This window comes from Nonomuraea rubra, from assembly GCF_014207985.1.
Classification (GTDB): domain Bacteria; phylum Actinomycetota; class Actinomycetes; order Streptosporangiales; family Streptosporangiaceae; genus Nonomuraea; species Nonomuraea rubra.
In genome coordinates this window covers 6,596,913-6,653,148 of record NZ_JACHMI010000001.1, presented here as the reverse complement: position 1 = coordinate 6,653,148, position 56,236 = coordinate 6,596,913, and the positions used below count along the sequence as shown (strand labels likewise).

Below are 56,236 nucleotides of genomic sequence, written 5' to 3'. Positions count from 1 at the left end.
CACCTCGTCGTACGACGCCGCCTACCCGGCGCTCAGCTGCCGCTGACCGCCCAGCAGAACCGGGGCCGGCCGGCCGATCCGCCGGCCGGCCCCGCCCCCCACAGATGGAGCGATCACATGAGAATCAACAAGACTGCGCACCTGCTCGCCGCGGCGGTGCTCGGCGTCGCGCTCGCCGGCGTGGCCGGTCCCGCGGTGGCGGACGACGACCCCGAGAACGGCGTCGAGCTGTCGGTGACGATCGAGCCCAACACCACTCCGGGTCAGGTCTCCATGACCGTCGCCGACAACGGCGGCGTGTCCCTGCAGGAGGACGGCTCCAACGCCGCCGCCCGCCAGTTCGTCGGCACCCTGCCGACGGTCACGGTGACCGACAGCCGCCGTCCCGAGGAGATCCCCGCCGGTGACTTCTGGGCGGTCGTCGGGCAGGCCGGCGAGTTCACCGCGACCGGCGGTTCCGCGCCGCCCATCGGCCCGCAGTACCTGGGCTGGCGGCCGCGCCTGCTGAGCGACTCCACCTCCGGCGCGGTGGAGGCCGGTGAGCCCGTCTCCAGCGTCATCTCCGACGGCACCGGAGCGCCCGCCGTCGGTCTGCAGGGCCAGGAGCTGCTGGTGTCGACGGCGAACTCCGCCGACGAGATCGGCACCTGGGAGGTCAACGCCGACCTCCTGCTGCGCACTCCCGCCGACGTCGCCGCCGGCGAATACCGCTCGACCCTGACGCTTTCGCTGTTCAACCAGTCCTGAAGCTGTTCAACCAGTCCTGAAGCTGTTCAACGGTCCTGAAGCTGTTCGACCAGTCCTGAGCAGGAGGCAGGACGCCATCGCCCACTGTGGTCGTCCGGGACCTGCGCCGGCACGGGACAGGTCCCGGACGACCACGACGAGACTGGAGACACCCTGTTGAGCACAAGCCGTTCGCGAGGCGCCCTCGCCGCCTTCCCCGCTCTCTGCGCAGCCCTGCTGGTCGCCGTGGTGGCGTTCGCGACGCCGTCCGCCGCCGACACCACCTGGTCGGTCGTGCCGGCCAACGCCGACGGTCCCGACGGCCGCAGCGTCATCGACCTCGAACTCGCCGGCGGCCAGCAGGTGGTCGAGCACGTGGCGGTCATCAACCGCTCCACCCAGCCGGTCGACTTCGCGATCGACGCCAACGACGGCTACCTGACCGCCAAGGGCTACTTCGACATGCGGCCCTCGGACGTTGAGCCGGTCGACGGCGGCTCCTGGATAACGGTCCCCGAGAAGGTGACGATCGCGGCCGGCGCCACCTCCATCGTTCCCATGACGGTGTCGATCCCCCAGAACGCGACGCCGGGAGACCATCCCGCGGGCGTGACCGCGTCCCTGGAGACGATCTCCGGCCAGGTACGGGTCCAGAACCGGGTGGGCGTCCGCCTGAACATCCGCGTCACCGGCGGCTACGTGGCCAAGGTGGCCGTGACCGGCGTGCGGGCCGAGTACGTGGGGTCGTGGAACCCCTTCGCCGCCGGGTCCGTCGAGGTGACCTACACCGTGGCCAACGCCGGCAACGTCCGGGTGGTCACGGACAACCGGGTTCTGACGTCCACGCTCGTGGGCGAGAGCAGCTGGAGTGACCCGTCCGCGGCCAAGGCCAGGGAGCTCATGCCGGGCGGCAGCCGCACGTTCGTCGCGCAGGTGCCGGGCGCCTGGCCGCTGGGACCCATCGGCACGACCGTCACGGCGATCCCCGCGCCCGCCGGCAAGCCGATCCCGGGCGTCGCCGCCCAGCAGATGGCGGTCGACACCACGGTCTGGGCGCTGCCATGGCCGCAGCTCACCCTTTTCGTCCTCCTCGTCCTCGCCTGCTTCGCCATCCGGCTGCTCGCCGCCTGGCGGCGCAGGCGCATCCAGAAGCTGATCATGCTTCACACCAGGGAAACACCTCAGGGAGCGTGAGCACCATGGGCATCCGCCCCAAGGAGGCGGCCACCATCAGGCGCCCCGGACCACCGGCCCCGGCACGGGGTGCGACGTGGGCACGCGTGCTCGCCCTCGCGGTCGCGTTCGCGCTCGGCGCGATCGTCGCCGGCGGCGTGGTGTTCTGGCTGACCCGGCCGGACTCGATCGAGCAGACGGCCGACCGCCTCCGCGCCGAGTCCGCCCTCCGCGACAAGACGCAGATCAAGACCCTGACGGAGCTGGCCCGCGGCACACGGTCCAGCCTCATCCCCGTGCTCCACGGGCTGAACCTGGCCATGCCCGCCGACGGCACCGCGGGTCCCGCCGCGGTGACCGCCGCCGACGTGGAGAACTGGCGGAAGACGGCCACCGCGGCCGTCGCCGGCTTCGCCGACCCGCCGTCCGGCGAGACCGCCACCAACGTGGCGAGGGCGAGCCTCGCCTCCGCCGTACGGCAGTTCGCCACGACCGTCGACACCTACGCGGCCGCGCGGGACCTCACGGGACCGGCCCGCGCCGCCGTCCTCGACCTGGCCGTACGCCAGCGCGCCGACGCGCTCTACACCTGGTCGATCGGCGCCACCGCGCTCGACGCGCTGAACATCGACGCGGGCTACGGCCACCAGCACGTGTTCCTGCCGACATCACCCGGCGAAGGGGCGCTCACCCCCGACACCGAACCCGAGGGGAGTCACCACCAGTGAAAAAGGCAGCGGCATACGTCCTCACCGTCCTGCTGGCCGGGCTCGCGCTGGTGCTCGGCGCGCCGGTGGCCTCCGCCCACGGGGGACCGATCAAGCTGGAGGTGGCAGGAGACGGCGCGGACAACGTCAACGTGCTGGTGACGTACAAGAAGGACGGCCATCCCGTCACGGAGATCGTCCACGCGAGCCTGACCGCGATCTCGGCCGACGGCCGGTCCTTCGGCCCGGTGCCGCTCAGGTCGGCGAGCGAGGGCCAGAACCTCTACCGCTCCGCCGAGCCGCTGCCGAGCGGGGAGTGGCGGGTCACCGTGACCGCGACCGAACCGTCCAAGGCGAAGGCGACGGTGAAGGTGAAGTCGGGCGTGGTCGCCGCCGCGCCCGCAATCGCGGCCGGTCCCAGCCCTGACCAGGCGACGGCCCCCGCGCAGAATCCGGCCCCCGCGCAGAAGGAGGCCGCCGCGGTGACGACCGCGGCGGACGACGAAGGCGGGATGGGGACTCCCCTCAAGATCGGCATCATCGCCCTCGCGGCGCTGGTCGCCCTTGCGGCCTGGATCGGCTTCTCCCGGCGGCACAACCGCATGGGAGCCCGGCGCTGAAGGACCTCGACGCCGCTGTGGCCGGTCTCGTGGGGTGTCCGTGCTGAGCCGAGCGCGCCATCCCCGATTGCCGGCGCCGGGGCCCGAGTGGGCCTCACCTGGGCTGGGCTGCCCTTCGACCCGGGTCTGATCACGCAGGGCGGCTCCAATGCCAGGGCTGCTGAAGCGGGCGTCAGCGCGTTCATGGAGTTACCTGACCCGCCGACCGATCTGTTCGTCGCGAACAACCCGATGTGGTCGGGCGGCAGCCCGCACAACGTGGAATACGTCTGGTACTGGATCGGGACCTGGAAGGCGGCGACGCGCACGTTCGTCCCCGACTCCACCGTCCCGAAGCTCTTCGACCACGGCGAGCACTTCACCGGTCCCAGCGGGTTCGTCGACGAGCAGGGCCGGTCGATCATCTTCGGCATCGCCTCGCTGGTCGCCCTCACCGATCAGAGCGACCAGCAGCTGTCCGGCGTTCGCGGCGACACCCTCCACATCCAGCTGGAGATGTCGGCCTCCACCGCGAGCCGCTAAGGGATCAAGGCCAGACGCAGTGCCGCGGGAGAGGAGGAGACCGTCCTGTCGTCCAACAAGAACGACAAATCCTTCTGCGTCGACCGGACCAGCTCAGGCGCTGTCTCCAGCCTCTTCGCCGGCCTGGGCGTGCAATGCGGCGCTGTCACTCTCACGAACGACGTGCTCACCCTTGACGTGTTCCTCGGCACATCCATGGTCGAGGCCGATGCCGGGGGCCACAAATCCATCACCCCGCGCGTGTACCCCGCCCGTGACGAGTCCCTCGGCCTGCCCCTGTTCGCGGACGGCGCCGCCACGGTCAGGTCGCTCAAGGTCTGGGCGATGAAGCCGGCCTTCGGCGGCTGAGGGATCACGCCCGCGAGACAGAGCGAGGGGGTCCCTGCTGGGACACCCTCGCCACCGCGCTGCGATGAGATCGGTCAGACGGGGGGCGGCATCGTGGAGAGCAGTTCGCCGATCTCCTGCGGGCTCGGCGGGACCGCGCCCTCCCTGGTGCACACGATGGCCGCCCGCCGCGCATCCGTGGCGCAACGCGTCACGGACCCGCTCCGCCGTGAGCTCGCCGCCGCCGAGGATTGCCGACGCTCCGTCGCCGCCCCGGGTCACCTCGACCAGGCGCTCTCCCGGTGAGCCGGACCTGAACGCCGCCCAGCGGCGCGCCACGTCCAGGTCCGGCTCGCCGGGATACAGCCAGGCCAGGTCCTCCGCGCTCACCTTGACCAGCCGGGAGAGCCGTACGCACTCCTCGACCGCGGTCAGCGCGGATGCCCGGTCGCCGACCAGCGAGGGACGGATGTCGGGATCGTAGGAGACGACGACCCCCGCTGCGGCGGCGGCCCGCATCACCTCCCTGACCTGCGCGGCCCCGGGCTCGACGAACGTGGCCGGCGATCCGGTGTGCAGGCAGGTGACGCCGTCGAGGGGGACCGGGCCGGAGAAGCGCCAGCCGAACCGGAAGTCGCAGGACGCCGACCCGTCCTCGCCGATCCTGGCGAAGGCCAGGCTGGTGGCGGCGCTGCGGGCGAGCTCGCCGTGCCCGACTCCGTGCCTGCCGAGATGCTCCCGCAGCAGGTCATCGAGTTCGTCGAGGCGGTGCAGCGCGTGACGCGGCCCGAACCCAGCCGGCTGCGGCTGGAGCCAGGGTGCCGAGGTCAGTGCTTCTGGCCGGGTCATTGGCGGGAGAGAGCGCGAGTGAGGCCTGCCACGATGGTGGTCGCAAGGATCCATCCCGCAGTGATCATCGCGGCGGCGAGCCATTGCTGTAAGCCTCGCGGGCCGAAGGCCGTCTCCTGTCCGAAGCTGATGATCGGGAGGAGCAGGTCCAGGGTGTAGAGGAAGGCGTTGAAGGCGGGCGCCTCGGCCGGCTTGAAGGCCGGTGGCTGGTGGACGGTGAAAACGACCGTGCCGAGGAGGAGAAGGGCTGCGAGCCAGAGCCCGGCGCGGAACGGGCGGTAGCCGTAGCCAACGGTCCAGTCTTGCAGGTACCCCCACAGCCGTGCCCCGAGTCGTTGCCCGGTGCGACGGCGACGCTGTTTGGCCAGCAGCACGTCCCGAGCGGCCTCATCGTGGCCATGCCTGCGGTAGACCGTGGCCAACTGCTCGTACGGTTGGGGCTGGTAGGCCTCCTTGGCCAGCCAGTCAAGGCGCTCCTGGACAGGCAGGGGAGCCTCCAGGCTGTCGTAGGTGAAGCCATTCATCAGCAAGCGGGCGGGCCACCGGCCGGGAACGTCATCGAGCACCCCGACTCGGGTGTGGCGAAGATCGACGGTGCCCAGCAGCACGGTCTGGGGCCCGATCTTCAGCGAAGCCGCTTCGACGCCGCGCAGGTGCAGCTCGCCGTCGATGGTGCTCTCCGCAAAGCACAATGTGGCGGCGATCCGGGAATTTCTGATGGAGAGGGCTCCCTCGGCCGTGAAGCCTTCGCAGCAGTCGATGCCACCGCCGGCGTTCACCTCCCACAGGGACAGAACCCGGCCCCCGGGGTTGCTGAGCGCCGCGCCGTGAAAGTCCACGCTGCCCTCGACTCTGGCGCTGCTGAGCACGATCTCCCCGTCGGCGCTGAAGCCCTCGCTACAGCTGAGCCTGCCGGTGACCCCCAGCCGCCGCAGTGAAAGCGCCGTCGCACCCGGGTTGGACAGCTTGCCCCCATCGACATTGACCGATCCGCGGACCTGGGTGGAGTCCAGGAAGACCTCTCCGGTCGCCACGAAGCCCGGCGTGGCTCGCAGCCCGCTGCCGATCTCCATCAGCGGCGCGTTCAGCGCGCGCCCTCCCGGATTGACGAGACGCGCCAGCGCGAAGGAGAGCGAACCGGCGACGTGAGCGCCACGCAAGAGGACTTCGCCCTCCGCCGTGAAGCCCTCATTGACGAGCAGCCCGCCCTCGATGGCGAGCCTTTCCCCGTTCAGGGCGATGCCGTCGGGGTTGGACAGCCGGGCTCCGCTGAACACGCATCTGCGTCCCACCCGGGCGTCCTGCACGCTCAGCTCGCCGTAGGAGTGAAAGCCGTGACCACACGACAATCCGCCGTCGATGACGATCCCCTCGGCGGTGAGACTGCAGCCGCCTGACCGCCCGACCCGTGTGCCGTCCAGGGTCATCGTCCCGCCGATCCTGGCGCCCACGACGCGTAACTCGCCGTCGACGACGGCGTTCGCACACAGAAGATCACGATCGACGATCAGGCCGTCGGCCTGGACGGCCAGATCTGCGTGGATCACCGTGCCGCTGAGATTCATCGTCCCGGACACATGGGCTCCACCGAGCTGAACCGGACCATCGATCACGCAGTCTTCAAGGCGCAGGCCCCCGCCGATCACGGCATCTGCAGCATGCAGTCCGGGCAACCGGGAAGCCGCGAGGTCGACCAGGCCGGTGTGGGCTCCGGTGAAGACCGGCGCTTCCTCGAAATCGCACCTGGTCAAAATCAGAGGGTGTTGAACCTCGGCGTACGACAGGTCCAACCGGCCGGTGATCAGGGCTCCGGACAGGTGCATGCCAGGAGTCTGACCTGCAAGGCGTTCCCGGGCGCCGAGCAGCATTTCTGCGATGACCGCAGCCCGAACGGGCGTGCCGGGAAGATCCACAGGACGCGCAGCGGGAAACGCCTCCCAGAGGGCGAGTTCCGGCTCTGACAGATCCTCGATGATCACAGGGCGCTCCAGGCACGTCGCACGCGTTGGTAAGGAGATGCTCCAAGGTCACCACCGGCTTCGCAACCGTCTGGCCCTGCCCGTCCCATTCGCAGAAATGAGGAGTTCTGACACGCCGCGCCGACGCGGCGGGCGGTGTCCGGTTTGTCCTCGGCCGTCGTTCTCATGACCTCGCAATCTGTGTTCTCACAATGTTGTGAGGCCCGACGCTCGGGTAACGGCGATGGGCCACAAGGTAGCGCCGAGTAGCCGTAGCTTACGATCCGTAGCTCGATCGCTGGGAGAGATCACGGCCCAAACGGCAGAACGATCACTTGCCCACGGGCGACTGGATGAGTTCACCGCGGTCCACTGCTCGGTGGTCACGTCCTTCCCGGAGATGGCGGCCCCGCTCGCACTGACCTGCGCCGTGAGGTGCGGCCCGCCGCGACCTGACCAACCCGCACCGGTTCGATGACACCCGGCCTACCGGCGATGAGGCCCTGGCCGCTCTCGCTCTGCTGGCCGACCTGCGCGATCGGCCGGCCGACGTCGAGCCCGACCTGATTCAGGCCGCCCGCGACGCCGGCGTCACCTGGGAGGCCCTCGCGCCGGCGCTGCGAGCGCGTGACCGCCGCGCCGCCCAGCGCGCCGCCATGCCCGCCTGCCGGACGCCCGCAACCGTCAGGCGGCCGGCCAGGACGTTGAGAACGTCCCCACGGACGTCCCAGACGTCCCAGACGTTCCGCAAGATGTCTCGGCCGGTGGGGCGGGGCTGGTACGACGACGGTCTGTGCCTGTGGCGCGAGGACGGCGATTGGTGCCTGCAGGGCTCGGACGGCGTGATCGAGGTGGACGGCCTTGGTGGCGCCATCGCGGCCCGGAACGTCGCCGGGCCAAGGCCGCGGCCGCCATCGAGGAACTGACCGGCCGCCCGGTGACCGGGCGGGATCAGGACGAGTCCAGCCGCTCCGTCCACGGCACGTCGCCCTGGTACCCCTGCACGAAGGCCACATGACCGCCGATGGGTCCGTCATCCCAGGTGAAACGGGCCTCCCGCGTGCCTATTCGCGGGCTTTGACACGTTGGTTAACGGCGTCCCAAGGCCCGTCAGTCGGTGGTGAGGTGGGTGGTGAAAAAGTCGGTGAGCTTGTCGACGGCGGGGTCGATGTACTCCTTCTTGTCGTAGAGGTCGACGTGGCTGGCGCCCTTGATCCAGTGGATCTCCTTGGGGCCGGTGGCGCGCTGGTGGGCCTCGACGGCCATCCACGCGGTGACGGCGCGTTCGCCGATGATCTGAAGGATAGGGCGGGGGCCGATCAGCGAGACAGCGACGAAGGCGTCATGGATGGCCATCCTGTCGATGCTCTCCCAGGCGAGGGTCTTCGCGGAGCGCTCGTGGTGGCCGCGCGGGGTGCAGTAGTACTCGAAGCCTTCGGCACCGTGCTGGCCGCCGAGCGCGCGGGCCTGCTCGGCGGTCTCCGGGAACATGGTCATCGTGCCCGGGTCCTCGCCGCGTGCGGCGGCGCTGCGGGCCGTTGCGGCGGCGTCCAGCAGGGCCTGGAAGACAGCCGGATCCTGGGTGCCGTCGGCGCCGAGACGGAACTGGCGGGCGGGCTCGGCGGTGGACACGGTGGCCACGGCCTTCACGCGGTGGTCGCCGCCGGTGGCGGCCAGCGAGTAGCTGCCGGAGGCGCAGATGCCCAGCAGGCCGATCCGGTCGGCGTCGACCTCGTCGAGAGTGGTGAGATAGGAGACGGCGGCCTTGAAGTCCTCCACCCGCTGGGCGGGGTCCTCCAGGCCGCGTGGCAGACCGCCGGATTCGCCCTGGTAGGCGGCGTCAAAGGCGAGGGCGACGAAACCGCGCTCGGCCATCAGTTGCGCGTACGTGCCGGAGGTCTGTTCCTTCACGCTGGTGCCGGGGTGACCGACCACGAGCGCCGGCCGCGGACCCGACGCCGGCGTGTCGGGGGTGTAGAGGTGGCCGGCGAGCGGGATGCCGGCGCTGTCGAAGCTGACGGTGGTCCTGGCCATGAGGCACTCTCCCTGAGACGGTGATGACGTGTCGTAACGCACCCGCGCGGCGGACCCGGGGCCCGCACCCCGCCGGGCACACGTCCACCTTCGGGCAGTCTCCACACGAGCGGGAGAGCCAGGTTTCTGCCTGGGAAAGAACTTGCCCCCTCACCCATGTGCCGTGGCCGTCGCGGCGCCATGACACTAAGAGCATGACTTCAGACTCCGACTCCCGGGCGCTGGGAGCCTTCCTCAAGGCCCGCCGGGCCCAGCTGACACCGCGGGAGTGCGGCCTTCCCGAGACGGACTCGGCCCGCAAAGTCGCTGGACTACGCCGCGAGGAGGTCGCCCAGCTCGCCGCCATCAGCGTGGACTACTACACGCGACTGGAACAGGGCCGCGTCCGGGCATCGGTACCTGTGCTCACCACCCTGGCCCGCGCCCTGCGCCTCGACGACGACCAGCAGACCTACCTCTACGAACTCGCCGGCCGAACCGACGCCCGCCCACGCCGACGCCGGCCCGCCCAGCGCCTGCGTCCCGCCATGCGACGTCTGCTCGACCAGCTCACCGAAACCCCCGCGCTCGTCCTCGGCAAACGCCTGGACATCCTGGCCTGGAACCCCGCCGCCGCAGCCCTCTACACCGACTTCGCCACCATCCCGGCCCACCGGCGCAACTACCTGCGGTTGCTGTTCACGAACCCGGTGGTCCGGCAGCTGCACCAAGACTGGGCTCACGACGCCCGGGAAGCCGTCGCCGCGCTGCGCATGGAGGCCGCGGCCGACCCCGACGATCCCGACCTGGCCCAGCTCGTCGGCGAACTGTCCCTCCAGGACCCTGACTTCCGCGCCTGGTGGGCCGAACACCGTGTCAACAGCGCCAGTTACGGCACCAAGCACTACCGCCACCACCTGGTGGGCGACCTCACCCTCGACTGCGACACCTGGGCCAGCCCCGACGGGTCCGTACAGCGCCTGATGATCCTGACCGCCGAACCCGGCAGTCCCTCCCACGACGCCCTGCGCATCCTCACCTCCTGGACCACCCGGCAGCCGGGCACCGACCGGACGGAGGGCCTGACGCGATGACCACCTGGACACCCGAAGATCTCGCCCTTCTGGCCGGGTCCGAATCCCTTGTTCTGACCGCCGGAGACGACGCTCACCCCGGCGTGGAGATCGGTATGGTCCTGGTCCGCGGCGAGCTGTTCGTCCGCGCCTACCGAGGGGTCCGGTCCCGCTGGTACCAGGCGGCGCAAAAGGAACGCCACGGACAGATCCGGATGGGGGCCGTCACTCGCGACGTCCTCCTGGAAACTCGGGCAACCACGCCCGCCTCCGAGATCGACGCCGCCTACCGGAGCAAGTACGGACACGCCGCCGGCGCCCTCGCCGCGAGCCCCGCGGCGCACGCCGCGACGATACGGATCGACCCGGCATCCTCATCGAACGCCGCCACGGGCCTGGTCCGCTGACGGAAGGGGGCCCAGGGCAACGTCAGCCACCGAGCAGTCCGGTGAGACTGCTCGCCAGGTTGAGAGTGCCAAGGCGTGTGTGCCGCCTGCTCGACGTGGCCGTTCCGGGACCGTTCTACGCGCCTGGCTGCGTGAGCAAGGGCATGAAGTTCACCGACGGCATCAAGAACGCCTCTCGACCCGTTAGGAGAATTGGTAGGGGCCGGTCGAGCTTCCCTGGAGGTCAACCGCAACGAAGCCCGAACTGGCGACCTCGTGTAATCAACCAGTGGGCCGCTCCGAGCCGACCTGCACTCGGCCGTTGACAACCTCTCAAGGCGGGCACCGCGACATTCGAGGTTTGGCGGCCCATGTCACGTCGGTAAAGGCACCCCGACTCAGACGTTGCAGTGGACGCACCAGTCGCGAGAAGGTCAATTATCAGGAGCAATCGAGGCAATCGGAGGCAGCCGGGAGCCAGGGACGTACTGGGCCACCGTCCCGGGGTGCGGAGCCAGCGGTTGCTCTGCTCTACGGGCGGCGAGCTGGTCGCTGACAGCTGTCTGCATGCTGGTCAAGCGTGTTCGGACTGCGCGTCCGCCTTGGCCACAGCCACAGGGCAGACGGTCCCTCATGTTCCCTTCGTGGACCAGTCCGGCACCCCCTGCTCAGTCAGCTGGGCGGAGATGAGAGCTCGAAGCTCGGCCGCTGCCTCGGGGGCCGTTGTTTCGGCGAGTTCTTCGGCGTCGAGTTCTTCGTCTTCTTCATCGGGAACCAGCCATCGATCAAGGACGGAGGGCACGAGTCGCCATTGCTCAGCGGTAAGTCTCGGTGTAACTGTCGCCTCCATGGGCGGCCACGACCCGGAGCCGGGAACACCGGGTGTCCAGTGAGCGATCTGCTCCCAACCGGCCCTACGAATGCTGCGCGCGAGATCGGCTCGTTGACGATCGCCGCCCACTGTCTCGACGCTGGCATCGTTGTCCATGCAGCCGTCGATGTAGCTCCATTGGTCCATGGTCATCGAGACGGGGTACGTCACGGAGTCGCCGGTAGTCGACGAATTCATGATCGGTGATGGTGCGCGATACGCCTCCAGGTGTCAAGGGTGAGCATTGACGGCCAACCTGTCCGCATCAAGTCACCCGGACCACCCACGACCCCTGCCACGACGAGGACTCATCGTCCCGGCCTGAGCTCACCTACGCCTGCCAGCAAGATCAGTCCTAAGGGGTTGAAGACCCTGCCCAAGTACGGGACCAGCAGCAAGGTGCTGGCTCTAGCCCGGCTGGTCGAGCCGCGCCGGGCATGCCGGAAGGGCGAGCAGGCGACGCTGCGCCTGGCCGTGCCCGAACGTGCTGCCGGACTTCCTGCCTTCGTGAATGCCATCGGTCCCCCGGGCGACGTCGGGGTCGTTACTGGTGCGGCGGGGGCCACCACGTCTCGGAGGTGGAGGCGATGGAGGCAGTCACCGATGAGGCGGGCTGATCACACGCAGTGCGAAGTTCGCGGCGCTCAGACGGTCGATCAAAGGGTCGTGGAGCTCTCCGGGTCGTACCCCTCGGGGGCGATCGTGTTGTTGCCGATGGTGACTGGTTCGCCGAAGGCGAGCGAGCTGCTGCGTGCCTGGCCGTGCAGGGTAAGACGTTGAGCGAAGGTGCGCTGGGAGGCGAGATCGGACTCTATCTTGTGCTTCTCGCTGGTCTTCAGAGTCACCAAGGAGACGATGAGAGCGGGTATGGACACGAGCTCGGTGATGACGGTGCCAATTGTGGACAGCAGTTGCAGCTGCGCCCGAACACGGCGCTGGCGGTGAATCCGAGGCCGAATGGCCAGGCGCCGGATGGTGCGAGCGGAGGAGCCGGGGGCATGGTTGCGTCCAGGCAGGCCCAGCGTGGACGAGACGTTCGCGGGGCGGGAGCGGTTCGGCATGTTACGTGGATCTGCACCGAATTGCCTGGTCGCTCAAAGTGCCAGCGCGTGGAGAGCCAACCTCATGCCGTGCGGGTCGGCTACTACGTGTCCGAGAACTGCGGTCACCACGTCAACGAGGCCGAGACGATGGACCTCGTGGTTGACGAGGAGGGCTGATGACCAGGGCCAGGCCGGAGTCATGCACAGGGAACTATCCCGGTAACGACCTGCTTGAGTTCAACCACGCGAAACCCCTGGGCGGCCGACAGCCACGATTCCCGATCAAGCTGGTAGTACAGGCCGTTGTTGACTGCCCAGAGTTCGGACCTCGTCTGGGTGTCGATTGCCCATTCTGGCTCTCTCTCGTAGGTTGCAGAGTCAGACAGTTGGAGAGTTCCCTGGCTACACGGTCCGATACTGAGGCTGAAGTACAGGTCAGGCTTCTTCGGCTTCTCTGTCGAGATCAGGCCCCCAAGGACCCAGCGTACGTAGATGTCGGCTGGAGCCGAGTTGGCATTCCGTACATGGAAGATGTGCGGGTATGAGACCTCGGCCCAGACATTGATGTTCCGTATGTAGGCGGTTCTCTCCAATTGGTCAGCTCTGGCTTGAGCGGCTGCTCGTTCTCTCTGGTCCTCCGCTCGTTGCTTCAAGGCGTCCGCTCGCTGCTGTTCACTGAGTGCAAGCGCGTTCATGGAGATGATCAGAGCGAGCACCGCCGTGAGGCTTCCGATGATGCCCGCGATGGCGGTCCAGAGCTGGACCGAGGTGAACCGGCGGCGTAACCGCCGGCGCGGCCGGGGCCGGGCGATGATCCGCACGGTGACGCGAGGAGTCCTGATCAGGAGCGGGGAGCGTCGCGGCGGTTTCCGTCCCATGCCCCATTCTGTGGCGGGGCGGCCCTTGATCGCGCGGCCACCACACCGACATTGATCCAGCGCACGTTATCGAGCACCCCGACGCCGTCGCCTGATGTGGAGACCCGCGCGGGCCGCATGCGCAAGGATAGGACGGTCAGCCCTCGCGCGAAGAGGTGTTCACGAGAAGGCGTGACCTGGTCGAATGAACACGTCGGAAGATCGCTTCCCGGGATGAAAGTGATCGCTTCCCGGGCTACCGCCGGTGTTGACATGGCGATGATGAGAAGCGACCCATTCCCTTGTGCTCGTTGTTCAGATTCCTGTCCATGACGGCCCGCTCCCAGGCCTCGGCCATCTCATCAAGCGTGTGCCTTGGCCGTCGGGCGCGGAGGACGCGCGTGCCATCAGCTCGCCGACCGGGTCGCCGTAGTGGCCGGCGAAGGCGATCAGATCGCCGCGGAAGGCGCGCCGGGTGTGCGTGGAGGCACCGGCGCTGGCCAGGTCGGTGAGGAAGTCGTCCAGGGGCGCTGGGCTGTTGGCGGTACCGGCGCGCTAGAGCCAGCCGGCGTCGCGAGATATGCGGATGGCATCAATGCGGTTGCGCCCGCCGACTTTGCTGATCGCATTCGACAGGTAGTTGCGCACCGTGGCCTGCGACAGTGAGAGCTGGGTGGCGATCTGGCCGGTGCGGATGCCGCTTGCTGCGGCGCGCAGCACCTCGGTCTCGCGAGCCGTCAGCGGGCTACTGCCTGTCTCGAGCGCGGCGGCGACGAGTTCGGGGTCGATCACCCGCTCCCCGGCCGCGATGCGCCTGATCCCGTCCGTGAGGGTCTGTGCTGGGGCGTCCTTGACGATGAAGCCTCGCGCGTGCGCCTTCAGCGCGCGCAGCAGGTTGCCCGGCTGACTCAGCCCGGTGAGCACGAGCGTGCGGCAGTCGGGGAGCTGGGCGGACAGTTGCTCGGCCGCCGACAGCCCGTCCAGGCCAGGCATGTCGATGTCCAGCACCGCCACGTCGGGGCGCACCCGTAGTGCGGCGTCCACCACCTCGTCGCCGCGCTCGATCTCGGCGACGACCTCCATGTCGTCCTCCAGCGACAGCAACGCGACCAGCGCGGATCTGATCATGTGCATGTCCTCGGCGATCAGCACGCGGATCACGTGACCTCCTCGGGAACCTCGACCGACAGCCGGAACCGGCTGTCATGGACACCTGCCTCGCACGAGCCGGAGGCGGCTTCGGCACGCTCGGCCACTCCGGCGAGCCCGAAACCATGCTGCGAACCGTGGCCGGCGGGGATGCGGACACCGTCGTTGACGATTTCCAGACGTATTCTCCCGCGCTGCCGGGAAAGCTTGATGGTGCAGGAGCCGGCGTCGCTGTGGCGCAACAGGTTGGTGGTGCCCTCCCGGATGGCCCAGGCCAGGGCGTCCTGCGCGGACGCGGGCAGTGACGGCAGGTCGGACACGTCGAGCCGGGTGTCCACCCCCGCCGCGCCGAGCAGGGCCGCGGCCCCGTCGATCTCCGTCCGCAGCGACACGGTGTGCTGGTCGCGGGTGATCGCCCGTACGCCGTGCAGCGCGTCGCGGGCCACGCCGGTCAGGCTCTCGATCTCGGCGCGGGCGGTGGCGGTGTCCTTGGCGAGCAACCGCAGCGCCAGGTCGCCCTTGAGGGAGATCGCCGAAAGGCTCTGGCCGAGCAGGTCGTGCAGGTCGCGCGAGACCCGGATCCGCTCCGCACCGACAGCCGTCGCGGCCAGCTCGGTACGGGCGGCCTCCAGCTCGTTCACCAGCCGCACCAGCCCGGCTCCGCCGGCCAGAGCCGCGGCGAACAGGCTGGGGACGACCACGGCGTACAGCTCCAGGATGACGACCTGCCAGACGCTGAACTCCGGTGTCCGCAAGGTCGCGATCAGCTGGAGGACAACGTAGACCGACACCTGCGCGGCGGCTGCTACCAGCCTCGGCCGGCCGCGCAGGAGCATCAGGATCGAGGCCATGGTGAGAGCGCTGATGCTGATCCAGTTCAGCCCCAGGAGCCAGATCGGGGCATGGGTGAGCAGCAGGATCGCGGTGAGGCTCCAGCGCCAGCGCGCGGGCCGTTCTCCCCGGGCGGCGGCGAGGCTGTGCCGCAGTTGGAGCGCGAGGATCACGGCGGCGAGCAGGATCGCGGGCAGCGGATCGGTGGGAGGTGAACCGTCGACGCCGAGGCTGGTGTAGACCGGCGCCTGAGCGGCCAGCGGCACGTGCAGCGCGATCAAGGGCCAGCGCGGGTGCCGCAGCACCCATCGCGGCGGTATCGACACTGTCATGCCCGCACCTCGATCGTCTCGGTGGAGTCGCCGGCACGCACGTCCAGCAGCACCCGGCCGTCCAGGACGGTCGCCGTGATCGTGCAGGTGCCGATGGGTCCCGCACGCAGCAGGCGGGTGACCGTCGCGCGCAGAGCACCTCGCGACCGCGGGGCGATGGTGTCCGGGATGCCGCCGTGTGGCAGGTCCAGGCGGGTGGCGATGCCGGCCGCGGTCAGCAGGCTGGCGGCGGTCTCCAACTCGGCACGCAGCGACGGCTGCCGGTAGCCGCGTACCCGCCGCCTGGCCTCGGCCAGCGTGCGCCGCGACTCCTGCGCGAGCCCCGTCAGATCCGCCGCCGCGGCTGCCGGCTCGCTCTTCGCGATGCTCGCCGCCCGGTCGCCGCGCGCCGCGATCGACTCCAGCGCGCTGCCGAGACTATGGCGCAGGTCGTCGTCGATCCTGCGCCGTTCCTGCATGACGGCTCGCTGAGCCAGCGCCTCCCTGGCCGCCTGCAATCGGGTCAATGCCGCGGCGAGCCACACCAGCAGCAACAGCGCCGCACTGCCGCCCAGCACCGAGAACGTCAGCCACGGCGCGGCCGTCCACGACAGCCCGAGCGCGTGGGCCACCGGCGCCGCCGCGGCCACCACCACCACATATCCGAGGTACGACCACGGCGCGGGCAGCACCAGCAGGAACGACACCACCAAGGCCGTGTACGCCCGCGGCCACATGTTCCCGGCCAGCGGGGTGGCCCCGAGGATGACCGCGGTCATCGCTACCAGCGACCAGCCGCCGAGCGGCGGCCGGTGCGCCCGCGCGGCATACCAGACGTGGCGCAGGTGCAGCGGAAGGTAGACCGCGGTCGCCGCGAGACTCCACAGCCCGGTGCTGACGCCGTTGCCCACGTAGCTGAACGCCAGCCCGACTTGCACCAGCGGCAGCACAGCGCTGCAGGCGACCGCGCCGACCGGAGCCAGCCGGACGACGCGGTCGGATCGCCACAGCTCCGTCAATCCTCCCACCGCCTGTCCTCGCGCCCTGGTGGACCAGAGTAGAGCCTGCGGCCGAGTGCCCCATCGGGCGGCCAGTCCGGCGCGGCCCGGGGCCTCGGACCCGCCGGCATGCCGAGGACCCGGATCCGTGCCGATCGCCCATCGGCGGTGGCCGAGAGCGGCGGCGTCGTGGCCGTTCAAGGACTCGGTGATACGCGCCACGAGCGCGACGAGATCAGGCGGAGCCCTAGACCACGTTGATGACCCGGCCGAGATTGTCCATCTCATTGCCGCGGCCGGCCGTCAGGCGCTGGGTCCACTCCTCGTCGTGCATCGCGTCCATGGTCATGACGACGTGAACGCCGTCACCCGAGGGCTGGATCTCGACCACGGTGAGGAAGTCGTAGGGCTCCACGCCGGGGATGAAGTCGGCGAGTGAGGTGTAGGAGAGCGTGCGCGGTTCCGACACCTCGACGAACTTCTTGCGGGACTCGGTGCTCAGCGGCATCCCGTGGCTCTCCATGAACGCGATCTGCTCCGGCGCCGTGGCGGTCATCGTGTAGACGAGGTCGCCGCCGGGCCGCAGGTCGAGCTTGCCGACCTCGACGGTGAACCCGTCGGGCGCCCACCAGGACTCGATGCCGGCACCGGTAGTCCACAGGCGCCACACGTGCTCGGGCGTGGTCGCATAGGTGCGCTCGATCCGGACGGTCTTGGCTACGGGTGAAATGGTCATGAATACTCCCTTTGAGATGAGGTGAGGCGAATCAGATCCTCCACTCGAAGGTCAGCAGCAAACAGATGCAAATGTCACGAGACAGGTGATGAGTTTCGTGACCGCCTCATCCAGGGGGTCCTAGTAGCAACGAAGCGGAATCCAGCGAACCCAGGGAGTGCCGCCCTAGCGGCTGATCTTGGTCGTTGAAGTGGGTAGAGGTCGGCAGGGGTGAGGCCATGAAGACACACTCGGGGGCGGCGGTCTCGTTCGGGAAGTCCCGCACGATCGCCGGGTACTTGCGCCCTCACGTCATCTCGGAGAACTCGTGGAAGGTCTCCAGCGCCGCCTCCTTGGCCGGGGCGGTGTAGACGGGGGGCCGGACCGCCTCCACTTCTGCCATTAGGCCATCCCGTCCATGACCTTGCCGGTGATGGTGGAGATGGTCTGCTTGGACACCTGGGCGACGTACACCTCGGCCAGATGCGCGGAGATCCCTCCATGGGGTGGGCCCTTGGCCGACAGCGACAGCACCATCTCATCCACACCCGATCATCAGATCCGCCGTTAGCTTTTACAGTCCCTGCGGTGGCGCCTGAAATACGGTTGTTCTCTCGCGGGCCGCCAGCTGGGTGGCCTCAGCGGTTGTGCGAGTCGTCGACGCCTTCGACGATGAACTACGTGGAAGTCCGCGCCGGCCTGGCGGTACGGATTACCGCCAGGCCGGCCGGGCTGTCGTGTCACGCCCGTGCGGTCCGGAACGCCGGGAAGCGATGGATCAACACTCTCCGTCAAAAGCCGCATCTCTCAGGGGCTCGATCGCCAGGTCTCCGGTGACCCCGGTCGGGGCGATCAGGGGCTCAGGGAGATTGACCACGTGCGCGCTCACTGGCCGGCTGTGGTGACCAGTTTGATGAGGGCGTCGGCTACCGGAGCCGAGGAAGCCGGGTTCTGCCCGGTGATCAGCAGACCGTCCTGAACGACGTGGGGTTCCCAGTCGCCGGCCTTGGAGTAGAGGCCTCCCAGGTCTTTGAGCTCGTCCTCGACCAGGAAGGGGACGACCTTGGTGAGCTGGACCGCCTCCTCCTCGGAGTTGGCGAACCCGGTGACCTGCTTGCCCCGCACCAGCGGCGTGCCCTCCTCGTTGACCGTGTGGCGCAGGATGCCGGGGGCGTGGCACACCAGAGCGAGCGGCTTGCCCGAGCGCAGGGTCGTCTCGATCAGCCGTGCGGAGTTGGTGTCCTCGGCCAGGTCCCAGAGCGGGCCGTGACCCCCGGGGTAGAAGACCGCGTCGAAGTCGTCGGTCGAGACGGAGTCCAGGCGCACGGTGTGCGCCAGCGCCTCGGTGGCCTGCGGGTCGGCCTCGAAGCGCCGGGTCTGGTCGGTCTGGAAGCCAGGTTCGCTGCTTTTCGGGTCCAGCGGCGGCCGGCCGCCCTGGGGCGAGGCGAGCACGATCCGCCAGCCGGCCTCCTTGAAGCGGTAGTACGGCGCTGCCAGTTCCTCCAGCCAGAATCCGGTCTTACGGCCGGTGTCTCCCAGCTTGTCGTGCGAGGTGAGAACGATGAGAACCTTCATGATTTTTCCTTGTGAGTAGTAGACCGGTCGTCTAGAGGTAGGCGAGAGAGTGCAAAGCTTGCGCCCGGAGGGGCCTGGTGTTCAGGGTCCCTACAGGTGCAGGAGCCGACGGGTCGCCGCCATGGCGGTGTCCAGCGGCGCGAGATTGCGGTGGATCTTGGCTATGACGCTCGCGCCGAGCCACATGTCATACAGGACCTGGGCCACGGCGCGAGGGTCACCGTCAATCGAGAGGGAGTCGTCCTCAAGGCCGGCGGCGATCGTCCGCTCGATGCGGTCGACAATCGCCTCCGTGCCCTCCTTCAGGGCCAGTCGCATCGACTCCGACAGGTCGGCCACCTCGGCGCCGAGTTTCACGGCCAGGCACTTGCCCTGACACTCGTCCACGCTCTGCGTCTGCCGCCAATGCTGCCAGTAGGCCATCAAGCGTTCGGCGGCCGACTCGCCGGACCGCGTGAGGATACGGTCCATGTCGGTGAGGTAGTCCGCGAAGTAGCTCTTCAGCATCGCTTCGCCGAAGGCGTCCTTCGAGTCGAAGAAGTGATAGAAGGAGCCTTTCGGCACGCCGGCCTCCGCGAGCATCTCCTTGAGGCCGACCGCGGAGTAACCCTTGTGGGCCATGATCCGCTGGCCGGCGTCGAGGATGCTCCGGCGGGTGTCTGTGCTGCGCGTGGTGACCGGCATGTCAGTGACCATAGCGGATGAGTAGACCGGTCGTCTAGTACGAGGGAAATGCCGGTGAGCACCGCCTCGATCTGCGCCGACCCCAGCAGGGCGTTGGCCAGCCTTACCTGACAGCGCTGCCGGCCGAGACGCTCACCATAGTTGCCGCCGACTGGATCTCTGGAGCACTCGGATGACACGCTGTCACCAACACCCACCGAGTCCTAACAGGACGCGATGGCGTCCTGGCGTACGGTGTGCGCGTCACCGCCGGGCGCGGAGCACCTGGCGGGTCAGCGGGCTGAGCGCGATGGGCTCGTCCTCCGTCACGATCACGGTGCCGCCGACGTGGGCAAGGTGACCACCGAAGGCGTACTGCGGCTCCAGGACGAAACACATCCCGGGCTCCAGCACCAGGCCGGCCATGAAGGTGGGGTGAGCGTGCACAGGCGGGTACGCCTCGGCGCCTGGGAGCAGGCTGATGTCTCCGCGGCCCTTGCCGGCCGCGAGGAGAGCGTTGATCGAGTGAGCGGCGATGAGGTACGTCTGCCCGTCGTGCGCGTCGAGCGGTGCGTGCATCGCTTCCACGACGTCACCGAAGGTCCGCCCCGGCCGGAGCGTCGCCAGGCCGGCGTGGTAGGACTGCTGCGCGACGTCGCCCGCGCGCCAGAAGTCTTCGTGCACGTCGCCGATCGCGATCGTGACCTGGTGTTGCGTGTGGCGCCCGCCGAATTGGGAGAACACCTCGGCATAGATGACGTCCCCGTCGGCCAGCTCGCGCGGTGCCTGCGCGCGGTAGCACCATGCGGGTATCCCCGAAGCGACGGGGTCGCGGCCTGACCACAGGTGCATGGCCGCGGGCAGCGTCCCCCGCCGAAAGCCTTCGGCCATGCCCGCGGCGTAGATCTCCGCCTCGGACACCCCTGGGCCCGCGGTATCGACCATGGCTTGCACCATGGCGTCTCCGATCTCCGCGGAGCGCCGTACGAGGGGAATCTCTTCGTCGCTGAGCCGCATCGTCATCAGGGCGACGGCGACGTCCATCTCCCGGAATTCGACGTCCGGGAGCTTGTCCAGGACGCGGCTCCACAGCGTGTGGGGCAGGATGCCTTCAGGATGCCACGGCAGATGTGCCCCGAGTCCTACGACGCCGATGTTCCCCCCGTTCAGGCCCAGCTCGGCGAGCGTGTCCGTGATCTCGGCGGAGGTGCGTGAGGCACGCAGGTTCCGCGGCGGGATCCAGGATTCGTCACCACGCCGGCTGGACTCCAGATGGTCCAGGATGAACATCCCTCCCGGCAGGTGCACGATCGGCTCGCCGTCGCGAGGGAAGACGACGGTGGTTCCGGGGCGCTCGTTGGTGAACCACGTGTCGTAGGCGACCTGGGCGGGCCCCGCGTCCTCGTGCTCGCCGAAAACGAGCAGAGCGTCCAGGTTCTCACGTGCCATGAGCTCCCGGGTGAGAGCCCAGCGGCGGTCACGCTCGGCCGTGGACAGGGTCGGCACAGCCATGTCGTTCATGGTCTTGTCTCCTTGGTGGTGATCATGGTGCGTCAGTGGGGATCGCAGGGACATCTCGGTCAGACACGCGCGCCGGTCAGCCTCTGGCTGCCGGACCAGAGCTGCTCGGCGCGCGCGGTGTCGTAGGACTCCTCCGACGAGCGGGTCTCGGCGCGGCCGTCGAAGTACCTGCCTGTGGTGTCCGCGAGTTCCGGGGCGGTTACCAGCCAGGCGAGCGCGGCCCCGGACTCGGCGGCAGAGTTGACGTTGGGGGACACCACCCGGCGCAGCAGCCAGGTCAGGCGGGGAAAGACGTGCGAGGAGATGAACCGCACCGGGGCGGGCAGTGAGCGGCCCAGGGCTGTTCCTGGCACCATGCCGGGGTTGAAGGCGTTGGCCGTGACGCCCTCGGGCAGGCGACGGGCCAGGGCGTAGGTGAAGTAGAGGTTCGCGAGCTTGGAGGTGCTGTAACGCCGCTGCCCTGCGACGAACGCGTTGTCCGGCTTCGCCGGCACCGCGAGCTCGCCCCGCGCCAGGGCATCCGCGCTGCTCCACGCCGGGGCGGGGCCCAGCTTGAGCGCCGGGTCGTGGGTGTCGCTGGAGGTCACGACCACGCGCGCCGGGGCGCTCAGCACGGGCAGCAGCGCGTTGACCAGCGCGAAATGGCCCAGGTGGTTGATGGCGAAGGTGGACTCGAAGCCATCGGCCGTGTGGATCAGGTTCGTGCCCATCTGCACGCCCGCGTTGCACACCAGCGCGTGCACCGGCGGGAGCGTTTCCGAGGTCGCGCGGCTCGTGAGCTCCGCTGCGAAGGTCCGGACGGACTCCAGTGAGGACAGGTCCATCGTCATCGCCTCGGCCGTGTTGCCGCTCGCTGCGGCGGAGGTCAACGACTCCACAGTCTGCCGTCCGCGGGCGGCGTCACGGACGGGCAGCACCAGGTGCCAGGGCCCGTGCTCGTCGCGGAGGATCGCGGTGGCCGCGGCGAATCCGATGCCGCTGGTGCCACCGGTGAGGACGATCGTACGGGCCTCGCCCGCGGACTGAAGTGACATGGTCATGCCTTCCTTCGGTCGTCGCCGCGACGACGACCGTCGCGGTGACATTCAGCCTGCCAAGCACGAATGGCACTTTGAATGCTTGTGAGTCCTTGTTTCTTGTGCGAGAGTGCCAAACGTGGCAGACCAGTTGTCCGAGGTGCTTGACCTCGTGGAGGTCTACGGCGCGGTGTCCGGCGGATTCGCGGCCCGTGGCCGGTGGATGGCACGCTCGCCGTGCTACGACGCGATGAAGCTCATCGCCATGGTGTCCGGCCACGGCCGGCTGCTGACCGACGGCCTCGACGAGCCGGTCGAGCTCTCCGCTGGTGATGTCGCCATCCTCAACAACCGCACCTGGCTCGAATACGAGGGCGGCCCGCAGGGGGACGGTCCACGCCGCCAGATCAGCCCCGAGGAGAATTTCACCGGTCTCAGCGAGGCGGATCCCACCACCGACGATGTCGTGCTCGGGATCGCCGTGGGCATCAACGCGGCAGGTCAGGAGCTGTTGCTGCAGACGCTGCCGCCGGTGGGAGTCGTCAGGGCCTCAGCGTCGGCCCCGCTGCGCACCATCCTTGACCAGGTCTTCGACGAGGTCGCGGGCCGCCGCACCGGCTCCGCCTTCGCCATCCGGCAGTACGGTCAGCTCCTCTTCCTCGCGGTCCTGCGCGCCTACCTCGACCAGATGGAGGCTCCGCCGGGCTGGCTGCGGGTGCTGACCGACGAGCGGCTGCGCCCGGCCGTGGCCCTCATGCACAACGAGCCCGCCGCGCCGTGGGGCCTGGAGGAGCTGGCGCGCTCCGCCGCGATGTCCCGATCAACCTTCGCCCGCCACTTCCGCGCTTCGGCGGGCATGCCTCCGCTCACCTACCTCAGTCGCTACCGCATGCTCCTGGCGCAGCGCGCCCTGAGGCAGAACGGCACGCGCATCGGCGCCCTCGCCGCCGATCTGGGGTACGCCTCCGAGGCGGCCTTCAGCAACGCGTTCAAGCGCGAGACCGGCGAATCCCCGCTGCGCTACCGGCACCGGGTGCGCAACGAACCGTACGGACGCCGCCGGCCCACCCCGGCGTGAGCGGCCCGCTCGGGGCGCCGGCAGCAAACGCGGGGTCGGCCGAGGTGGGTGCGGCTCGCCGGGGGGCGCCGGTCAGATCGGCGGCCCCGCCATCACAGGAGGGCTTCGATGGTGATGGGAAGGGAGCGGATCCGGCGGCCGGTGGCGTGGAAGACGGCGTTGGCGATCGCGGGTGCCACACCGACGATCACCACCTCACCCAGGCCCTTGACGCCGATGGGGTCGGCGGTGCGGTCGTCGCCGCGCAGGTAGATGGCATTGACGTCGGGGACGTCGGCGTTGACGGGGACGAGGTAGTCGGCCAGGTTCGCGTTGACGATGCGGCCGTCGCGCGGGTCGGTGACGGCGTGCTCCAGCAGGGCCATGCCGATGCCGCCGGCCATGCCGCCGATGGCCTGGCTCTCGGCGAGCTTGGGGTTGATGATGCGGCCCGCGTCGTACACGCCGAGCACCCGCCGGATACGTACCAGGCCGAGGCTTTCGTCGACGGCGACCTGGGCGAACACCGCGCCGTAGGCGTGCGTGGAGAACCGTTCCACCTCGTCCCCGGGGGTGTACCCGCCGGGCGTCTCCAGGTGGGAGAGGCCGGCGCGGGCCAGCAGTTGCCGGTAGGTCTCGCCGCGTTCGGGATTGTCGCGCAGGTGCAGGCGGCCGTTCTCGACGGCGACGTCGCTGGCCGAAACTCCGTGCAGAGGTGAGCCAGGGTCCTCGACGGCGAGCCGGATGGCCTGCAGGCGGAGCTTGTCACAGGTGTCCTGGACGGCGGAGCCGACGCTGGCCATGGTCAGGGAGCCGCCGTGGGGCGGGGACTGCGGCATGGTCGAGTCGCCGAGCTGGAACCGCACGCCGGCCATGGGGAGGCCGAGTGCGTCGGCGGCGACCTGAGTCATGGAGGTGTAGGTGCCGGGTCCCATGTCGGAGGTCGCGCACTGGACGATCGCGTTGCCGTCGGCGTCGAGCCGGGCCAGGGCCTGGGCCGGGGCGCGCAGGGTGTGGTAGGAGGCTACCGCGACGCCGGTGCCGAGCAGCCAGTTGCCGTCGCGGGCTGAGCGTGGCTCGGGATCGCGGTCGTCCCAGCCGACGGTGCGGGAGCCGATGCGCAGGCACTCGCCCAGCCGCCGGGTGGAGAACGGCGCCCCGGTGCTCGGATCCCGGCCGGGCTCGTTGCGCAGGCGCAGGTCGATCGGGTCGATGCCGAGCTCGTGGGCGAGCTCGTCCATGGCGCACTCGATGGCGAACGCGGCGGTGGCCGCCCCGGGGCCGCGCATGTAGGTGGGGGTGCCGATGTCCAGGGGGATCGACCGGTAGGTCTGGCGGACGTTGGACGTGGCGTACAACATCCGGCCCTGGACGGTCAGGGACTCCCGGTAGTCCTCGTAGGTGGAGGTCGCGGCGCTGATGTCGTGCACGGCGGCGGTGAGCCGGCCGTCCTGGCCGGCGGCGAGGGTGAGCGTGTAGTCGGTGACGGGGCGGTGTCCCGTTCCGGTGAACATCTGCTCGCGGGTCAGGACGACCTTCACCGGGCGGCGCACCTGGCGGGCGGCCAGCGCGGCGATGGTGACGTGTGGCCAGGCTCGCAGCGCACTGCCGAACGCACCGCCGACGAACGGTGAGATGACCCGGATCGACTCGGGCGGGATGCCGAACACGGCGGCGAGGTCGGCCCGGGTGTTGAGGACGTTCTGGGTCTTGTCCCACAGCGTGAGCCGGTCGCCGTTCCAGTGCGCGATGGTGGCGTGGGTCTCCATCGGATGGTGCTGCTCACGCGGGAGGCGGTAGGTCTGCGTCAGCCGCGTGTGTGCCTGCCGCAGCGCCGTCTCGACGTCGCCCCGCTGGTAGTTCTCCTGCTTGTTGGGCGGGCCCGCCGGGAAGGCCAGATCGGTCGCGGGCGGCTCGCCGTCGTAGCCGATCCGCACCAGTGCCGCCGCGTGCCGGGCGACCTCCAGGGTTTCGGCCACCACGACGGCGACGGGCTGGCCGAAGAACCTGACCCGGTCGTCCTGGAAGACCCGCAGGCGCTCACCCCCTCCCGCGGCGGGGTCGGGCATGCCGCGGAAGGGCTGGTAGGGCAGTTTCGGCGCGTTCAGATGGCTGATCACGGTGAGCACGCCGGGCAGGGCGCCGGCGCCCCGGGTGTCGATCCCGTTGATGCGTCCCCTTCCTGTGGTGCTGGTGACGATCACGCCGTGGGCGACGTCGCGTACGGCGCCGTGGGCGTCGTGCTCGGCGGCGTAGGCGGCCTGGCCGGTCACCTTCAGCCACCCGTCCACCCGGGACAGTGGCGCTCCCGCCGCGGGCCGGGTCATCGCGTTCCTCCCACCGTGCGTAGCTGACGTTCGATGGTGCGTTTGAGGAGTTCCGCCTTGAAGGCGTTGTGGCGCAGCGGGCGCGCGCCGTCCGCCGCGACCGCCGCGGCCCGCGCCCACAACTGCTCGGAGGGACGGGCGCCTGCCAGCAGCCGCTCCACCGCGCCGAGCCGCCACGGCACCGTGCCCACCCCGCCGGCGGCGATCCGGGCGTCCCGGATGACACCGCCGGACAGGTGCAGCACGACGGCGGCGGAGGTGAGCGCGAACTCGTACGACTGCCGGTCGCGGACCTTCAGGTAGCCCGAGAGCAGGGGGCGCGGGTGCGGCGGGATCTCCACGGCGGTGATCAGCTCGCCGGGCCGCAGGCCGTGCTCGCGGTCGGGCGTGTCACCGGGCCGCAGCAGGAGCTCGGTCAGGGCGAGGCCCCGCTCCCCGTCAGGGCCCAGCAGGTGCACGCGGGCGTTCAGCGCCACCAAGGCCACGGCCAGATCGGATGGATGGGCCGCCACACACGCGTCCGACGTTCCCAGGATCGCGTGCGAGCGGTTGTACCCCTCCAGGGCGGCGCACCCGGACCCGGGCCGCCGCTTGTTGCAGGCGGCACTGACGTCACGGAAGTAGGCGCAGCGGGTGCGCTGCAGGAGGTTGCCGCCGATGGTGGCCATGTTCCGCAGCTGTGGCGACGCGCTCAGCTCCAGCGCCTGCGCCACCACCGGGTAGGCGCTGCGCACGCGTGGGTGCGCGGCGACGTCGGACATGAGCGCCAGCGCGCCGATCCGCAGACCGCCGGACGCGGTGGCCCGTACCTCCCGCAGCGGCAGGCCACCGATGTCGACCAGCGTGTCAGGACGTTCCACCGTCTCGCGCATCAGGTCGACCAGCGTCGTGCCGCCGGCGATGTAACGCCCGCCGCGCGCTCCGGCCGTGATCGCGGCACGGGTGTCGGCCGGCTTGGTGTAGACGAACGGGTACATGTCAGCTCCTGCCCGCGCGCGCCGTCTGCGCGATCGCGTTGACGATCTTGACGTAGCAGCCACAGCGGCAGAGGTTGCCGCTCATCCACTCGCGGATCTCCTCCCGGGAGCCGGTGTGGCCCTCGCGGATGCACGCCACGCCGGACATGATCTGTCCCGGGGTGCAGTAGCCGCACTGGAAGGCGTCCTGCTCGACGAAGGTCCGCTGCAACGCGTGCGGCTCACCGTCGCCTGAGGCCAGGCCCTCGATCGTGGTGACCTCGGCGTCCTGGCACCGCACCGCCAGCGTCAGGCACGCGTTGACGCGGCGGCCGTCCACCAGCACCGTGCACGCACCGCACGCGCCCTGATCGCAGCCCTTCTTGGTGCCGGGTAAGGCCAGCCGCTCGCGCAGCAGATCCAGCAGCGACGTGCGGTTGTCGATCGTCACCTGGTGCCGTCGCCCGTTCACGGTCAACGACAGGGCGCCGCCGTGGGCTGTCTCCATGGCTTGCGCGGACGGAAGGACGCCGGCTGCCACACCACCGGCAGCGGTCGTCGAAAGAAAACCCCGCCGGGACACCCCGGGCGGTGAGTGCCCATCCAGGCGGTCCTCGCCAGAGAGCTTGCCGGACATGAATTCCCCCTACTCCTTGGGTTGGCGTGGCCACTGCGAGTACACGTGCTGAGCGGACAGGGAGCAAGGCACTGGTGAAGGGCGTACTGGCAGGGCACCCCTGGCAGGTGGCAGGCGGCGTAGCTTGGGAGCGTGGACACCCGCAGCCAGATCAGTGAGTTCCTGACCTCCCGGCGCGCCAAGATCAGCCCGCAACAGGCCGGGTTGTCCTCCTACGGCACCCGCCGGGTGCCCGGACTGCGCCGTACCGAAGTCGCCCAGCTGGCCGGAGTGAGCGTGGAGTACTACTCCCGCCTGGAACGCGGCGACCTGTCAGGGGCATCCGACCACGTCCTGAGCGCCCTGGCCCGCGCGCTGCAGCTCAACGACGAAGAACGCATCCATCTGGAGGATCTTGCCCGTGCCGCGGGCCCTCGTCCGCGGCGGCGGCGCCGCCCCGCCCCCAGCCAGGTGCGGCCCTCGGTCCAGCGGCTCCTGGACTCCATGACGGGCGCCCCGGCATTCGTCAAGAACGGCCTCTGCGACGTCCTGGCCACCAACGCTCTCGGCCGTGCCCTGTTGGCACCCATGTTCGACGCAGCCCGCGGCGCCATCCCCAATCACGCCCGGTTCACCTTCTTCGACCCCCGCTCCCACCAGTTCTGGGGCGACTGGGACGGCGCCGCCGACGTCACCGTCGCCCTCCTGCACGCCCAGGCCGGCCGCGACCCCTACGACAAGGACCTCACCGACCTCATCGGCGAGTTGTCCACCCGCAGCGACGACTTCCGCGTCCGCTGGGCCCGCCACGACGTACGCCAGCACCACCTCGGCCGCAAATCGGTCCGCCATCCCGTGGTCGGTGACCTCCACCTCACCTACGAATCCCTGGACCTGGCCACCGACGGCCTCACCCTGGTCGCCTACGGCGCCCAGCCCGCAACTGATGCCGACGACAAACTCCGCCTCCTCGCCAGCTGGGCCACCACACTCGACCACGCCACCGCCCCCCGCACGCCGACCGCGGCACCGCCGCCAACGACCGCCGGCCCCACCACCGCGCCGCCGCCCTCGGCCTCCGCCGTCTGATCAACCTCGGACTCGCCGGCACCGGCGGCGTCACTGCATGGCGAGAGGGTGAGCCGGCCCACCCATCAAGATCTTCGCGACGTTCCTGGACCAGCGGTGCGGTTGGCCAAGAGGGACTGTGCGGTCTACTGGACAGACCCCGCCAAGAGACGTTCCGCAAGAGCCCACAGGCGGCGGGCCGAGGCGGGGTCGGCGGCGTACGGAGCGAGGTCGGTGCTGATGTCGCCGGCGGCGAGCATCTCCGGGGTGAGGGGGCGACTGTCGACCGGGGCGATGTCGCAGTTCTTCAGGTAGACGCCGCCGATGCCGTCGAGCAGAGGACTGGCCGCCGCGAACACGATCGTGGCCGCGGCCTGCCGCGGGGTCTTCTTTTCGCGCTCGGGGTCGATGATCGGCTGGTCGTCGCCGCCGATCAGACCCAGGGCCCGCAACTGGGCCAGGTCGTAGAGCGATCCGGACTCCTTGTGCAGGGACGTGGCTACGGAAATGCCCGGGTGCAGGCTGTAACCGCGGATGCCGTCGGTGGCCCAGCGGCGATCCAGTTCGGTGGCGAACAGGATCAGGGCGGTCTTGGACTGGCCGTATGCGAGGTTGCTGTCGTAGCCGCCGGTGAAGTTCAGGTCGTCCCAGCGGATGTCGGTAAGGCGGTGGCTGCCGGAGGCCACGTTGACGACCCGGGCGCCGCGGGCGGCGCGCAGGGCGGGGAGCAGGCCGAGGGTCAGCTGGAAGTGGCCGAGGTAGGCGACGGCGAAGGTGGCTTCGTAGCCGCGCGCATCCACGACGAGCTCACGGCTGACGGCAGTCGCGTTGTTGATCAGGACGTGCAGCGGCCGGCCGGAGCTCACGTAGGCGGCGGCGAAGGCGTCGATCGACTGCGGGGTGAGCAGGTCCAGCTGCTCGACCTGGACCCCGTCGATGCCCGCCACCGCGGCGGCCGCGGCGTTGGTGTCGCGGGCCGCTACGGTGACGGAAGCGCCGGCCTTGCTGAGTGCCTCGGTGCTCGCCAGTCCGAGGCCGCTGTGGCCCCCGGTGATGATGACGTTCTTGCCTGTCAGGTCGATGCCGGCGAGGACTTCATCGGTGGTGGTGAACGCGGTGAAGCCCGAGCCGAGCGGCTGCTGATGTTCCAAGGTCTTGGTCATGGCTCCAGTCTGCAGAGGCTCAATTGGACGGAGAATGCTTGAAAGGCCGTATTTTCTTCGTGAAAGTTCAGACCTAGTCTTGATCATTTGTCGGAGGTGTTCGACCTCATCGAGGGTCGCGGCCAGATCTCCGGCGCGGTCGCGGTGCGCGGGTGCTGGGTCACGCAGTCCGTCATCCTGACCGGCCGCTCATGGCTGCGCGCCGAGGGCGGCGCCGGTGACGGTCCACCACGGAGTTCACGCCGGAGCCTGGACAGTATGCCGTGCGCGTCGGCGGTGCGGGCTTCGCGGTCGACGACGTCCTCCTCGGCGGTCACGTCGACCTCAACCCGGCCCGTACGGCGCTGCTGACAGCAGGCGCTGCCGCCCGTGGCGCTCATCCGAGCCTCCCCTGCCGCCACGCACGCCCTGCGCGCGTCTGTCGACCGGCTGGCCGAAGAGGCGACGGGCGAGCGGATGGGTGCCGCCTTCGCAGTACGCCGGCACGCCCAGCTGCTGCTCCTGGAGGTGCTCCAGGGCCCAGCCGGTGCATGGTGCGCACCGCGGCGATGGCCTGTTCGACGCTGGCCGGGGCCTGACCGGCCTCGCACAGCCGGGAGTCGTATTCGGCCAGCGCGTGCGCGGTGGCGGGCAGCGCGATGCGGCCATGGTCGCCGCCTGGCGCGACTGGCTGACCGTCCTCGACCAGGCCGGACACATCGGCGGACGGCACGCGATGACCTGGCCGAACGGCAGCACCGCTTCGACGAAGAACGCGACCGGCTGCAGACCGAGCGCGACCAGGCCCGCCTGGCCCAGGCCACCGTCGAAACCCGGCTGGAGACGGTCGAACGCGAGCTGGAGACCCTGCAGCCAGTTCGCCGCCGCCGGCCTGGTGGTGCCGCCGCTGGCCGACGTCAACGGCTGGCCCGGCGTGCGGCTGCCCGGCGAGGCATTCCACGCCGTCACCCGGCACGGCGGCGTGGTGATCCTGCACCCTACGACGACGTCATCCCGCTCGGCGATGCCACCATGCAGGAGATGAGCCGGTGGCCGCCCTCCTACAGGAATTGTCCGAGCAGGACCGGCAAGGCCTCGCCGACCTGATCAACCAGCTCGCGCACCAGGACCCGACCCTGACCGCCTGGAAGCACCAGGAACTCTGGGACTCCCAGGTGAGCCTCGTCAAGGTCGTTGGCGAGTTCTTTCGGTGATCCGGTCAACCGTTTGCTCAGACGGGAACTTCGGTGATGCTGAGGGAGAAGTCCAAGCTCCCCACCCCGTGGTTGGCGAGGCCCACCGTGACCACGCCCGCTCCTTCCAGCCAGTGCGCCATTTTCAGGCCGCCGACGTCCAGCGGGCGCAGCCCGAGGCTCTCGACGAACGCCTCCACGCTTGCCTTGGCCTGCGCATTGTCGCCAGCGATGAAGACGTCGGGCCGCCCCTTCTCCAGGACATGGCGGAAGATGGTGTTGAACGCCTTCACCACGCTGGCGCCGGCCGGGGCCGCCTTGGCGACTTCCTGCGCGATCGAGGTCTCCTCGCGGTGGGCCAGCCCGTCGAACGTGGCGTTGAAGGGATTGCTGATGTCGACGATGACCTTGCCCACGAGAGCGTCTCCGTACTGGGCGACGACCGGCACGACGCCGTCGTACAACAGGGCCACGATGACGATGTCCCCGGCCGGGGCGGTGCCCCATTCTCCCGTCGTGGCGCCGCCGCCGAGAGCCTTGGCCAGGTCGGCGGCCTTGGACTGATCGCGGCCCATGACCTCGACGGTGTTGCCACCCGCTACGGCCCGCGCTCCGATGGTGCGGGCCATGTTCCCGGTGCCGATGATGCTGATGGTGCTCATGAGATGTCCTGCCCTGGTTGCGCGTTGTTCGGTTCAGATGGCGGTGGTGCCGCCGTCGGCGACGAGTTCCATGCCGTTGACGTAGCTGGAGTCGTCGGAGGCGAGGAAGAGGGCGGCGGTGGCGATTTCGCCGGGACGGCCCATCCGGCCGCGGGGGATGAGGGACTCGAACTGGCGCTTGGTGGCCTCGTCGAAGAGTTCTTCCTGCTTGGCGGTGGCGACCTGGCCGGGGGTCAGGACGTTGACGCGGATGCGGCGGTCCTTGAGCTCGTTGAGCCAGACGCGGGCCCAGGCCTGCTGGACGGCCTTGCTGCCGGCGTAGACGCTCCAGCCGGGGAAGGCGCCGAGGGAGGCGTTGGAGCCGGTCATGAGGATGGAGCCGCCGTCGTTGAAGAGCGGGAGGGCCTTCTGGACGGTGAACAGGGTGCCGCGGGCATTGAGCCCGAACCAGGTGTCGAACTGGGCCTCGGTGATCTCGCCGAGCAGGGCGGGCTCGCCTCCGCCGGCGCTGGCCCACAGCACGTCGAGGCTGCCCTTCTCCCGCTTGACAGTGTCGTAGAGGCGGTCCAGGTCGTCCAGGTCGGCGGCGTCGCCCTGGACGCCGGTGACGTTGCGGCCGATCTGCTTCACGGCCTCGTCCAGGGCGTCCTGGCGGCGGCCGGTGATGAAGACGTGCGCTCCCTCGTCGACGAACAGCTTCGCGCCGGCCAGCGCCATGCCGGTGGTGCCGCCGGTGATGACCGCTACCTTGCCGTCAAGCTTTCCCATAGTCGCTCCCGTGGGGTCGGTGGTGCCGTGTGCACCTGGAATGACGGCGTTATGTACACCGCTCTGTGTGCTTACGGTACGGGGCGGGCGGCCGGGGCGCAAACTATGTACACCGGTCGTTACCCGGCTTGGGTACCATGGACCCATGTCGGAGTTGGAGAAGGGCCCCACGGGCCGCCGCCGCGGCCGGGGCGCCCGCGAGCGCATCCTCAGCGCGTCCCAGCAGCTGTTCCGCGAGCAGGGCATCAACCGCACCGGCATGGACCAGCTCTGCGCGGCGGCCCAGGTGTCCAAGCGCACGGCCTACCAGCACTTCACCGGCAAGGACGAACTCGTCGCCGAGTACCTGCGCCGGTTCGACCCCTCCGTTCTGTCCGGCGTGTTCGACCGCACCGACCTCACGCCCCGCGAACGGCTCCTCGCCGCCTTCGACGTCCCTCCCACCACCCCCCTGTGCCCCTACATCGGCGCCGCCGTCGAACTCCACGACCCCCAGCACCCCGCATCCCAGTACGCGCGCGACTACAAGAAAGCCGTCGCCGCGCGGCTGGCCGACACCGCCCGCGAAGCCGGCGCCGCCGAGCCTGAACAGCTCGGCGAGCAGCTCGCGCTGCTCATCGACGGCGCCGCGGCCCGGACCCGGGTTCTCGACGCCGACGCCTTTCCCACCGCCGCCGCCATCGCCGCCGTCCTCATCGACAACGCCATCCCCGCGTCATCTCCTCGGCAGTCCAGCGACGACCGCGGAACCACCGGGTCTGCTCCCGTTCCGGTGGGAGGCCGATGACGGCCCGATCGCGCCTCGTCGGCCGGAAGGCGACGTCGAGTTCGGCGTGGCCGGAGCGGTAGATCACGCCGTACAAGGGCGACCCGGCTGGCTAACCCGGGTCCGGACCGTGAGGCCCGCCAACGCGACTTTGCTCGTTTGCTGCTCAACCCCCGGTACAGGCCCTCCCGGCGCAGCAACGCACCCTTGCCGGACTTGTCGAGGTGGTGCCGCCCAGGCACACACCGCACCGGCCCTCCCGCGCCCACGCGTCCAGCGGTGGCCGGCACCGCGCTGCGCCCGCGCAGGAGGGCCCGGGCTGCGCGAGGAGCAGGCGGCGGTGAACTGCTTGCCGGCGGTGGTGCCGGCGCTGGCCGCAAGCAGGTGTGGGCGCATCCGCTCGACCAGCGTGGCGGCCGGGACGCCTCCGGTGTAGCGGTGCCGCCGGCAGAACGCTTCCATCCTCGCTGTGCCGACGCGTGCGGCATGGGGGGAGTCGTTGATGAAGGACAGCGTGATGCCGCGATCCAGGGTGGAGAACAGGTGCAGCGGGGCTGGGGTGTTTCGGCCGTCTCCCCCTGGTGAACGACGCTCTTGGCCGCGTGGTGCTCACTGGACACCACACCGAGATCACACAGACCCTGGCCGAGGGACGTTCAGGAGTGGACGGCGCGGATCTCCGTAACGGTGAATTCGTCGACGATGTGCCGGTTCTGCACCAGGAACCCCACCACTCCCGCCACCGCCTCCGCGCCCAGGGCGGCTCTCACACGTGCGCTCAGAAGGTAGACAAGGGGCGTCGACGGCTGAGCGAGCGTGAGGCCGCGGTCGTGGCGGTGCACGTCCTGCAGCGCCCTGATGGGGATCGGCCGCTCGGTGGTGAACCACGCCGCGACCTCCCACAGCGGAAGTGCCGGATCGACGTCGGCGGAGGCGTGATAGCAGGCGACGCAGCCGTTCCCAGCATGCTGACCATGCGGGCAGGTCCACTGCGCGACGTCGGCCGGGCTCTGGCCAGGGGCGCTCAGGACGGCTGCTTCGGTGACGCGGCGGCGTACCGGCCTTGGCCGGTCCTCCCACGGAGTGCTGAAGTCGCTGCTGATGATCGGATCCCTTCGCGGCTACATCCCAACACATCGGAGCCTAGTCTCGTTACCCGCTCGGTGCCCGAGCGGTGAGAGTCGCAGCGATCCACGATCGGCCCGCCGCAGCCGTTCGGCGATGGTCAGCAGCTCGGCCGGTCCCCGCCCCTAGCGCCGCAGATGTCCGGCCGTTTCCGAGGAATTACAGGCAAGCGCCCAGGCGGCGTCCGAGGCCGTCCTCATCACCGGCGCGATCTCAGGCATCGGCCAGGCGACCGCCTGCGAGATGGCCAGGCAGGGGGCAGGTGTGTTCTTCTGCGGACGCAGAGAGGAACCGGGCCACCGCCACGAACGGGCGATCAGGGACTTCGGCGGCGAGGCGGCGTACCTGCGGGCCGACGTGTCGAAGGAAGCCGACGTGTCGAAGGAAGCCGACGTGCAGGCGTTCGTCAACGCCTGCGTACGCCGACGCGGGTGGGGTGGGGTGGGGTGAGCGTGAGCCGCGGTACCGCATCAGGCGTCGGAATGCGTCATGCGCAGCAGCGGGTGCCCGGCTGGTTCGCCGAAGGTCTGCTGAACGTGCCGGAGATGTCGCTGCGGCGTAGCGACTACCTCTAGCGTTGGGAGCCGGTCGACGCAGAGAAGCCGAAGGACGCCACCCTTCTCTGACAAGGCTCAATCGATCACGTGGCGGCGATGTGCAGGAGGTGAATCTTGCCTGCCGCGACGAAGGGCCCTCCTTGAGTTCCCTTCTCCTGCAGACTGCGCCCGGCTCTGTGATCGTCTCTTGTGGAGTTCGACGGCTACGGGCCTTGTCCGAGTGGAAGATTCCGGAGCGTAGGAGCCTTCGCCGACCGCGCTGCACCCCCTGGCCGAGGAACGCCCCGCGTGGTTAGTGGAGGTGGGCCTGTGGGATGGAATTGTCTGCCTTGCCGGTGGCGTGCTGGGATGGCTTCTCGCCCGGCTGCGACCCGGTGGACTGGCCGGACGGTGGTCAATGTCCTGGTGTGACTTGGATCGTTGGGTGACGTGATTTTTGGGATCGCTCTCTGTCATGCACGGGTCGGGATTGGATCCCCACTTCAGCCGGGTCGTCTTCGCCTGCCGCCTTCACGTCCATGACATCTGGCGACATGCCATCACCGATCCCCAGATCGGCCTTTGCGTCCGGCAATGCTGCGCCCTCATCGTCGGCGAAGGCGTCGTCCGCGCCGTCGCACAGGTGACCGGATTTGGCGTCCACGAAGACCGGATCGCGCTGGGTGGGACACCCGCTGGAGACCGGGCATCCCATTCGTGACGCCCACCTCGGTGCCCCTGACCCCGTCACCAACGGCTCGCAGAATCCGGTCGGCTACTACGACCTCCGCGAAGAAGCCGCCTACCTGATGCGGCGATGCCACTGTGGGCGCGAACAAAACACCGATCGTGATTTCCTGCCCGGCCACGACGTCCGTGCCATGCGGGCCCGCGTCCGCTGCCACGCCACAGCACCAGCCGTGACCCCGCCGCTCCGGGGCGGGCGGATCAGGAGATGTCAGCCGGGCAGACCTCGCCGGGCGCCTCCGGCTGCGCGGCAAAGCACCAGGTCAGGATGCTGATCACAGCGGGCGCCGGTCCGGTCGGCCTCCGCCAGGACGACCGGGCCGGAGACGGTTCTCAGGAAGTCCGCGACGGTCGCCGCGTCGTCGTCCAGGTTGCGCAGCGGGTTGCCGATGGAGCGTACGCACCGTGAGGCATGCGATCGTCGTTCCGGGGCCTGGACGGGCTCATCGTCCTTCCCCCTTGACCGGATCGTGTTTCTGAGGTGCTCGCCGGGCACGGCGGGCGAGGAACACCACATCAGCGATGCGGGTGCCGGCCAGAGCCACGACCCGCGCGTCCGGGTGGGCCGCGCGGGCGAGCCGGGCCAGGACGTGTCCTGGCGGTGTCTGGACGAACAGGGTGGTGCCGAGTTCGCCGAGCAGAGCGGTGACGTCGCGCCATCGCACCGTGGTGGCGACGCCGCGCGCAAGGTCGTCCAAGACGGCGCCGGCGTCGTGGAGCAGCCTGCCCGTGGAGTCGCTGAGGTACGGAACGGTGAGGCGACGCCGCGGTACCGCGGCGAGGTGGTCCGTCATGGCGTCGGCGACGCCGGCGAGCAACGGACAGTGCGAGGGGACGGCGATGTCCAGGCGCTGTACGTGCCGCGCGCCGGCCTCGGCAGCCGTCGCCGCGAGGCGTTCCAGCGCGTGCGTCCCGCCCGCGACCACGACCTGCTGGTCGGAGTCGATGACGGCGACGTACGCCGGGCCGGCCTCGGTCGCCACCTTCGCCACCACGCGGCGCACCTGGGGCACGCTCAGGCCGAGGACGGCGGCCATGCCGTACCCGCGGGGATACGCGTCCCGCATCAACTCGCCGCGTTTACGCACGGCCGTGAGAGCTTCGGCGAAGGTCAGGGCCCCGGAGGCGACGGCGGCGGGGAACGCCCCGGCGGAGTGGCCGGCCACGGCGTCGGGCGTGGCGCCTTCACGATCGAGGGCGCGGGTCGCGGCCACCCCGGCGATGCAGAGCGCGACCTGCGTGGTGACGGACGATCTCAGCGCCTCCGCGCCGTCCTGGAGGGACGAGCCGGGCAGGACGTGTTCGGCTTCGGCGAGGGTCTCGGCGACGGCCGGATGGGCCGGCAGGTCGTGCAGCATCCCGGGGCGCTGGGTGCCCTGGCCGGGGTAGAGGAAGGCGACCTTCATGCCGCGTCCCACGGGTCGGTCACGAGCTGCGGACCGCGGGCGGTGCGGGCCATGACGGAACCGCCGGCACGGGACCATTCCACGAGGTTGACACCGCCCCGCGGGGTTTCCAGCAGGCAGTCGACCCGGGCGGGCAGCGCCGCGAACGCCTCGGCGAGGCGAGTGGCCATGGTCCGGTCCCACCTGTACGGGGCTCTGACGAGCACGTCGAGATCGCTCGCGGCGTGCGTGGCCGGGCGCCCGGTGGCGAGTTCGAAGCCGACGCCGCCGGTCGGGCCCCAGAGGGCGACGCCGTCCAGCAGCCGGGCGACGGCGGACAGGGTGGCCGCCAGATGGGGCAGGCGCGGGCGGGAGCGCAGGGCTTCCGGCGGTACGCGGCGGATCACCGCTGCGGTGGGGACGAGGGCGGCGTGGCGCTGCGACCGGCTCGGACCGCGTACGCCGACCGGGATCAGGCCGGGCGGGCACGGCGCCCGGCGTACGACGGCCCAGGGGCAGCCGGCGAGCGACGCGCGTGCCCAGCCGGAGAGCGCGGCCTCCCACGACCCGCCGACGGCGAGAAGCAGCAAGTCGTGAGGACGGACGATCAGTCCCATTGGGAGGTCAACGCCTCGCGGACGCGGCGGGAGGCCGCGCGGGTTCGGCGCGCACCAGGCGAGTCGAGCCGGTTGCTCAGGTCACGCGGGCCCCGCCGCGCCCGTGCGACCGCCGCGGTGAGCGCGTCCTTCGCCTTGCGCACGTCCCCGTCGGCCGGGGCGCCGGCGTTCTCCACCGTCAGGAGCTCGTCGCACAGGCCGAGCCCCGCCCAGTCGGTGACCTCGTAGGACAGCGGCACGATACGCCCGGCCAGTTCCTCGAGCTCGGCCACAGTGCGCAAGGTCACCCGCGCCGCCGCCTGCTTGTGCATGGCATGGATCAGTACGCCCGGGTCGTCGAGCGCCAGGATCTGGTTCGCCTGGAAGCCGTGCGCGAGCAGTCCGCCGGACAGCGCCGTGCCGACGATGAGGGCGATCACCGGGTGCCCGGCCGTGCGGGCGGTGGCGTAGGCGTCCACGGCGGCGGCCAGCGTCTGGTGGATGCCGAGCGTCTCCTCGACGCGCCCGTACGCCTGACTGGGCAGGTCGACGAGCGCGATGATCGGGCGGTGGCGCTCGTCAGGAAGGTGCGCGTCCTCCGCGACCGTCCGGGTCACCTCGGAGGCGAGGGCGAGCCCCTCGCGGAGGCCGACCTCACCCCGGCGGGCCCGATGGTACGGGCTGTGCGGGTCGGGTACGACGGCGAGGATGCGGGCGATGTCGTCGCCCAGGGTGAGGTCCGCGGTGATCAGGGACGGGACGCCGCCGCTCACGCCCCCGTCGGCGAGCGCCTGGGTCCAGGCCCGCCCGCGGCTCATCGGGGGGGCTCCCACGGCCACGACGTCGTGCGGCCCGGGCGGGCGGGCGGCCTCGATACCCGCCCGCAGCTCGCCGATGCGCTGGGAGCGGTGCTCGGCCGGTACGCCCTGCGCCACCGCGCCTATCACCGCGGATCGCAGCGCGGCGACGTCGTCGAGGACCAGCTCGTCCGCAAAGCCCGTCCGGGTGCGCTGCTCCCCGCCGGTGATCGACCAGATGAGCGGGTGGTCCGAGGCGTCCAGCTCGGCCACCCCCGCCTCCGACTCGATCACCGCCGGGCCGTCGAGCCCGAGCCGGCCCTCCTCGGTCATGATCAGCTTGCTGCACAGCCCGGCGGCGATGCTCATGCCGCCGAAACAGCCCAGCGCTCCGGCGATGACGCCGACGACCGGTGCGAGGGGCCGTAGCTCCAGCAGGGCGGAGCACACCTCGGCGACCGTGGCCAGGCCCAGGTTGGCCTCCTGAAGGCGTACGCCCCCGGTCTCCAGCAGCAGTACGGCGGCGGTCGTGGCGCCACCGCGGCTGTCGCGGGCCGCAAGGGACAGCGCGGTCGCGATCTTGGCGCCGGACACCTCGCCGATGCCTCCGCCCTGGAACGCCTGCTCGATCGCGATCACGACCGCGGGGCGTCCGCCGAGCCGTCCCCTGACCACCACGACCCCGTCGTCGGACTGCGGGACCACGCCCTGTGGCTCCAGCCAGGGCGACTCGATGCGGTCGAACGGACCGCACAGCTCGTGGGCCGCGCCGGCGTCGAGCAGCGCCGCGGCCCGGGCGCGAGCGTCCAGTTCGATGAAGCTGGTACGCGCGAGTCGCGCCGCCCAGTCCGTGGCGGACGTCATGACCTGCCCTCCTCGATGGCCTGCCACAGGCGCAGCGTGACCACGCCCGGTGTGGCCCCGAAGTCGTTGAGCTCGAAGCTCGCGGAGACGGGGTGCCGGGCGAAGAACCGCTCCAGCACGGTCCGCCACACCGTGTCGAACCCGTCCACACTCGTACGCACCCGCACTCGCGCGGTGCCGTTCGCCGGCGTCATCAAGACCTCGAGATCGCCCGAGCCGACCACCCCCACATGCGTACGCCGGGCGGGCGGCCGATCCGCCGGGAACTCGTAAGTCAGCGTCTGCATGCCGTAACCTCCCGTTCGGCGCGGAGCCGTCGCCCCGGCCATGGCAGCATGTCCAGGAAAAGCGCGGCGGCCAGCAGGTCACCGCTCCCGCCCGGCGACAGCCGCAGCCCGCGGAGCCGCTGGTCCAGCTCAAGGAGCGCGGATCGGCCGCGGTCCGTGCCCGTGCCTCCCTCGGCCAGGACACGTGAGGCCCCGAGTTGTACGACGCGCAGGCCCGCGCGGCCGCCACGGTGCAGGACGCACGTGTCGTTCAGGAGACTCATCACCGCCAGCAACGCGTCCAGCCTGGCCACCTCCTCGCTACGGCCGTCCGCCCTCGCCCGGCGCAGCCGCGGCAGCGCGACCTCGATGACGTGAGGAAAGGCGGCCTCGGCCTCACCGCGGGCACCGCCCGTTCCGTACCGCCGCCGGACCAGCTCGCCGTGGGAAGCCTGTCCCGCCGGGATCCACCGGTCGGGAATCGCGGCCAGCCCGGCCGCACCGCCGGCCGCGCACCGTTCATCGCCGGCGCCGCGCGCGATGGCGGCGACCAGCAGGCCGAGCGCCCACAACGCCCCGCGATGGGTGTTGACCTCACCGGTGGCCCGCGACATCGCCCGGTCTCCCGCACGGCCGATCCGGCCCAGCTCCTCCCGCAGCTCGGCGCCGAAGACCAGGCGTTTCGCCGTGTCCGCGACGGCGCGGAACGTGGGGCGCAGCGCCTCGGCGGAGGCCAGCAGGAGCGGCAGGTCCATGTCGTCGTGCGCGCCGCTGCCCCGCGCGTCGACCAGGCCGGGCTTGGGGCTCAGCAGGGCCTCCGCCCGCAGGGCCCGCACGGCCGTGTCAGCCAGTACGTCCGCCCGCACCGACGGGTCACCAGGTCCGGAACCGGGCGGGCGGGTCATAGAGTCCTCCGGACCAGGCCACGAGATCTTCGATGCTGCGGGCCGCCAGCAGGGAGCGCCGCGCCTTGCGTACGTCCACCTTGAGGTCCTCGGGCAGCGCTACCAGGCCGTCACGACGCAGTGCCGCCACGCGCCGCTCGTCGGCGCGGCGGCCGACCGGGGTGGCGCCCGCGACCGCGGCCACCGCCTCTCGCCGTTCGGCCGGACCCTCGGCCTTGTAGAGGTAGGCCACGCCCTCCTCGGTCACCACGTGGGTCACGTCCTCGCCGTAGATCATGATCGGCGGGACGGGCATGCCGGCCTCCTCGCCCACCTGGACCGCGTCCAGCGACTCCACGAACGCCGGAGTGCCGCCCGAGCGGAAGGTCTGCGTGATCTGCACGACGAGCTTGCGCCCGCGCACCGCCGGCGCCTGCCCGGTCAGGAGGTTCAGCCAGGCGGCGGACGGGTGCCTGCGGCCGCGCGCGTCGTGCCCCATGTTGGGCGCTCCGCCGAACCCGGTCAGCCGGCCCTCGGTGACCGTCGAGGAGTTCGCGTCCGCGTCGATCTGCAGCGACGACCCGATGAACAGGTCCACCGCGTACTGCCCCGCGAGCTGGCACAGGACCCGGTTCGACCGCAGTGAGCCGTCGTGGCCGGTGAAGAACACGTCCGGCCGGGCGGCGACGTACCGCTCCATGCCGGGCTCGCCTCCGAAGCAGTGCACCGAGTCCACCCAGCCGCTCTCGATGGCGGGGATGAGCGTCGGATGCGGGTTGAGCGTCCAGTGCCGGCAGATCTTCCCCCGCAGTCCCAGCTCCTCACCGTAGGTGGGCAGGAGAAGCTCGATCGCCGCGGTGTCGTAGCCGATCCCGTGGTTCAGCGTGACCACGCCGTGCCGCTCGTAGATCCCGCGCAGGGCCATCATGGCCATCAGGATCTCCACCTGACCGATGTGACGGGGATCGCGGGTGAACAGCGGCTCCAGCGCGAACGGCCGCGGGCTCTCGACGATCAGATCCACCCAGTCGCCCGGGATGTCCACCCTGGGAACCTTGTCCACCAGCTCGTTCACCTGGACCACGATCACGCCGCCGGAGAACGCCACCGCCTCGGCGATGGTCGGCGTGTCCTCGGTGCCGGGCCCGGTGAACAGGTTCCCGTCATGGTCGGCCTGCTCCGCGCAGAGCAGCGCGATGTTCGGCGTGAGGTCCACGAACATGCGCGCGTACAGCTCGACGTAGGTGTGAATCGCACCGACCTCGACCTTGCCATCGGCCAGCAGCTGCGCCATGCGGACGCTCTGCGGGCCGGCGTACGCGAAGTCGAGACGGCGAGCCACGCCACGCTCGAACACGTCAAGGTGCTCCGGCAGGCTGATCGAGGAGATCAGCAGGTGCAGGTCGTGCACGACGTCCGGATCGCAGCCGGCCAGCGCCTCGGCCAGGAAGTCAGCCTGTTTCTGGTTGTCGCCCTCCATCGCCACCCGGTCACCGGGACGCAGCAGGGCCTGGAGCGCGCCGCCGATACGCCCGGCGTCCAGTACCCGCCCCGAAACGTACGGGCGAACCGCCTCGAGCCGCTCGCGTTTCGCGGTCCTGCGCCGGGCCCAATCCCGGGCGCCCGTCGCCGTGGAGGCCATCGCTCACCCCCCGTAGTGCGCTGACCAGGGTGTTCTCCTACCTCAGAAGCAGTTCCCCAAACGAGCGCGGCCTGTCGTCCGGTGGCACCCCCACCTCACTCACGGCTGATCCCGCGGCATCGTCCCCGCGCCGGCGCACCCGATGCCGCTCATGCCAGCGGCTCGTGGTTGACCCAGATCGCCTTGTACGGGTAGCGGCGATCAGCAAGCTCACCTGCGCCTGGTGATCAAGCCGGGCGGTGATGCGAACCTCCTGTCCGGCATCCTGGCCGCCTACGCCGGCCGGCCCGACGCGCGCCAGGTGGACATCCTGTTCGGCGGAGCCACCGACCGCGCCGATCACGTCCGCGACGGCCGCGCCGACGTCGCCCTGCTGTACGCGCCGTTCGACGACCTGACCGGGCTGGACCATGAAACCCTGATCGTCGAAGGACGTGTCGCGATCCTGCCGCCGGACCACCGGCTCGCCTCTCGCACGGAGGTCACTCTCGCCGACCTCGCCCAGGAAACCCTGCCGCGCTGGAAAGGCGTGCGCTGGACGGGAGCACCTGAGGCCGGGCAGGGGCCCGAGGTCACGGACGCAGCCGAAGTGCTGCAGGCTGGGACGCACCATCGCGATCTTGCCTCGCTCGCTGGTCCAGCCCATGCACCCCGATCTCGTCTACCGGCCCGTGACCGATGCTCCCAGCAGCGCACGTGTCCTTGCGCGGTCACAGGACGACCGCCGCCGCCTGGTCGCCTCCTTCGTCGCTGCCGCCGTAGAGGCTGCAGGGGCGACGTGAAGATGCGCCTGCGACAGCCCCTACGCTCAGCCGTTCCCCCGATCCTTGACGGGCCCGGCCGCAAACCGCCGTCTGCGATGGCGAAGCCGCGGTCACCGCAGGCTGCCGGTCAGCGGGACGGGCGCGGTCGCGCGTCCCCTGCCGAGCCGGACCCAGCGTACGAGGAGCAGGGCCATCCCGATCAGCCCGTCGGCCATCAGCAGCCCCCAGTTCAGCGTCGTGAACAGGTGGACCTGGGTCTGGGTGACGCCGGGCAGTTGCCCGAGCCGGATGATCGCCACCCACTGGGCCGGGGTGCCGGTCACCAGCAGGGTCAGCCACACCGCGATGGTCTGCGCGGCGTCCCACAGGGCGTGCAGCAGGACCACGACGGCGTACCAACCGAGGAGCGGGAGGTCCGGCCGGGGCCGGCCGCCGCGGCTGCGCGCCGCGGCCGCGAACAGCACGCCGCCGAGCAGCGCGGTCCACAACCCGTGCCCGACCGGGGCGAGCACCGCACGCAGGGCCTCGGTCTCGACGAGATTGAGCAGCGACAGGCCGCCGCTCGAGGTGAACAGCGCGTTGAAGGCGTACCCGGCGCTCTCGAACGCGGCGAAGCCGAAGCCCACCGCCGCGCCGAGCACCATGCCGTCGCGCGGGGTGTAGAAGGGCAGCCGGCGGGCGAGCAGCCAGAGCGCGGCCAGCTTGACGCCTTCCTCGATCGCCCCGATCGCCAGGTAGCCCCAGCTCGACATGTTCGTCAGCAGCGCCGACTCCAGGATCGAGGCGCCCAGAACGCCGAGCACGCCGCCGTACACGAACGCGGAGAAGATGCGCTGGGTGGTGATCACCGCGTCGGCGCGCCGGAACGCGAACGCGACGAACGTGACGGGGACCAGGAAACTGCCCACCAGGATGATCGTCGGCACCAGGTTGACGTTGCCGGTGACGAACGTGACCACCACGGTCGCCACCCACAGAGCCAGCCCTCCGAGGAGGATCCGGACCCAGCTCGGGCCGGAGTGTCGCGCTCTGGGCTCGTGGACGAATGCGACATCAGGGAAAACTGCCGGGTGTGACTTCACCGCGGGCTCCTTCCGGGGAGTGCTCAAGGCTTCCCCTTCAGGATCCGCGGGCCCCGCCGCGGTGTCGCCCCGGCCAGCGGCCATCCCGGCTACCGGCTGGCTGGAATCCCGGGATCCCGGTCAGCCTCCGGTGACCGGCAGATCGGCGTGCAGGGTGGTGCCCTGGGCGGGCGGGCTGTCGACAGTGACCGTGCCGCCCAGCGCCTCGACGCGGTCGGCCAGCCCGAGCAGTCCCGAGCCCGTACCGGACGTGGCGCCGCCGACGCCGTCGTCGCTCACCCGCAGCCGCAACGTCCCCTCCTCCAGGCACGCCCGCACCGTCACGGTCGCGGCCTGGGCGTGTTTGGCGGTGTTGGTGAGCGCTTCGGAGACCACGTAGTAGGCGGCCACCTCGACGGGTTCCGGCAGCCGGCCCGGCACGTTCACGTCCAGCTCGACCGGCACCGGGCTGCGGCGCGCGAGGGTCTTCAACGCCGGGCCGAGCCCGGCCTCGCTCAAGATCGCCGGGTGGATGCCGCGGGAGATCTCGCGCAGCTCGTCCACGGCCTCACCGAGCCCGTCGGCGAGCCGGTCGAGGGGTTCGGCGAGGTCGGGACGGTCCGGCGGCAGCGTCGCCTGGGTCGTGCGCACGTCCAGCACGAGCGAGACCAGCCGCTGCTGGATGCCGTCGTGCAGGTCGCGTTCGATGCGGCGGCGGGCCTGGTCGGCGGAGGTGACGATGCGCGAGCGGGAGGCGGCCAGCTCTTCCCGCTGCCCGTCCAGCGTGGCCGCCATCGTGTTGAAGCCGCGCTCCAGGACCCGGATCTCGCCGATCCCGCGCTCGGGCACCCGGGCCCGCAGGTCGCCGTCGGCCAGCTGCCGCGTGGCCCCGGCGAGCCGCCGCACCGGGGTGACCACCGCGCGGGCCAGGTAGAGGGAGTAGGCCCCGATCAGGGCGACCGACGCGATCAGCCCGGCCACGCCGCTGGTGATGGCGCGCAGGGCCGCCGTGTCGGACTGGCGCTGCTCGGTCCGGGCCGCGGACAGGGTGACCGCCACCAGCGCGTCGAACTCCCCGCGCATCGTGTCCACCCGGCGCCTGCCCTCCGCGGTCTCGGCCGCCCTCGCCACGGCCCGGTCACTGCGCATGGCCCGCACCAGCGGGACGGAGTAGGCGTCGATGTACGACGTGCCCTCCGCCTCGATCCTCCGGGCGAGCTCGTGCTGGGCGGGGTCGTCGGCCACCAGCCGCTCCAGCTCGCTCGCCTGCCCGGGGAAGGCCCCGACGGCCGCCTGCCACGGTTGCAGGAAGCTCTCCTGGCCGGTGAGGGCGAACCCGCGCTGGCTCGTCTCCATGTCGATGATCAGACGTTCCAGCCGGTTGGCCGTCGTCAGGACCTGTGCGGAGCGCTGCTCGCGACGCCAGGCCTCACGCAGGTCGCCGATCGAGACCAGCAGGACGGCGAAGGCAGCGCCCACGATCAGCGCCAGCACGGCGCCGGCCGTCACGGTGCGGAGGGTGAGACCGCGGCCTGGATCGTTCCTGACCGCGCCTGACCGGCCATCGTGCATGCCCGGAGTGTACCGATCGGGGACAAGGTCCCATAATGCCGACATGGCCGATACGCAGGTGGTTCTCGCTGACGACGACGTGCTGCTGCGCGAGGGGCTCGCCAGCCTCCTCGCGCGCTCCGGCCTGGACGTGGTCGGGCAGGCCGGCGACGCCGTCCAGCTGCTGGACCTGGTCCGCGAGCGGCGGCCGGAGCTGGCCATCGTTGACATCCGGATGCCGCCCACCAACACGGTCGAGGGGCTGCGAGCCGCCGCGCAGATCCGCGAGCGGCACCCCGAGGTGGGCATCCTGGTGCTGTCGGCACACGCCGAAGCCGAGCACGCCATGCAGCTGCTGGCCAGCGGCGGCGGGATCGGCTACCTGCTCAAGAGCCGGGTGACCGACGTGGAGGACTTCGTCGACACGGCGCTGCGCATCGCCAGGGGCGGCTCGGTCGTCGACCCCGCACTGGTCCAGGAGCTGGTGTCGGCGCGACGCCGTAACGACCCGCTGGACGCGCTCAGCACGCGCGAGCGCGAGGTGTTGTCGCTGATGGCCGAGGGCCGCTCGAACGCCGGCATCGCCCGCCGGTTGTGGGTGACCGAGGGCACGGTGGAGAAGCACGTGCGCAGCATTCTCACCAAGCTGGGCCTGACCGAGGCCGACGACGACCACCGCCGGGTGCTGGCCGTGCTCACCTTCCTCGATGCCCGCTGAGCAGTTCGCGGATCGCCGGCCCCGACAGCCGCGCCTTCGGCAGGAACCCGACCGCCTGGCTGGCCTCCACGAGCTGGGCGAAGTCGTCGGCGTCCTGGGTCGAGATCATGATGACCGGGACGGCTTCCAGGCGGCCGGCCACGTCGAAGCCGCTCTCCTCGCCCAGCCCGACGTCGACCAGCGCGACGTCAGGCCGAAGTGCCGAGGCCAGCTCCAACGCCTGGCCTCCGGTCTCGGCCGTGCCGACGACCTGGACGCCCTGCAGCTCCAGCAGCCGGCTCGCGGCCTCCACGAACCGCCGGCTGTCATCGACGATCAGGCAGCGCAACTCCACCTCCCCAGGCTCCCACCCCGGCAGGGCGCGGGGCATTCCCGCTAGCTGGAACCCTCTCGCGCGTACCGTCGGCGCGGTCATCGGCCCAGGCCCGCGACGAGGTTGATGGTCAGGGCGACGATGACCGTCCCGAACAGGTACGACAGCAGGGCCTGGCGCAGCACTGTCGAGCGGAACGCGGAGGTGCGCAGCTCGGTGTCGGAGACCTGCTCAGAGCCGTCGTGGCTGGTTGTGACGCGGTACAGGCAGAGGCTGCGGCGGGCTCCGCTCATCACGGCAACCAAGCCCAGGGCGATCTCATGGGCGGCAGACATGTCTCCGAAGTTCGACGCGACGCTGCCGAACAGGCTCGTTGCCGTCAGCTCCCCGGCCGTGAAGCGTCCGGCGCGCGACGGCGCAAGGTCACGCCTCCGCGCGAGAATCCGGCATCCTCCCGGCGACTGCCACCCACTGTGCGGCCACGGTGTCCCTGCCGAGTTCCTGCCCACCGACCGCGAACTCGGACGCCACGACCTGCTGTGACCGCGGTGCTCACGCACGCCGCCCTGCCGCCTGCGTGAGGGCGGCGGCGATGCGGCCGGCGTACGTGCGGAACGCCTTGCGCGTGGCTCCGGGGACGTCACGCATGGGTGTGCCATTCCTGGGGCGGCAGCGGGCCTTCGGAGGTGTCGCCGAGGCGATCGGTCCACGCCGGGGCAGCGAACACCGGCCGGGTGAGGAGGATGTCCCCGGCACGCTGGACACGCAGCAGGATCCCGACGTCCACGTAGCTGTAGTCGCCGGCCTGCGAGATGCGGATCTCCTGGTCGAGGCCCCGCTCCTTGACTCGGGCGTACAGCGCGTCGTCGGTCACGGACGGCACCTGCCCGGTCAGCGCCAGCCCGTCCCACCGCACCTGGGGCCCGACCCGGGCATCGATCGCAACCGCGGCCAGCACCCCGCCGAACCTCTGCCCAGGCCAGTACTCGTGGCCGTCGTCGATCTGGCCCGGGACGGCGCGCCCCGGCGCGTCCGGAGGTGTGTCGTCCTCAGTCGCGGGGCGGAAGTACGCCGTGAGCCTGTCTCCCCAGATCTGGGGCGAGCTGTACGAGGCGAAGTCGCCGCCGCTCACGGTGGGCAGGTAGTCCAAGGCGGCGTCGACCTGACCGCGGGTCATGCCGAACAGCAGCGGCCCGACCCCGACCAGCGGGACGGCATCCCACTGGTCGCGCTCGGCATCACTCAGCACTGGCCACATGGAATCCGACATCTGGGCCCGTCCCCTTGTCTGTTGCCACGGATCCCGCCGTTCGACCGGACGGGCAGGATCGTATCGGGTAGCAGCGACACGCCGGCAGCGGGCCGTGGGGCGCGGATCCCCGGTCAACTCGGGGCGCCTCGCCCGCCTACGACCAGGGTGCCCCGCGGCGGATCACCCAGCCCTCCCGCTGGGCCGCGCGAAGCTCTGCGGGCCCAGTGCTGGCGGTCGCCTCCAAGTACTCGGCGAGCAGCCCCGGCACATCGATCGCCTGCTGCCGGTCGGTCAGCGGTTGCGGAACGAGATCAACGCGAACGCTTTCACGTGTCGGCCACTTGACCGTTACGGTCGATACGTGAGGATCATCGCCGTAGGGGATCATTGGCCCGAGTACGGAACGATCGTCGTCAGGGACACTCATGGCGTCGATCCGGCATCCAGATCGCGACCGGGGCTGCCCCTGCTCGACGAGCACGCGGTGGACGCGCAGCCTGGCGGTACCATCGCCAAGGCGGGCGATGGATGGTTACAGGCGTCGGCTCGCGACGCCCGCCATCATGTGCGCTTGGAGGCGCATCACGGTCCTCCTCCTGCAGACGACGCCTGGCACGACGTGGTTGAGACTCCGTACTACGCCAACACCGGTTCCGTCATGCTGACGACCGTGCTCTACGGCGAAAACTACGCAGACAGACCGCTCCGGCTCGGAGCGCCGGGAATGTATCGAGTCCGCGTCTCCTGCCGCAGGACTCCGCCGGAGATCCCCGGATTCGAAGCATCGGAGGGTGATCTCTGGCGGATGCAGTTCTGGGCGGCTCCCGGGACTCCTCAGCCTCCCCGCTGGTTAGCGCGGAGCCAGCCCGCCGTACGGTCCGGGCGTACTGGCTGGGAGGCTGTTCTCGGGCTCCCATGTCAGGAGGTGCTGCACGCCGTCCAGGTCGCAGCCACCACCGGTGACGCCACCGAGGAACAGATCGCCGCCGCTTACCAGCCATGGTCCAGCAGCTCAGGCGACTGGAGCGCCCCTCTCTCTGAGGATCTGTCGGACTACGCCGTCCAACTGGGTGTGCCCGCACCGGCCACACGGCAGGAGTTGCTCCAGCTCTTGGTGGCGGCCGGCCTTGTGATCGCTGAAACCTCCGCCGAGGTGACCCGCTATCATCCCCCCGCACGCTCACCGTATGTTGAGGAAGTACTGCGCCTGCCAGACGAACAAGTGACCATGATCCGGCGCCAGGACGCATTCCATCGCTACACCTCATTCGCCGCCGACCTGGCCGCCGTTGCGGTGTGGAGCCCGGGTTGCACCGTCTCGGCAACGCTAGAGGAGCTCTCCCATCAGTTACTGGCAACAGAAGAGGAGATTCGCGGGGCGATCCGTTACGGCACCGAACGGGGCCTCTTCAGCACCTCCGGAGACGAGGGCATGTTCACGGCGATGCCACGTCTCCCGCCGCCACCCGAGGTGGGCCGCATAGCTCGAAGGCTTGAGTGAGGCGGTTCGAGGGCAGTCGCGTCGCCTGGCCTACCTCACCTGCCGACCGAAGCGGCCCGGGCGCCCGCCCACGTCCGCTCCATCCGCGCTCTCATCCTGCGGCTGGTCGGAGAGAACCCCGGCTGGGGCCATCGGCGGGCCCACGGAGAGCTCACCATGCTCGGTATCAAGGTGCCCGTGTGCTCGGCACCACTGTGTCCCGCCCCGGGCCTGATCAACGATCGCGGGCGAATCATCGGCAGGCGCAATGCCGCAACGTACTGAAGGGCGGTCCGCTGTCGTCCTCCTGCTGGGTGGTGGTCCAGGAGCGCTTCCCCAGTTCGCGCGAAGGGGCTCCACTGAGGCGCTAGGCGAGTGCATCCACCATGCGGTGCAGCCGGAGAGGAGGCTTGTACAGCGGGGATCGGCCGGACGGGGGAAACCGCAGGGGGGCCGGACGGCGTGAACATCCCCGGCTCGGCGCGTGCGTGGGGACACCGTTCGGCATGGTTCGGCGTCGAGGTGCTCTGACCCGTTCGGGCTGAGGACAGTGTGTGAGGCCCGAGCGGGACCGGATCGATGGCCTGCTCAGGGCAGGTTTGGTGGCCGTGACCTTCCTGGGTGCGGCTGTGGCGTTGCCCATCATGCGGCTCGATTGGAAACGACAACGGTTTTCATTGTAGTGTCCTGGATATGGATTGGTTGTCTGTAGAAAGGGACCATGAACCCTTCCGACGAGCCCTGTGATCAGGCTCCTGACCTGGCCGTTCGTCGACCCTGGACAGCCGATCAAGGCGGCGGTATGGGCGGGGGAGACCGAGGGGAGACCGTCGGTCAAGGACGCTTACATCGGAGTCGTCCGGGGTACCAAAACAGCGCTCGCTTCGGCCGCCGCATGGGCCACCTCGGGTAGCACTGCAGTATAGAGGTCGGAAGTGGTTGCGAGGCTGGCATGCCTCAGCATCGCTGAGGTGATCTTCATGTCGTTGCCCGCGGCGAGTGAGAGCGTGGCCGCGCCGTGGCGCAGGTCGTGCAGCCGGATCGGCGGCAGACCAGCGGAGAACGCAAGCCGTTCGAAGTGTCTGCTCACCCGGTGCGGGTGGAGATTTGAGCCGTCCTGCTTGGTGAAGATCCGGCCGCTGTCCTGCCAGGCATGGCCCGAGTGCTGCTTCTCCGCGAGCTGGCGTTGGCGGTGCGAGCGCAAGGTGGCAAGAGTCCCCTTGTCGAGGGCTGCCACCCCATCGGAGAATTCGGTTTTCGGATCGCTCTCCTCGATTCGGCCGTCGACGACGGTGAGCTGCTTGGCCACCGCTAGCACTCCCTCATCGAAGTCGAGATCGATCCAGCGGGCGCCGCACGCCTCTCCGCGGCGTAGTCCGCGGAAGGCGATCAGGTGGAACAAGGCATACAGCCGGTCGGTGGCGGCGTGGTCGAGGAACGCGCCGAGCTGGGCCGGTGTCCAGATCATGACGGGGGACGGGCGCAGCTCGCTTCGCGTCCATATGTGAATGGCAGAAGCGGGTGGGTGGTCGGGGTCAGCGAATGCCGCCTGCAGGCGTTCGCGGAACGCTCGGTTGAATGCCTCCACCCGGGGTTTGGTCCACACCATGCCCTTGGCCTTCTTGCTGGCAGGCAGGCTCACCAGGGCGGCGGCATTGAAGGAGACCAGGTGTTCGCGCATGACGGCGGCCAGCACGATTCTGATCGTGGCCTGTACTCGCTGTTTTGACGCGGGCCCGGTGATCCGGGTCCTCGTACGGACTTGCGGACGTCGGGGTCCTCGGACCGGCGGGCGGCCAGAATCTCGGCGTTCTTCTCGTCGATGCGGGTGAAGACGCGCTCGACGGTGGAGACGAAGATGCGATCCAGACGAACATGATCAAGGATTTCACCGAAATGCACGTCATGATGGCAGAGGTAGACGATCAACGAGGATTTACGGATGTCCTTGAGCTGTCGGCGTCGCTCCACCCACCTGTTCCAGTACTCGCCGAAGGTGATGGAGCGCAACGGCTGTCCGGCCTGGAATTTGCGCTGCAGTTCTTCGTGAGCGGGCAGCGGTGCTCTCTTCCTGTGCGCCGCTTTGACCATGGAGAGGATCTCCATCCGCGCCTCGTGACCCTCAGGGCCGGGTTCGGGGATGTCGAGCAGACGTCCGGCAGCTTCGTAGAAGGCGACCAGCTCCGTCTCGGTGGCGAAACCGCCCAGCCGCAGGTAGATGCGTTTGCCGTCGGGTCCGGCCGGCACTTCTTCCTTGCCATGCCAGGTGCCGTGATGTGGGTTCCAGGAGCCATTCGCACGCCGCAGCTTGGGACATCTGGCGCCGAGCTCGCGGCCGTCTTGGCGGCATTTGCAGCGTTTGTAGCCGTTGCCGGTCATCACGGGTTCATCTCACCCCCGTTTCTCGATGTCGTTCACTGATCTTCTTGGCCTCGCGGTAGTCCTCTGCGGGGACGCCCAGTTGGGCGGCCAGTTCAAGCACCGGCTCCTGCGGCTGGACACCCTGGTGCCGCAGCCCGATGCGGGCGGCCAGGCTTTCCAGGTAGTCGGCCCGGTCGTGCGGTTTCCGGTCGGCGATCTCCTGCAGTCGGCGGTCGATCTCGGCGACGACGTCGTCGGCCGGATGGGGGATGCCGCGGGCGTAGGAGTCGATGACCGGGACGGCGGTTTCCAGCATGGCGGTGCGGACCAGGAGGTCGGCGAAGTGGTAGATGAGGTCCGGGACCACCCGGGCCGGGGTGCCGGGGATTCTTGAGGTGAACAGGTCGCGCAGTCGCAGGAGGTCGGGCACCCTGCTGGCGCGTTCGCGGGTGTCCTGGGTGGGTGGGGTCAGGTCGTGGCCGGTGCCCATGGCTTGCAAGGTGTGGTGCAGGGTTTGGTAGGCGGTGGTGGCGTGCTGCCATGAAGACGCATCGAGCCAGAAGGTGATCGCGTGCCGGGCCGTGCCGGCGTCGATCTTGCGTGCGGTCAGGAAGTCCTCGTAGGCGGTGCGGCTGTCGTCGCTGGACAGGCGGTGGCGCAGGCGGGCCCAGGCGAGCAGGTACTGGGCGTACTGGTGGGTGGTGTTGCGGCCCTCGTGGGTGATGGTCCGGGTGAGGTCGTGCAGGTCGCGTCCCTCGCCGCTTTCGGGTGGGAGGGGGAGTTCTTCCAGGGGGATGCCGAAGACGCGGGCCATGGCGATGGCTTCGTCGACGCTGATGGTGCGGCGGTTGCCGTCGGTCTTGGGGTTGATGATCTTGGAGATGGCTGATTGGTGGGTGGGGCAGCCGGCGTTGGTGAGTTCCTGGGCCATGCGTTCTTGTGACCAGCCCCGGCGGCGCATCTCCCAGGCCAGACGCAGGGCGACGTTGTCCTCGCTGTAGTGGCGGACGTCGTGCTCGCGGTGGTGTGGGGATAGTTCGGGCTGCTCGCTGCTGGTGGATCGGTCGTCACCCATCGGCGCTCCTCGCTCTATCCGAATGGGATGAACCTTACTCGCGGAATGGTTCCCGTCTAGCGTCTCTTGTGTCACTCTGATCACGAGCGCCAGCCCGCCGCGCATCGACGGCACTGCTCGGCACACCCCCGTCGCGGCCCCAGGCTTCCCTTCACGGAAAGGCACGCCCATGGCACAGGCCCTGACCATCGAGGAACTGCTCTTGCTGCCCGCCACCGTCGACCTGCCCAACGGCGGGCAAGGCGTTCGGCATCGGCCGGACTAAAGCACACGAACTGGCCCGCAGCGGCGCCTTTCCCTGCCCCGTCCTGCGCATCGGTCACACCTACCGGGTGGGCCGGGCCGCCATCCTGCGCCGCCTCGAGATCGAGGACCCGGCGCTACAACCGGCACCGGCCACGGACAGGGGGCAGACCATTCGAGTTACTTCCTGACTGCCCCGCGTAACCAGCCCGCCATACCGGCCATCACCAGGTGCGAAAGCCTCCATGAGCGCCGCATGAGCTGATCCTGCGCACTCCACGGTATGAAACGGAACGCCCCTGCCGCTCCATGGTCGAACCAGCGCCACGCCGCCACGCTCACAAGGACGGGCAACCGCGACATACGCCTGGCGACAACTGGTGATGGCGAACTCCTGCTCATCTGCCCTTGCAGCCTCACATGTCCAACCAACGCCGCGGCGTTGAATCCCTCGTCGTGCCCAAGATCGCCCTATGGCCTCGTCGGAACCAGTACCGGCAGGACCTGGACACGTGGAAAGCGACGGTGACGAGCACATCGCCGACTAGGCTCCTGACGAGAGGGCCCGCTGCGACTGCGAGAGGGCGACTACTGGAACTCGCCGTGGTGACCGACCCCCTGGCCACTGGCTAGCAGCGGCAAGAGCCTGCATGGCGTGGTCGGCCAGGCGCCGATCGTCCGAAACTCACCCCCGGTCAAAGTGATCACCACAGCGGAGAAGTGCACGTGGTGACGCTCACCCCAACCCCCTTCCACGGGACACTGCATGGATGCCGTCATGGCGGTCACACCTGCCAAGGAGACGCCGCATCTCGCGCGCTTGAGCGCTGCGCGCCTACCAACCAGCCGCACGGTCACATCCCACACCCGATGGCGGCGGGTCGCTGGCACCTTGAGCATGCCCAACCGGGCAGAACCGCCGTCCAAAGCGCTCATCCTCGCATCTGTGCCCGACGGCATGCGGCGCACGCCGACGCAGCAGGCCTGGTTACGCAGCCTCAAGGAGCACCCCGACGTTCTCACGCTCCGCTGCGACGGCTCCCGGAACCTGATGCTGATCGCGGCCATCATCTGCTGGAGCGCGGACTGGAAGACGCTGTGCTCCCGGCCGACCATCGCGCGCCTCGTGGAGCGGACAGGGCTGGCGAAAGCCACGGTCAAGCGGTGGGTGCGCTGGCTGCGCGAACGGCGGCTGGCTGGGCGTGGTCGAACCAGGCTCCACCGCGCGCTACCGCAACGGCACCAACGCCGGCCTGGACGACGACGGCTTCGGCAACCGGGCGGCGCTGTGGGTGCTGTGCCTGCCGCGACGTCCCCCAACCGACGCTCGACGCAGGCAACTGACCGAGCAGCAACAACGATCAAGTGAGCCCCCCGCTCTTTCTCCCCGTGGGGGAGAAAGAGCCGGTCCCACGCGCACGCGCGAGACACCCCACCCACCCCTCGCCCCCTCTCGTGCTTCGCCGACATGGCCGCTGCATCTCAAGCCGCGGACCAAGCGAGAGCGGTTACAGGCCTGCGAACGGCTCCGACACGAGGCGCCGCTGTTGCGCCGCATGACGGCCCGCTACCTGCGGTGGCTGCTCAAGCCCTTCTTCCTCGCGGGCGCCACCGCGCACGACGTGCTGCACGCCCTGGACGTGCGACCGGACGACAGCCGATGGACCTACACCTGGTCCAGCACGAACGAGATCCGTCACGTCCCCGGCTGGGTCCGGCACCGGCTGGAATCATGGACCGGCCACGACGGCCGGGTGCGCCCGCTGCCGTCCCACCGCGCAGCGGCGGACACGGCACAGCGACGAGCCGCGCAGGAAGCACGCAAGCACGAGTGGCGAGCGCGAGCGGTGGCGACCGGCATTGTGGATGCGTCCGCGCCATGGGTAGGGCAGCCCGACGCCGCGAATCCACCCGCAGCAGCACAGACATCAACCGGCGCAGGTGCGGTGGAGCGCGGTGTGGCCTTGGCCCGCCGATTGCTGCAAGCACGAGGGTTACCGATGATCAGCCCGTTCTCGCGCTCTCGTTGGCCTCGATCCATATGATCGCCTGCTCGCGGTGCTGGGATTTCCCTGGTCTGCGCCGGGCGCCGTTGACGCCCTCGATGGAGCGGGCCAAGGTTCCTGTGTAGCCGTTGTCGCCTGGGGTGGGAGGCGTCGGATGGCCGGAGCTCGCCGGGGCAGGCGCCCCGCCAACGACGTTCGCCAGGTCAGCGATCCGGTACCTGAGGAGCGGGCCGGGTGGTGGAAGGGACCCCGCGCGTGGCTGGCGGGTGTCTTGAGTGCGGTGCTCATCGCCGCGGTCGGCGTCGTCTTCACCGAAAGGTACAACGCACGCGGCTCGGACACCATCGGTCGCATCGCGGGTCAGGGCCCGCTCACCATCGGGCACGTGGCAGTGGACACCGGCCTGCGCCATCTCGCTGCGCGAGCCCGTGACCGATCCGCAGGAACGGGCGGTGCTGCAGGCCGACGCCGCGGATGCCGAGCGCGAGGCGGTGCTGGCCCGCCACCGGGTCGCCCCGATCGGTGGCGTGAACCTCACCGTCGTGCTGGTCGGCAACCGCAGCAGTGTGCGCATCGTCGACATCGAGCCGCGGGTGCTCACCCGAGAGCCGGTGTCACGGGGCGCGCTACTGGTGTCGGCGGGCGCCGGTGAGGCCGCCACCATCCAGGTCTCGGCCGACCTCGACGATCGGGCTCCCCGCTTCCGAATGGCCGAGGATCCGAACGTGACCTACTTCCGAAGCAAGCAGATCGATCTGAAGCGGGACGAGCGGGTCACCCTGAGCATGACGATCGAGGGTGACAAGGCCTTCTACGAGTTCGACCTGCTGACGACCGTGCTGGCCGACGCGCGCGCCGAGCAGGTCGTCGTGAAGGGGCCCGGCGGGCGACCCTTTAGGATCACTGGGCCCGCGAAGACCTATCGTTCCTCATACCACGAGTCTCCGCTGGGCGGCTGGCAGCCGGTCCCGCGCAAGCAGGTGTGCGCGGACCGTCCGGCGGCGGAGGGGTGCTGAGCGGTGCGGGGCGCCGTGATCGGGATGGCCCTGCTGCTGGCCGTGTGTGCCGTGGCTGTGGCCGATGCCCCCGCGCCGCCGGACTTGGCCTGGCGCCGGGCATGGACGTTGCCCGCTGCTGTCCCCCGCAAGGCGCTCACCGCCTACTACACCGCCGACTCAGTACTCATCGCCAAAGGCCGCGAAAACCGGGGAAGAGAGGCCATCGCCACACACTTAGCCAACCTGCCGTCCCTAACCCTGGAGCCCCAGGTCTGCTCCGAGCAGCAAACCCCGTACGGCCCGCAACTGATCGTGAGCGTGGGCCACCTGAGGCACGAGGGCGACCAGGAGACGATCCCGTTCACCGAGACCTTCCTCGTCACCCTCTCCGATGAGGACACCGTCATCCACAACCAGGCGTTCTTCTTCGTCACGGGTTAGCGAGTTCCCGGGACCAATCGCGGCGCGGTCAGCCGCTCGATCATGGCGAGCGCTGACCGCCTCGCGTCGGGGGATTTAGAAGACGTGCTCCAAAGACAGGGGCAAGGAGGTTTACACACTCCTTCCACTTCAATCTATAGCGCCTTGGGGGGCTTGCGGCAAGACCCCGGTCGTGCTGCAGAATTTCCGGCCGAAGCCAGAACCTGCGGAAATCTGGGATACGCGAAGCGCGTGTTCGCAGGTGCGCTCCGCCGGATCGCGCGGAGCAGACGGCCGAAATGCACCTGGGTCAATGGGGGTTCATGATTGACGTGATCATTGCCGGCGGCGGGCCAACCGGCTTGATGCTGGCCGCCGAGTTGCGGTTGCACGGCGTGGACGTGCTCGTACTGGAGAAGGAGGTGGAGCCGACGAAAGTTGTCCGCTCACTCGGCCTGCACGTACGCAGCATCGAGGTGATGGACCAGCGCGGCCTGCTGGAGCGATTTCTCGAGCACGGGAAGCAGTACCCGCTCGGCGGGTTCTTCGCCGGTATCAACAAACCGTTGCCTCCTCGGATGGACACCGCGCATGCGTACATCCTCGGCATCCCGCAGACCGTCACCGATCGCCTGCTGGCCGAGCGCGCCACCGAGCTCGGCGCCGGGCCACGGTGGGGCTGCGAGCTGGTCG

57 protein-coding genes and 4 pseudogenes (2 of these 61 only partly in view) are annotated in these 56,236 nt (G+C 69.9%); 24 read left to right on the top strand and 37 right to left on the bottom strand.

What is annotated here, in order from left to right; genetic code table 11:
* From HD593_RS30395 to HD593_RS65250, 7 genes are all read left to right on the top strand, one after another.
* Positions 1-46, top strand: the 3' portion of a protein-coding gene (locus HD593_RS30395) for a ThuA domain-containing protein (RefSeq protein WP_221525061.1). It extends 5,159 nt beyond the left edge of the window; only the last 46 of its 5,205 coding nucleotides appear in the window; the start codon falls outside the window, past its left edge; it ends in the stop codon at positions 44-46.
* 71 nt (positions 47-117) lie between these two features.
* A complete protein-coding gene (locus HD593_RS30390; RefSeq protein ID WP_185105424.1) occupies positions 118-747 on the top strand; it encodes a hypothetical protein in 630 nt (209 codons plus the stop codon).
* Positions 748-903: 156 nt separating this feature from the next.
* A complete protein-coding gene (locus tag HD593_RS30385) occupies positions 904-1,920 on the top strand; it encodes a COG1470 family protein (RefSeq protein ID WP_185105423.1) in 1,017 nt (338 codons plus the stop codon).
* Positions 1,917-2,627, top strand: a complete 711-nt coding sequence (locus tag HD593_RS30380; RefSeq protein WP_185105422.1) for a hypothetical protein — start codon at positions 1,917-1,919, stop codon at positions 2,625-2,627. The genes HD593_RS30385 and HD593_RS30380 overlap by 4 nt, the downstream gene beginning before the upstream one ends.
* Positions 2,624-3,226 carry a hypothetical protein gene (locus tag HD593_RS30375; protein WP_185105421.1) on the top strand — a complete coding sequence of 201 codons (603 nt, stop codon included), beginning with the start codon at positions 2,624-2,626 and terminating at the stop codon, positions 3,224-3,226. The genes HD593_RS30380 and HD593_RS30375 overlap by 4 nt, the downstream gene beginning before the upstream one ends.
* Positions 3,227-3,313: 87 nt before the next feature.
* Positions 3,314-3,748, top strand: a complete 435-nt coding sequence (locus HD593_RS30370) for a hypothetical protein (protein WP_185105420.1) — start codon at positions 3,314-3,316, stop codon at positions 3,746-3,748.
* 3 nt (positions 3,749-3,751) lie between these two features.
* On the top strand, positions 3,752-4,096 hold the full coding sequence (locus tag HD593_RS65250) for a GH32 C-terminal domain-containing protein (protein WP_185112219.1): 345 nt from the start codon (positions 3,752-3,754) through the stop codon (positions 4,094-4,096).
* 824 nt (positions 4,097-4,920) lie between these two features.
* Here the strand turns inward: HD593_RS65250 and HD593_RS30360 are convergent.
* Both HD593_RS30360 and HD593_RS30355 read right to left on the bottom strand, forming a co-directional pair.
* Entirely contained in the window at positions 4,921-6,903 is a 1,983-nt protein-coding gene (locus tag HD593_RS30360; protein ID WP_185105419.1) for a hypothetical protein, read from the bottom strand.
* A 1,089-nt stretch (positions 6,904-7,992) separates the two neighbouring features.
* Positions 7,993-8,916 (bottom strand): alpha/beta hydrolase, encoded by a 924-nt coding sequence (locus HD593_RS30355; RefSeq protein WP_185105418.1) that lies wholly within the window; start codon positions 8,914-8,916, stop codon positions 7,993-7,995.
* A 194-nt stretch (positions 8,917-9,110) separates the two neighbouring features.
* Here HD593_RS30355 and HD593_RS30350 point away from each other — a divergent pair, with 194 nt between their 5' ends.
* Together HD593_RS30350 and HD593_RS30345 are read left to right on the top strand one after the other, a co-directional pair.
* Positions 9,111-9,989, top strand: coding sequence for a helix-turn-helix domain-containing protein (locus HD593_RS30350; protein WP_185105417.1), 879 nt, complete (start codon positions 9,111-9,113; stop codon positions 9,987-9,989).
* Complete coding sequence (locus HD593_RS30345) at positions 9,986-10,375, top strand: DUF2255 family protein (RefSeq protein ID WP_185105416.1); 390 nt, start codon at positions 9,986-9,988, stop codon at positions 10,373-10,375. Before HD593_RS30350 ends, HD593_RS30345 begins: the two co-directional genes overlap by 4 nt.
* A gap of 610 nt (positions 10,376-10,985) precedes the next feature.
* On the opposite strand, the gene HD593_RS30340 is transcribed toward HD593_RS30345, so the two are convergent.
* The 12 genes and pseudogenes from HD593_RS30340 to HD593_RS30285 all read right to left on the bottom strand — a co-directional run bounded on the left by HD593_RS30340 (position 10,986) and on the right by HD593_RS30285 (position 21,922).
* Positions 10,986-11,378: a hypothetical protein gene (locus HD593_RS30340; protein ID WP_185105415.1), complete on the bottom strand. Its 393-nt coding sequence runs from the start codon at positions 11,376-11,378 to the stop codon at positions 10,986-10,988.
* Between the two features lie 503 nt (positions 11,379-11,881).
* Complete coding sequence (locus tag HD593_RS30335) at positions 11,882-12,286, bottom strand: hypothetical protein (RefSeq protein ID WP_185105414.1); 405 nt, start codon at positions 12,284-12,286, stop codon at positions 11,882-11,884.
* A gap of 179 nt (positions 12,287-12,465) precedes the next feature.
* On the bottom strand, positions 12,466-13,089 hold the full coding sequence (locus HD593_RS30330; RefSeq protein ID WP_185105413.1) for a hypothetical protein: 624 nt from the start codon (positions 13,087-13,089) through the stop codon (positions 12,466-12,468).
* A gap of 591 nt (positions 13,090-13,680) precedes the next feature.
* Positions 13,681-14,286 carry a response regulator transcription factor gene (locus HD593_RS30325; protein WP_185105412.1) on the bottom strand — a complete coding sequence of 202 codons (606 nt, stop codon included), beginning with the start codon at positions 14,284-14,286 and terminating at the stop codon, positions 13,681-13,683.
* Positions 14,283-15,437, bottom strand: a complete 1,155-nt coding sequence (locus HD593_RS30320) for a sensor histidine kinase (RefSeq protein WP_185105411.1) — start codon at positions 15,435-15,437, stop codon at positions 14,283-14,285. The genes HD593_RS30325 and HD593_RS30320 overlap by 4 nt, the downstream gene beginning before the upstream one ends.
* The gene (locus tag HD593_RS30315; RefSeq protein WP_185105410.1) at positions 15,434-16,444 is read right to left on the bottom strand and encodes a sensor histidine kinase; all 1,011 of its coding nucleotides are present in this window, start codon (positions 16,442-16,444) and stop codon (positions 15,434-15,436) included. Before HD593_RS30315 ends, HD593_RS30320 begins: the two co-directional genes overlap by 4 nt.
* A 217-nt stretch (positions 16,445-16,661) precedes the next feature.
* Complete coding sequence (locus HD593_RS30310; RefSeq protein WP_185105409.1) at positions 16,662-17,150, bottom strand: SRPBCC family protein; 489 nt, start codon at positions 17,148-17,150, stop codon at positions 16,662-16,664.
* A 384-nt stretch (positions 17,151-17,534) separates the two neighbouring features.
* Positions 17,535-17,681 (bottom strand): annotated as a pseudogene (locus HD593_RS30305) (transposase); the annotation flags it as partial.
* A 333-nt stretch (positions 17,682-18,014) separates the two neighbouring features.
* Positions 18,015-18,704, bottom strand: coding sequence for a type 1 glutamine amidotransferase domain-containing protein (locus HD593_RS30300; protein WP_185105408.1), 690 nt, complete (start codon positions 18,702-18,704; stop codon positions 18,015-18,017).
* 90 nt (positions 18,705-18,794) lie between these two features.
* Positions 18,795-19,388 carry a TetR/AcrR family transcriptional regulator gene (locus HD593_RS30295; protein ID WP_185105407.1) on the bottom strand — a complete coding sequence of 198 codons (594 nt, stop codon included), beginning with the start codon at positions 19,386-19,388 and terminating at the stop codon, positions 18,795-18,797.
* 243 nt (positions 19,389-19,631) lie between these two features.
* A complete protein-coding gene (locus HD593_RS30290; protein WP_185105406.1) occupies positions 19,632-20,888 on the bottom strand; it encodes a M24 family metallopeptidase in 1,257 nt (418 codons plus the stop codon).
* 59 nt (positions 20,889-20,947) lie between these two features.
* Entirely contained in the window at positions 20,948-21,922 is a 975-nt protein-coding gene (locus tag HD593_RS30285; protein ID WP_185105405.1) for an SDR family NAD(P)-dependent oxidoreductase, read from the bottom strand.
* A 121-nt stretch (positions 21,923-22,043) separates the two neighbouring features.
* On the opposite strand from HD593_RS30285, the gene HD593_RS30280 reads away from it, so the two are divergent.
* Positions 22,044-22,982, top strand: a complete 939-nt coding sequence (locus tag HD593_RS30280) for an AraC family transcriptional regulator (protein WP_221525059.1) — start codon at positions 22,044-22,046, stop codon at positions 22,980-22,982.
* Positions 22,983-23,074: 92 nt separating this feature from the next.
* On the opposite strand, the gene HD593_RS30275 is transcribed toward HD593_RS30280, so the two are convergent.
* The 4 genes and pseudogenes from HD593_RS30275 to HD593_RS65245 all read right to left on the bottom strand — a co-directional run.
* The gene (locus tag HD593_RS30275) at positions 23,075-25,288 is read right to left on the bottom strand and encodes a xanthine dehydrogenase family protein molybdopterin-binding subunit (protein WP_185105403.1); all 2,214 of its coding nucleotides are present in this window, start codon (positions 25,286-25,288) and stop codon (positions 23,075-23,077) included.
* Positions 25,285-26,265: an FAD binding domain-containing protein gene (locus tag HD593_RS30270; RefSeq protein WP_185105402.1), complete on the bottom strand. Its 981-nt coding sequence runs from the start codon at positions 26,263-26,265 to the stop codon at positions 25,285-25,287. Before HD593_RS30270 ends, HD593_RS30275 begins: the two co-directional genes overlap by 4 nt.
* A 1-nt stretch (position 26,266) precedes the next feature.
* On the bottom strand, positions 26,267-26,752 hold the full coding sequence (locus HD593_RS30265; protein ID WP_246546791.1) for a (2Fe-2S)-binding protein: 486 nt from the start codon (positions 26,750-26,752) through the stop codon (positions 26,267-26,269).
* Positions 26,753-26,767: 15 nt separating this feature from the next.
* Positions 26,768-26,881, bottom strand: a pseudogene (locus tag HD593_RS65245) (twin-arginine translocation signal domain-containing protein); the annotation flags it as partial.
* A gap of 132 nt (positions 26,882-27,013) precedes the next feature.
* Between HD593_RS65245 and HD593_RS30260 the strand changes: the two are divergent.
* Positions 27,014-27,949 carry a helix-turn-helix domain-containing protein gene (locus HD593_RS30260; protein WP_185105400.1) on the top strand — a complete coding sequence of 312 codons (936 nt, stop codon included), beginning with the start codon at positions 27,014-27,016 and terminating at the stop codon, positions 27,947-27,949.
* A 125-nt stretch (positions 27,950-28,074) separates the two neighbouring features.
* Here the strand turns inward: HD593_RS30260 and HD593_RS30255 are convergent, their stop codons facing one another.
* Positions 28,075-29,091: an SDR family NAD(P)-dependent oxidoreductase gene (locus tag HD593_RS30255; protein ID WP_185105399.1), complete on the bottom strand. Its 1,017-nt coding sequence runs from the start codon at positions 29,089-29,091 to the stop codon at positions 28,075-28,077.
* A gap of 83 nt (positions 29,092-29,174) precedes the next feature.
* On the bottom strand, positions 29,175-29,471 hold the full coding sequence (locus HD593_RS30250) for a hypothetical protein (RefSeq protein WP_185105398.1): 297 nt from the start codon (positions 29,469-29,471) through the stop codon (positions 29,175-29,177).
* On the opposite strand from HD593_RS30250, the pseudogene HD593_RS65240 reads away from it, so the two are divergent.
* The 3 genes and pseudogenes from HD593_RS65240 to HD593_RS30240 all read left to right on the top strand — a co-directional run.
* Positions 29,461-29,547: pseudogene (locus HD593_RS65240) on the top strand (hypothetical protein); the annotation flags it as partial. The gene HD593_RS30250 and the pseudogene HD593_RS65240 sit on opposite strands and share 11 nt — an antisense overlap.
* Positions 29,548-29,707: 160 nt before the next feature.
* Positions 29,708-30,115, top strand: coding sequence for a hypothetical protein (locus tag HD593_RS61985; protein WP_246546789.1), 408 nt, complete (start codon positions 29,708-29,710; stop codon positions 30,113-30,115).
* Positions 30,116-30,119: 4 nt separating this feature from the next.
* Positions 30,120-30,284 carry a hypothetical protein gene (locus HD593_RS30240; RefSeq protein ID WP_185112777.1) on the top strand — a complete coding sequence of 55 codons (165 nt, stop codon included), beginning with the start codon at positions 30,120-30,122 and terminating at the stop codon, positions 30,282-30,284.
* Positions 30,285-30,301: 17 nt separating this feature from the next.
* Here the strand turns inward: HD593_RS30240 and HD593_RS30235 are convergent, their stop codons facing one another.
* Both HD593_RS30235 and HD593_RS30230 read right to left on the bottom strand, forming a co-directional pair.
* On the bottom strand, positions 30,302-30,925 hold the full coding sequence (locus tag HD593_RS30235; protein WP_185105396.1) for an NADPH-dependent F420 reductase: 624 nt from the start codon (positions 30,923-30,925) through the stop codon (positions 30,302-30,304).
* Between the two features lie 33 nt (positions 30,926-30,958).
* Positions 30,959-31,693: an SDR family NAD(P)-dependent oxidoreductase gene (locus tag HD593_RS30230; protein ID WP_185105395.1), complete on the bottom strand. Its 735-nt coding sequence runs from the start codon at positions 31,691-31,693 to the stop codon at positions 30,959-30,961.
* A 145-nt stretch (positions 31,694-31,838) separates the two neighbouring features.
* Here HD593_RS30230 and HD593_RS30225 point away from each other — a divergent pair, with 145 nt between their 5' ends.
* Positions 31,839-32,480, top strand: a complete 642-nt coding sequence (locus HD593_RS30225) for a TetR/AcrR family transcriptional regulator (protein ID WP_185105394.1) — start codon at positions 31,839-31,841, stop codon at positions 32,478-32,480.
* 1,302 nt (positions 32,481-33,782) lie between these two features.
* Entirely contained in the window at positions 33,783-34,034 is a 252-nt protein-coding gene (locus tag HD593_RS30220; protein ID WP_185112218.1) for an SDR family NAD(P)-dependent oxidoreductase, read from the top strand.
* Between the two features lie 501 nt (positions 34,035-34,535).
* Here the strand turns inward: HD593_RS30220 and HD593_RS30215 are convergent.
* The 7 genes from HD593_RS30215 to mdcA form a co-directional block, all read right to left on the bottom strand.
* Positions 34,536-34,784, bottom strand: a complete 249-nt coding sequence (locus HD593_RS30215; protein ID WP_185105393.1) for a hypothetical protein — start codon at positions 34,782-34,784, stop codon at positions 34,536-34,538.
* A 526-nt stretch (positions 34,785-35,310) separates the two neighbouring features.
* Positions 35,311-36,273, bottom strand: coding sequence for a malonate decarboxylase subunit epsilon (gene mdcH / locus HD593_RS30210; RefSeq protein WP_185105392.1), 963 nt, complete (start codon positions 36,271-36,273; stop codon positions 35,311-35,313).
* Positions 36,270-36,869, bottom strand: a complete 600-nt coding sequence (locus HD593_RS30205; protein ID WP_281402478.1) for a malonate decarboxylase holo-ACP synthase — start codon at positions 36,867-36,869, stop codon at positions 36,270-36,272. Before HD593_RS30205 ends, mdcH begins: the two co-directional genes overlap by 4 nt.
* The gene (locus tag HD593_RS30200; protein WP_185105390.1) at positions 36,860-38,509 is read right to left on the bottom strand and encodes a biotin-independent malonate decarboxylase subunit beta; all 1,650 of its coding nucleotides are present in this window, start codon (positions 38,507-38,509) and stop codon (positions 36,860-36,862) included. Before HD593_RS30200 ends, HD593_RS30205 begins: the two co-directional genes overlap by 10 nt.
* A complete protein-coding gene (locus HD593_RS30195) occupies positions 38,506-38,796 on the bottom strand; it encodes a malonate decarboxylase subunit delta (protein WP_185105389.1) in 291 nt (96 codons plus the stop codon). Before HD593_RS30195 ends, HD593_RS30200 begins: the two co-directional genes overlap by 4 nt.
* Positions 38,784-39,641: a triphosphoribosyl-dephospho-CoA synthase gene (locus tag HD593_RS30190; protein ID WP_221525058.1), complete on the bottom strand. Its 858-nt coding sequence runs from the start codon at positions 39,639-39,641 to the stop codon at positions 38,784-38,786. Before HD593_RS30190 ends, HD593_RS30195 begins: the two co-directional genes overlap by 13 nt.
* Before the next feature lie 7 nt (positions 39,642-39,648).
* The gene (gene mdcA, locus HD593_RS30185) at positions 39,649-41,301 is read right to left on the bottom strand and encodes a malonate decarboxylase subunit alpha (protein WP_185105387.1); all 1,653 of its coding nucleotides are present in this window, start codon (positions 41,299-41,301) and stop codon (positions 39,649-39,651) included.
* A gap of 223 nt (positions 41,302-41,524) precedes the next feature.
* On the opposite strand from mdcA, the pseudogene HD593_RS65235 reads away from it, so the two are divergent.
* Positions 41,525-41,761, top strand: a pseudogene (locus HD593_RS65235) (LysR substrate-binding domain-containing protein); the annotation flags it as partial.
* A gap of 414 nt (positions 41,762-42,175) precedes the next feature.
* Here HD593_RS65235 and HD593_RS30175 read toward each other — a convergent pair.
* Entirely contained in the window at positions 42,176-43,027 is an 852-nt protein-coding gene (locus tag HD593_RS30175; protein WP_312903805.1) for a PrsW family intramembrane metalloprotease, read from the bottom strand.
* A 240-nt stretch (positions 43,028-43,267) separates the two neighbouring features.
* Positions 43,268-44,698 (bottom strand): CHASE3 domain-containing protein, encoded by a 1,431-nt coding sequence (locus HD593_RS30170; RefSeq protein WP_185105385.1) that lies wholly within the window; start codon positions 44,696-44,698, stop codon positions 43,268-43,270.
* A 43-nt stretch (positions 44,699-44,741) separates the two neighbouring features.
* Here HD593_RS30170 and HD593_RS30165 point away from each other — a divergent pair, with 43 nt between their 5' ends.
* Complete coding sequence (locus tag HD593_RS30165) at positions 44,742-45,395, top strand: response regulator (protein WP_185105384.1); 654 nt, start codon at positions 44,742-44,744, stop codon at positions 45,393-45,395.
* Here HD593_RS30165 and HD593_RS30160 read toward each other — a convergent pair.
* The 3 genes from HD593_RS30160 to HD593_RS30150 form a co-directional block, all read right to left on the bottom strand.
* The gene (locus HD593_RS30160; RefSeq protein WP_221525057.1) at positions 45,373-45,729 is read right to left on the bottom strand and encodes a response regulator; all 357 of its coding nucleotides are present in this window, start codon (positions 45,727-45,729) and stop codon (positions 45,373-45,375) included. The genes HD593_RS30165 and HD593_RS30160 overlap by 23 nt on opposite strands.
* 77 nt (positions 45,730-45,806) lie before the next feature.
* Positions 45,807-46,043, bottom strand: a complete 237-nt coding sequence (locus tag HD593_RS60490) for a DUF1345 domain-containing protein (protein WP_221525056.1) — start codon at positions 46,041-46,043, stop codon at positions 45,807-45,809.
* Positions 46,044-46,348: 305 nt separating this feature from the next.
* Entirely contained in the window at positions 46,349-46,957 is a 609-nt protein-coding gene (locus tag HD593_RS30150; protein ID WP_185105382.1) for a hypothetical protein, read from the bottom strand.
* A 364-nt stretch (positions 46,958-47,321) separates the two neighbouring features.
* Here HD593_RS30150 and HD593_RS64545 point away from each other — a divergent pair, with 364 nt between their 5' ends.
* Positions 47,322-48,461 carry a DUF6042 family protein gene (locus HD593_RS64545; RefSeq protein WP_185105381.1) on the top strand — a complete coding sequence of 380 codons (1,140 nt, stop codon included), beginning with the start codon at positions 47,322-47,324 and terminating at the stop codon, positions 48,459-48,461.
* Positions 48,462-49,284: 823 nt separating this feature from the next.
* Here the strand turns inward: HD593_RS64545 and HD593_RS30140 are convergent.
* Genes HD593_RS30140 through HD593_RS30130 form a run of 3 tightly spaced genes read right to left on the bottom strand, consistent with a single transcriptional unit; the run spans position 49,285 to position 51,876 of the window.
* Positions 49,285-50,136: a site-specific integrase gene (locus HD593_RS30140; protein ID WP_185105380.1), complete on the bottom strand. Its 852-nt coding sequence runs from the start codon at positions 50,134-50,136 to the stop codon at positions 49,285-49,287.
* Positions 50,079-50,819, bottom strand: coding sequence for a hypothetical protein (locus HD593_RS30135; RefSeq protein WP_185105379.1), 741 nt, complete (start codon positions 50,817-50,819; stop codon positions 50,079-50,081). Before HD593_RS30135 ends, HD593_RS30140 begins: the two co-directional genes overlap by 58 nt.
* A gap of 7 nt (positions 50,820-50,826) precedes the next feature.
* Positions 50,827-51,876: a helix-turn-helix domain-containing protein gene (locus HD593_RS30130; RefSeq protein WP_185105378.1), complete on the bottom strand. Its 1,050-nt coding sequence runs from the start codon at positions 51,874-51,876 to the stop codon at positions 50,827-50,829.
* Positions 51,877-52,885: 1,009 nt separating this feature from the next.
* Here HD593_RS30130 and HD593_RS30125 point away from each other — a divergent pair.
* From HD593_RS30125 to rox, 5 genes are all read left to right on the top strand, one after another.
* Positions 52,886-53,488 (top strand): hypothetical protein, encoded by a 603-nt coding sequence (locus tag HD593_RS30125; RefSeq protein ID WP_185105377.1) that lies wholly within the window; start codon positions 52,886-52,888, stop codon positions 53,486-53,488.
* 187 nt (positions 53,489-53,675) lie between these two features.
* Complete coding sequence (locus HD593_RS30120; RefSeq protein WP_185105376.1) at positions 53,676-54,164, top strand: hypothetical protein; 489 nt, start codon at positions 53,676-53,678, stop codon at positions 54,162-54,164.
* Between the two features lie 389 nt (positions 54,165-54,553).
* Complete coding sequence (locus HD593_RS30115; protein WP_185105375.1) at positions 54,554-55,141, top strand: hypothetical protein; 588 nt, start codon at positions 54,554-54,556, stop codon at positions 55,139-55,141.
* 24 nt (positions 55,142-55,165) lie between these two features.
* The gene (locus HD593_RS30110) at positions 55,166-55,564 is read left to right on the top strand and encodes a nuclear transport factor 2 family protein (protein ID WP_185105374.1); all 399 of its coding nucleotides are present in this window, start codon (positions 55,166-55,168) and stop codon (positions 55,562-55,564) included.
* A gap of 302 nt (positions 55,565-55,866) precedes the next feature.
* Positions 55,867-56,236 carry the 5' end (the start) of a rifampin monooxygenase gene (rox, locus tag HD593_RS30105; protein ID WP_185105373.1) on the top strand. 1,049 nt of this gene lie beyond the right edge of the window, so only the first 370 of its 1,419 coding nucleotides appear in the window; its start codon is at positions 55,867-55,869; the stop codon falls past the right edge of the window.

Coding starts and splice junctions, on each gene's coding strand:
- mdcH (WP_185105392.1), bottom strand. CDS start 36,273: ATGAAGGTCGCCTTCCTCTACCCCGGCCAGGGCACCCAGCGCCCCGGG.
- HD593_RS30235 (WP_185105396.1), bottom strand. CDS start 30,925: ATGAGCACCATCAGCATCATCGGCACCGGGAACATGGCCCGCACCATC.
- HD593_RS30300 (WP_185105408.1), bottom strand. CDS start 18,704: ATGAAGGTTCTCATCGTTCTCACCTCGCACGACAAGCTGGGAGACACC.
- HD593_RS30120 (WP_185105376.1), top strand. CDS start 53,676: ATGACGGCCCGCTACCTGCGGTGGCTGCTCAAGCCCTTCTTCCTCGCG.
- HD593_RS30130 (WP_185105378.1), bottom strand. CDS start 51,876: ATGGGTGACGACCGATCCACCAGCAGCGAGCAGCCCGAACTATCCCCA.
- HD593_RS30135 (WP_185105379.1), bottom strand. CDS start 50,819: ATGACCGGCAACGGCTACAAACGCTGCAAATGCCGCCAAGACGGCCGC.
- HD593_RS60490 (WP_221525056.1), bottom strand. CDS start 46,043: ATGTCTGCCGCCCATGAGATCGCCCTGGGCTTGGTTGCCGTGATGAGC.
- HD593_RS30230 (WP_185105395.1), bottom strand. CDS start 31,693: ATGGGAAAGCTTGACGGCAAGGTAGCGGTCATCACCGGCGGCACCACC.
- HD593_RS30310 (WP_185105409.1), bottom strand. CDS start 17,150: ATGACCATTTCACCCGTAGCCAAGACCGTCCGGATCGAGCGCACCTAT.
- HD593_RS30390 (WP_185105424.1), top strand. CDS start 118: ATGAGAATCAACAAGACTGCGCACCTGCTCGCCGCGGCGGTGCTCGGC.
- HD593_RS30250 (WP_185105398.1), bottom strand. CDS start 29,471: ATGAGCGCCACGGGCGGCAGCGCCTGCTGTCAGCAGCGCCGTACGGGC.
- HD593_RS30350 (WP_185105417.1), top strand. CDS start 9,111: ATGACTTCAGACTCCGACTCCCGGGCGCTGGGAGCCTTCCTCAAGGCC.
- HD593_RS30270 (WP_185105402.1), bottom strand. CDS start 26,265: ATGTACCCGTTCGTCTACACCAAGCCGGCCGACACCCGTGCCGCGATC.
- HD593_RS30355 (WP_185105418.1), bottom strand. CDS start 8,916: ATGGCCAGGACCACCGTCAGCTTCGACAGCGCCGGCATCCCGCTCGCC.
- HD593_RS30320 (WP_185105411.1), bottom strand. CDS start 15,437: ATGACAGTGTCGATACCGCCGCGATGGGTGCTGCGGCACCCGCGCTGG.
- HD593_RS30345 (WP_185105416.1), top strand. CDS start 9,986: ATGACCACCTGGACACCCGAAGATCTCGCCCTTCTGGCCGGGTCCGAA.
- HD593_RS30255 (WP_185105399.1), bottom strand. CDS start 29,091: ATGACCAAGACCTTGGAACATCAGCAGCCGCTCGGCTCGGGCTTCACC.
- mdcA (WP_185105387.1), bottom strand. CDS start 41,301: ATGGCCTCCACGGCGACGGGCGCCCGGGATTGGGCCCGGCGCAGGACC.
- HD593_RS30335 (WP_185105414.1), bottom strand. CDS start 12,286: ATGCCGAACCGCTCCCGCCCCGCGAACGTCTCGTCCACGCTGGGCCTG.
- HD593_RS30195 (WP_185105389.1), bottom strand. CDS start 38,796: ATGCAGACGCTGACTTACGAGTTCCCGGCGGATCGGCCGCCCGCCCGG.
- HD593_RS30265 (WP_246546791.1), bottom strand. CDS start 26,752: ATGGAGACAGCCCACGGCGGCGCCCTGTCGTTGACCGTGAACGGGCGA.
- HD593_RS30275 (WP_185105403.1), bottom strand. CDS start 25,288: ATGACCCGGCCCGCGGCGGGAGCGCCACTGTCCCGGGTGGACGGGTGG.
- HD593_RS30205 (WP_281402478.1), bottom strand. CDS start 36,869: ATGGGACTGATCGTCCGTCCTCACGACTTGCTGCTTCTCGCCGTCGGC.
- HD593_RS30290 (WP_185105406.1), bottom strand. CDS start 20,888: ATGAACGACATGGCTGTGCCGACCCTGTCCACGGCCGAGCGTGACCGC.
- HD593_RS30170 (WP_185105385.1), bottom strand. CDS start 44,698: ATGCACGATGGCCGGTCAGGCGCGGTCAGGAACGATCCAGGCCGCGGT.
- HD593_RS30295 (WP_185105407.1), bottom strand. CDS start 19,388: ATGCCGGTCACCACGCGCAGCACAGACACCCGCCGGAGCATCCTCGAC.
- HD593_RS30285 (WP_185105405.1), bottom strand. CDS start 21,922: ATGTCACTTCAGTCCGCGGGCGAGGCCCGTACGATCGTCCTCACCGGT.
- HD593_RS30125 (WP_185105377.1), top strand. CDS start 52,886: ATGGATGCCGTCATGGCGGTCACACCTGCCAAGGAGACGCCGCATCTC.
- HD593_RS30110 (WP_185105374.1), top strand. CDS start 55,166: ATGGCCCTGCTGCTGGCCGTGTGTGCCGTGGCTGTGGCCGATGCCCCC.
- HD593_RS30200 (WP_185105390.1), bottom strand. CDS start 38,509: ATGACGTCCGCCACGGACTGGGCGGCGCGACTCGCGCGTACCAGCTTC.
- HD593_RS30340 (WP_185105415.1), bottom strand. CDS start 11,378: ATGACCATGGACCAATGGAGCTACATCGACGGCTGCATGGACAACGAT.
- HD593_RS30225 (WP_185105394.1), top strand. CDS start 31,839: ATGTCGGAGTTGGAGAAGGGCCCCACGGGCCGCCGCCGCGGCCGGGGC.
- HD593_RS30165 (WP_185105384.1), top strand. CDS start 44,742: ATGGCCGATACGCAGGTGGTTCTCGCTGACGACGACGTGCTGCTGCGC.